Raw genomic sequence first — 57,671 nt, forward strand, 5'->3', positions numbered from 1 at the left:
GTGGCCAGCATCAGGCCGGGGAAGCGGGCGCGGATATTCCCCTCGAGCTGCGGGGTCAGGTTGATCTCGGGGACCAGGATCAGGATCTGCGCCTGCGGGTCGCGCGCCAGTACCTGGGCGCAGGCCTGCAGGTAGACCTCGGTCTTGCCGCTGCCGGTGACGCCGTACAGCAGCAGCGGCGTAAAACCGGCTGCGCCGCCGATGGCGTCGGCCGCTTCCTGCTGGGACGCGTTCAGCGGCGGCATGCCCGTCGGAGCAGGGTCGCCCGGGGGCGCCAGCTTCGCCATTTTTTTCAGGGCGCGATCGAGTGCGACGGTGGTCGACACCCGCAGATTCTTCGGCAGGCCGGGCAGCGCAACTTCGCCCAGCGGGCGCTGGTAGTAATCGGCGGCGAAGCTGGCCAGCGCCAGCCATTGCGGCGACAGTGGGGATAACTGCTCGCGCACGGCGATCGCATTTTTCAGCTTGTCGGGCGGGACTTCGGTCTCCTGCACAACGGCGACGATCAGGCCGACAGCTTCGCGCCGCCCAAAACTGACCAGCGCCAGCTGGCCGACCTGGGGAGTTGCCCCCTCTTCATGCGGCCAGCCGTAGTCGAAGACGCTGTTCAGCGGCGTATCGAGTGCAATCCGAATAATGCAGTGCGCCAATGTCCGACCTTGTATAAAAGCTGTGGAAAACTTTGTGGAGAATGAACTGCTTGACCGGTGGAGAAGTTTACGTTAAGTCAAATGATGTACGGATCAGCCAAAAACAAGTCCAAATAAACCATTTATATTCAAGGACTTGGGATTACCGAAGTAGTCCACAGCAACTCGCTTCCCGCAGTGCAAGAATTGTGTATAACTGCGCTTTTTCTTATCGTAAATCCTTGAACGCTATGAAGATTTAAACAAGACTCTGCGATGCGTCACGTAAGTACTTGTCAACACTCATATTTTTATGGCTGAGTTGAACAGCCTGTGCATAACTTTGTGAACAAGGCCAGGGCAACCGCGATTTCTTTACTGAAAAACTCGCTTCCGAGTGGTTATGTGCGTGGGGATTTAAAGATAAATCCCAGCAATTTCAAACACTTATGATTTCACATCCACATGTCCACATGTCCACAGCTTGCGTTTACGCTGTTTCGCAACATGTGAACAAGTGTGAGAATGCGCTTCGTTTCAGTGCATTCTGCGGGGCGCCGCGCATGTGGCGCCGCACCATTCCGGCTCAGCCAGCCCGCTGGCGGCGGCTGAACGTGTGCACGGCGTCGACCATCGCCGTCACCGATTCCGGCGGGGTGAATTGCGAGATCCCGTGACCGAGGTTGAAGACGTGGCCATGGCCATGCGAGGGCGCGCCGTAGGCCGTCAGCGAGCGCTCGACTTCCGCGCGGATCTGCTCCGGCGACGCAAACAGGATCGCCGGATCGAGATTGCCCTGCAGGGCTACGCGGTCGCCCACGAGCGCGCGGGCGCGGCCCAGGTTCACCGTCCAGTCCAGGCCCAGCGCATCGGCGCCGATATCGGCCATCTCGTCCAGCCAGATGCCGCCGCCTTTGGTGAAGACGACCGCCGGGATGCGCACGCCATCCTTTTCGCGCTGCAGCTGTTCGAGCACGCGCTGCATGTAGCGCAGCGAGAACTCCTGGTAGGCGCCATCGGCCAGCGCACCGCCCCAGGAGTCGAAGATCATCACCGCCTGGGCGCCGGCGTCGATCTGGGCGTTCAGGTACTGGGCGACGGCAGTGGCATTGATCTCGAGGATGCGGTGCATCAGGTCCGGGCGCGCGTACAGCATCTTTTTGATGGTGTGGAATTCGCGCGAGCCCTGGCCCTCGACCATGTAGCAGGCCAGCGTCCACGGGCTGCCCGAGAAGCCGATCAGCGGCACGCGCCCGTTAATTTCGGTACGGATTTGCGTGACGGCCTTGAAGACATAGTCGAGCGATTCCATATCCGGTACGTTCAAGGCCATCACCTCGGCCTCGGTGCGCAGTGGACGCTCGAACTTCGGGCCTTCGCCGTCGGCGAAATACAGGCCCAGGCCCATCGCATCGGGAACCGTCAGGATGTCCGAGAACAGGATCGACGCGTCCAGCGGGTAGCGGTCGAGCGGCTGCAAGGTCACTTCGGTCGCGTAGTCCGGGTTCTTTGCCAGGCCCAGGAACGAACCGGCGCGCGCGCGGGTGGCGCGGTATTCCGGCAGGTAGCGCCCCGCCTGCCGCATCAGCCAGACGGGCGTGTACTCGGTCGGCTGGCGCAGCAGCGCGCGCAGGAAGGTGTCGTTCTTGAGCGGGGCAAATTGTGGCATGGCTGACAATAATGGACGTCGGAGGACGGCTATTATCGCATTCTCCGCCGCGCCTGCGACAGGCCCGGCGAACGCCGCCCGGCGCGCCAGACTCTTATAATGCGGTTCCACCTTCAAAGCGCAGACACCACCATGACCGAGCCAATCCGCAAGCAGGCCGCGCCCTGCGGCACCTGGACTTCCCCGATCAGTGCCGCCATCGTCGCGGCCGGCGCCGTGCCGCTGTCACAGATCGCCCTCGACGGTGACGATGTGCTGTGGCTGGCCGGCCGCGCCAGCGAAGCGGGCCGCACCACGCTGCAGAGACTGCGCGCGGGAGCAACGAGCGAACTGACGCCGAACCCGTTCAATGTCCGCACCCGCGTGCACGAGTATGGCGGCGGCGCCTATACGGCCCAGGGCGGCACGGTCTGGTTCTCGCACTTCGCCGACAACCGGCTGTACCGGGTCGACGAAGGCGGCGAACCGGTGGCCCTGACGCGCGAGGAAGCGGTGCGCTATGCCGACTTCGTGCCGGACAGCGCGCGCCAGCGCCTGATCGCGGTGCGCGAAGACCACCTGGCCGGCGAAGCCTATCCCGTGAATACGATTTGCGCGGTCGGCTTCGATGGTGTGGAGACCATCCTTGTCGACGGCAACGACTTCTATGCCGCGCCGCGCCTGTCGCCAAGCGGGCGCCAGCTGGCCTGGCTGTGCTGGGACCACCCGCGCATGCCCTGGCAGGGTACGGAACTGTGGGTGGCCGACATTGCGCCGGATGGCAGCCTGGTCGACGGGCGCCTGATCGCCGGCGGCCTCGACGAGTCGATCTGCCAGCCCGAATGGTCGCCGGATGGCCTGCTGCACTTCGTCTCGGACCGCAGCGGCTGGTGGAATTTGTACCGTTTCGAGGACGGCGTCGTGCACCCGCTGTGCCCGCGCGAGGCCGAATTCGGCGGACCGCAGTGGAATTTCGGCGGCTCGATGTACGGTTTCAGCGCCGATGACGAAATCATCTGCACCTATATCGAGGACGGCATCAGCCGCCTGGGACGCTTGTCGACGACAGGCTGCAACTTGACCCCGATCGAGACCCCCTACCAGGAGATCCGCGAGCTGCGCGTCTCACCAGGCAGGGTCGCGCTGCTGGCCGGCTCGCCGACGATTGCGCTGGAGCTGGCCCTGATCGATCCCGCCAGCGGTGCGCGCACCGTCCTGATGCAATCGATCGCGGAATTGCCGCCGGTGGCGGAATTGTCCGTCCCGCAGAGCATCCGCTACCCGAGCGCGAACGGCCGCAGCGCGTATGCGTTCTACTATCCGCCGGCGAATGCGCACTTCGAGGCCCCGGCAGGCGAACTGCCGCCCCTGATCGTGATCGGCCACGGCGGCCCGACCAGCATGGCGACCAGTACCCTGAAACTCGCGACCCAGTTCTGGACCGGCCGCGGCTTCGCCGTGCTCGACGTGAACTACGGCGGCAGCTCCGGCTTCGGGCGCCGCTACCGCGATTTGTTGAAGGGCCAATGGGGCGTGATCGATGTCGAGGATTGCGTGGCCGGCGCCCGTTACCTGGCTGAGCAGGGCGTGGTCGACCCCGCGCGCCTGCTGATCCGCGGCGGCAGCGCCGGCGGCCTGACGACCCTGAACGCCCTCACCTTCCACGACGTGTTCAAAGCCGGCGCCAGTTACTATGGCGTGTCCGACCTGGCCGGCCTGGACGCGGATTCGCACAAGTTCGAATCGCACTACAACGAATACCTGATCGCGCCCAAAGCCGAAGCGCAGGCGGTCTACCGCGCCCGTTCGCCGATCCACCATACCGATGCGTTGAAACGGCCGATGATCTTCTTCCAGGGCCTGGACGACAAGGTGGTGCCGCCGCAGCAGTCGGAGACGATGGTCGACGCCCTGCGCGCACGCGGGGTGCCGGTCGCCTACCTGACGCTCGAGGGCGAGGGCCACGGTTTCAGGAAAGCCGAGAGCGTGGTGCGCACCCTGGAAGCCGAGCTGGCGTTTTACCTGCGCGTGTTCGGCATTCCTCTGCCGGCAGGACTGCCGCAGGTGGAGATCGAGAACCTGGCTCCATACCAGGCTGCATGATCGGTACGGAACTGTTCGACGCCTTCGCCACCTGCTCGGCGCGCGACAAGCTGATCCTGGGCCTGCTGGCGCTGGCCGGGGAGCCGCTCGGGCGCACGCGCCTGCGCGAGCACCTCGAGCTGCTGCAAGCTTTTCCCGGCGAAGACGAACTCACCGAAACCTTGTCCCTGCTGCGCGAGCGCGGCCTGGCCGGCGAGATCGCTTCGCGCGGCAGCGTCGTTGCACCCGGCGCCGCCTGGCCGGCGATCGCCTTCCTGCTGCGCGAAGGCCGCCTGACCGAACTGCGCGAAGTCTACGAGGCCGTCAATCCGCTAAGGAGAGATTGGCAAGGCAACCCCGTGCTGCGCAGCTACCGCCAGGGCCTGGCGCTGCTGCGCATGGCGCTCGTCGCCGGCGAAGGCCCGAAGACGATCGCGCCCCTGCTGACGGCCTGCATGCGCTGCCACGAGGCGGCCTACCTGCATCCGCTGGTCGAGATCTGCGCGCGGCCCTTCGTCCCCGACTTCGTCGAGCACATCAACCCGGCGCTGCGCGACGAGGTGCTGGCGATCCTGGTCGACCATGTCCAGCGCGAGCCCCTCACCGCGCCGGCGGTGCGAGAGTACGCCGAGGCGCACGTGGCGCAGGGCGGCGCCTCGATGGGGCTGCGCATCGCGCTGGCGGAGCACCTGATCCTGTGCGGCCGCCTCGACGATGCCGGCGCCCTGCTGCAGGACCTGGACGATTCCTCCGCCCTGTACTACCGCAGCGTGCTGCTGCTCCTGCGCGACCACATCGACGAGGCGCTGGCCGGCTTCGACGCGGCCTTGAAACAGCTGCGGCGCGAGACGGGCAGGAGAAAGCAGGTTTTCACAGGCATCGGCGGCCACCTGTACGTGGCGGCCCTGCTGCGCCGCGGCGATACGAAACATCAAAAGGCGGTCGAGAGCTATCTGGATCACGCCACCCGGGCCGTGCAGAGCCATGACACGGCCGTCTACCAGCAACTGAGCATGCTGCGCCAGATCCGCGGCGGCACGGTCGATGCCGAGGTGCTGCCGTCGCGGAACTGGGAAACGGCGCTGCAGCCGGTAATGTTCCGCGCCCTGCTGCACTGGTGGCTGGCGATGCCGCAGTTGTCGCAGCAGCGCCCGCGCCTCGAAGAAGCCCTGGCCCTGGCGGAGGCCGCCGGCTTCGATTTCCTGAGCGCCCAGCTGGCCGGCATCCTCGGCCAGCTCGGGGCCATCGGCCACGAACAGCGCGCGATCGCCCTGCGCCAGCGCCACAAGCTCACCGACATGACCCACTGGTTCGAACGCGAGCAACCGTGGGAGCGCCAGCTGAACGCGCTGATCAACCTGCAGCCGGCGGTGAACGTCGAAGTAGTGAAAGAGTCGCGCCTCGTCTGGCTGATCCGTTACGACGCCCACCTCGGCGTGCAGGAACTGGAACCGCGCGAACAGAAGAGAGATACCCAGGGCGCCTGGAGCCGCGGCCGTCCGATGGGACTGAAACGCCTGACGGACGATGCGGCCACGCTCGACTTCCTTACCGCGCAGGATCTGCTTGCCGTCTCCAGCATCGGCGCGGCGCGCCAGTACTACGGCAGCGGCCTGCGTTACGAATTCGACCTCGACAAGGCTTTATCCGCCCTGGTCGGCCACCCGCTGCTGTTCTGGTTCGACGCGCCCGGCACCCGGGTCGAGCTGTTGCCAGGGGAGCCGGAATTGCTGGTCAAGGCCGCCCGCGAGCACGTGACCATCTCCCTGCGTCCACCGGTACAGGAAAACAGCGGCGAGGTCGTCGTCACGCGCGAAACGCCGACGCGACTGCGCGTGGTGCGCATCCGCGACGAGCACCGCCGGATCGGCGCCATCGTCGGCGAAGCGCTGGTGGTGCCGCTCGAAGCGGAGATGCGGGTGCTGCAGGCGATCGGCGCGATCTCCTCGATCGTCACCGTGCAGTCCGACATTGGCGCAAGCAGCGCCGATATCGAACGCATCGATGCCGACGCGAGAATGCACCTGCACCTGCTGCCTTATCAACAAGGCCTGCGCCTGCGCATCCTGGTGCGGCCGCTGCCAGAGGGCGCCTATTACGCGCCGGGCAGCGGCGCCGAGCGCGTGATCGCCGACGTGGCCGGGGTGCGCACCGAAGCGAAGCGCGACCTGAATGCCGAGCGCGAGGCCGAGCGCCAGCTAGTGGCGTCCTGCCGTGCGCTGGAAGGGGCGGAAGAAGAGCATGACGAATGGCTGCTCGCGGCGCCGATTCACTGCCTGGAACTGGTGAGCGAACTGCAGGAACTCGACCCGGCGCAGGTCGTGATCGCCTGGCCGGAAGGCGAGCCTTTCCGCGTCAGCAAGAAGGCAAACGCGAAATCGGTGCGCATCAACATCAAACGCGACAAGGACTGGTTCGCCGCGAACGGAGAAATCGTGATCGACGAAGGCCGCGTGATGGATTTGCGCGAGCTGCTCGACAAGCTGAGAAACAGCGAGGGCCGGTTCATCGCGCTGGGCGACAACCAGTTTTTGGCCCTCACCAGCGAACTGCACCGGCGCCTGACGGACCTGGCCGCCTACACCGACGCCGGCAAGGATGCGTTACGGGTGCATCCGCTGGCCAGCTTCGCGCTGGAAGAACTGGCTTTGGAAGCGGGCGGGGTCGAAGCCGATAAAGCCTGGCGCGCGCACATCAAGAAAATGGCCGACAGCGCCGCCTACAAACCGCAGCTGCCCTCGACCCTGCAGGCCGAGCTGCGCGACTACCAGCTGGAGGGTTTTGAATGGCTGGCGCGCCTGGCGCACTGGGGCGTCGGCGCCTGCCTGGCCGACGACATGGGGCTCGGTAAAACTTTACAGGCACTGGCCCTGATCCTGCTGCGCGCGCCCAGCGGGCCGACTCTCGTCGTCGCCCCGACCTCGGTCTGCACCAACTGGATCGCGGAAGCCGAGCGCTTCGCGCCGACTTTACGGATCAAACTGTTCGGGCCGGGCGAACGCGCCGAGATGATCGATGGCGCCGCCGAGTTCGACGTGGTCGTCGCCAGTTACGGCCTGCTGCAACTGGAAGCGCCGCTGTTCGCGAAAAAGCGCTGGCACACGATCGTCATGGACGAAGCCCAGGCGTTCAAGAACGCCGCAACCCGGCGCTCGCAGGCGGTGATGGCCTTGCAGGGCGATTTCCGCATGGTCGCCACCGGCACCCCGCTGGAAAACCATTTAGGCGAACTCTGGAACCTGTTCCGCTTCATCAATCCGGGCCTGCTCGGCACCGCCGACCAGTTTCAATTGCGCTTCGCCGGCCCGATCGAAAAGGCGCAGGACAAACGTGCGGAAAGCGCCGCGCGCGCGCGCCTGCGGCGCCTGACGCAACCGTTTATTTTGCGCCGGACGAAAAGCCAGGTGCTGACGGAGCTGCCGCCGCGCACCGAGATCGTGCTGCCGGTGGAGCTCAGCGCCGAAGAAACGGCGCTCTACGAATCGCTGCGCCGCGAAGCGCTCGATAAACTGGCCTCGCTGGAAGCGCCGCAAAGCCAGAAGTCGATCGCGATCCTGGCCGAGATGATGCGATTACGCCGCGCCTGCTGCAATCCGGAGCTGGTCGCGCCCGGCCTCGGCATCGCCAGCAGCAAGCTGGCGACCTTCGCGCATTTATTGGACGGCCTGCTCGAGAACCGTCACAAGGTGCTCGTGTTCAGCCAGTTCGTGGATCACCTGTCCCTGATTCGCAAGCACCTCGATGCGCGCGGCATCGGCTATCAATACCTGGACGGCTCGACGCCCATGCAGGAGCGTAAAAACCGGGTCGATGCCTTCCAGGCCGGAGAGGGAGATTTATTCCTCATCAGCCTGAAGGCGGGCGGCGTCGGCATCAACCTGACCGCAGCCGACTACGTGATCCACATGGACCCGTGGTGGAACCCGGCGGTCGAGGACCAGGCTTCGGACCGCGCGCACCGCATGGGCCAGCAGCGGCCGGTGACCATCTACCGCCTGGTGGCGCGGCATACGATCGAAGAAGGCATCGTCGACCTGCACCGCCACAAGCGGGATCTGGCCGACAGCCTGCTGGAGGGCGGCGATCTGTCGGCGCGCATGTCGCCGGGCGACATGCTGGCGATGCTGCAGCAGGGACTGGGACGTTGATCGGCCGCGCATTCCATGTGATCATGCCGCTTTTGTAACGGAACACCTCCATGGAAGAACAGAACGCGCCCGCCCTGTCGAAGGCCGACGTCATCGGTATGAAATCCTGGCTGGCCTATGCCGGCGTGCTGGCGCTGGCGATCGTCCTGTTCGGCGTGCTGCTGCCGCTCGCCTTCCTCTGGCACGAGCTGGCGGCGCTAGCGGTGCTGATCCTGTCGGCGCTCGTGGTCGGCTACGAATTCCTGCTGGTGCGCAGCGTGCAGCTCTACATGGACGACCTCGGGGTCTGGGTGCACGCGGGCGTGCTGCCCTGGAAGAAGGGCGTCTCCGGCGTGAAGTGGCGCGACATGGATGAAGCGACTTTCATGAACGGCTTTACCAGCTGGGCCACGCGCTCGTACACGGTGCGCATCGGCCACCGCTTCACCAAGGACAGCGAGATCGTGCTGACGAATATCGCGCGCGGCAAGGAGGCGGTCGCCATCGTCAACGCGCGCCACCAGGCCCTGATCCGCGCAGGCGTGGTCGATTGATGGACGCGGCGGCGGCGCTGGCTTTCGTGCGCGAACATGGCGTCGTGCTGGCCTCGGCGCGCGGGCCGGTGCCGACGCTGACCCATGCGATCGCGGGCGAGGCCATTCGCGGCAGCTGGTGGGGTCACCCGCAGGGCAAGCAGATCTTCGCGGTGCTGGAGACGGTGAGCCATGACCCCGACATCCTCGTCTGCCGCCTGGTCGACAAGAAGGTCACGCTCGTGCACCGGCGCCTGTGGCCGGCGCTGGCGGCGGCCGCGCCGGCCTTCGATGCGGCGCTGCTCGCGCGGGTGCGCCAGGAGCACAGTGCGCGCGGCCACCATGAAAACACCGAGACGCCCTTCCCCGGCTGGCTGCCCGCCAGCGTCATGGAAGAGGCAAAGTCGATCGGCCTGGATGCGGCGCTGGCCGCGCTCGGGCCAACATTTGTTACAAAGCCGCGGACGCGCAATCCACGCGAATAATGCTAATCTGGCGCGCTGCCGCGTTTGCGCGCAGGGCGGAAGCAGCTGCGCGCAAACGCGACATCTCCATCTTTACGGGCCGAATACGATGATGAAAACGAAACTCGCGCTGGCAGCCATGATCGCCAGCCTCGCGCTGGCGCCGGCCAGCGCCAAGCCAGCCAAGACCTCGAAGCCGAAAGCGGCCAAGGTCGTCCAATCGAAGGCATCCGCCAAGCGCGCCGCCGCACCCGTCGCCAAGGCGAAGGGCAAACCAGCCAAGGGCAGCAACGGCAAAGCCGTTGCCGGCAAAGCCGTTGCCGGCAAGGCCGTTGCGGGCAAGGCCGCTGTTGCCGCTACCGTCGCTGCCGCCACCGCAGCCGTGGCTGCGGCGCCCGCGCGCGAGCAGGTGCAGGCCCCCGCCGCGAACGAGAAGCGCCTCGACCGCCGCGCCGACGCCCTCGCCATGCAGTACCTGACGGCGCTCTGGCGCGTCGATCCGGAAGGCGGGATTGCGGTCGGCAAGTTCGACGCCGCCGCCAACCTGACCATCCCCGACGATGCGACGCGCGCGAAAAAGCTCGCCTTCGCCGACGAGTGGCTGGACAAATTCCGCAAGATCGACACCCGTCAACTGTCGCCGCGCCAGCGCACCGACCTCGCCCTCCTGATCAACAAGCTCGAGACCGACCGCTGGCGTTTGACGACGCTGCGCGAATTCGAGTGGAACCCGGCGCTCTACAACATCGCCCAGCCGCTCGACCTGATCGCGAATACCGATTACGCGGCCAAGCCGCAGCGCCTGCGCACCATCCTGAAACGCCTGGCCAATGTGCCCGCCTATTACCAGGCGGCGCAAGCGAGCATCGTCAACCCGACGCGCGAACACACGCAGCTGGCAATCGCGCAGGCCCCGGGCACCCTGGTGGTACTGGCCGACCTCGGCCTTGCCGTGCAAGGCTCGATCCTGAATGCGCAGGAAAAGGCGATCTTCGCCCAGCGTATCGCGAATGCCGGTAGCGCAGTGCTCGGCTATGTCGACTTTTTGACGAACCTGGAAAAGACGCAGGCGGCAAGCGGCAAGGCGCGCCCGTTCAGGTTGGGCAAGGCCTTGTATGAGCAGAAGTTCGCGCTCGAGATCCAGTCGGCCAGTAGCGCCGAGCAAACCTACCGCAAGGCGCTCGCCGCGCGCGAGGAACTCCTGACGCGCATGAACGCGATCTCGGACGAACTCTGGCCGCGCTACATGGCCGACAAGACGAAGCCGAACGACCGCTTCCAGAAGATCGGCATGCTGATCGACAGGCTGTCCGCCCGCCACGTCGCCCGCGAAAACTTCTTCCCCGAGATCCGCAGGCAAATCCCGCAGCTGCAGGACTGGGTGATCAAGAACGATCTGCTCACGCTCGACCCGGACAAGCCGCTCGAAGTGCGCGAGACCCCGATGTACCAGCGCGGCGTGGCCGGCGCCAGCATCGACGCGCCGGGCCCGTACCGGCCGAAGGACAAGACCTATTACAACGTCACGCCGCTGGATGGCTTGTCTGCCGAGCAGGCCGAGAGCAGCCTGCGCGAGTACAACGAATGGATCCTGCAGATCCTGAACATCCACGAGGCGATCCCCGGCCACTATGCCCAGCTGGTGCATGCGAACCGGTCGCCGTCGCTGGTGAAGTCCCTGTTCGGAAATGGCGCGATGGTCGAGGGCTGGGCCGTGTACGGCGAGCGCATGATGCTCGAATCGGGCTACGGCGGCAACGCGCCCGAGATGTGGCTGATGTACTCGAAATGGAACCTGAGAAGCGTCACCAACACCATCCTCGACTACTCGGTGCACGTGAACGGCATGGGGCGCGAAGAAGCGCTGGATCTGCTCACGCGCCAGGCCTTCCAGACGCGCCAGGAAGCGGTCGAGAAATGGCGCCGCGTGCAGCTGTCCTCGGTGCAGCTGACCAGCTATTTCAGCGGCTATGCGGAGATCATGGAACTGCGCGAGCAGCGGCGCCAGCAGCTGGGCGAGCGCTTCAACCAGAAGCAGTTCCACGACCAGTTCCTCAGCTACGGCAACGCGCCCGTCAAGATGATCGCGGAACTGATGCGCGATTGATCGCACGGGCGATCGCACAACCGGAGCCGCGGCTCCGGTTTTTTTATGCCCGCACCAATGCTGTGCAAAACCGCACAAACGGCGTGCCTGCGCGCCGCTTGTGCGCCTTGTCCCGAGGTCTAGAATAAGTTGGCGACTTCCCGTCGCATACATAACAACGATACCGACAGCGGAGACCAGCCATGACCCTTCATTCCTCGCCTAGCTCCTAGCGTTCATTCGCAGCTGCCTGCTTTTCCGTCATCCATCCGGCCGGCGCATCACGCCGTCGCGTCCGCGCAGGTCCGGGTTTTTCGCAGTGCACCACGCAACGCAATGGAGGCTTCAATGGCAAGTTCGTTTCAACAGGCCGCCCGCCGGGCCGTCTTCCTCGCCGCATTGCTTCCCTGGGCAGCCGCCCAGGCGCAAGTACAGGCCGGTCCCGGCACCTGGAGCAGTAACCAGACCTGGGCCACCGACACCGTCAACGGCGGCGCCCTCACCGGCTACTACTACTGGCCCGCCACCAACCCCACCCTGGCCGGCAAGCGCGCCCTGGTGCTGGTGCTGCACGGCTGCGCGCAAACGGCCGCCGGCGACGTCATCGACAGCGGCACCGACAAGGGCTACAACTGGAAAGGCGTGGCCGACCAGTACGGCGCCGTGATCCTGGCGCCGAACGCCACCGGCAACCTCTATGGATCGCACTGCTGGGACTGGGCCAAAAGCACCCACAGCCGCACCACCGGCCACTCAGGGATCCTGCTCGACCTGATCAACCGTTTCGTCAGCAACCCGCAGTACGCGATCGATCCGAAGCAGGTGTACGTCGCCGGCCTGTCTTCGGGCGGCGCCCAGACCATGGTGATGGGTTGTCTCGCGCCCGACATCTTTGCCGGCGTCGGCATCAACGCCGGCCCGCCGCCGGGAGTGTCCACGACCCAGATCGGCGCCGTTCCCTCCGGCTACACGGCCACCACCGCCGCGAACAACTGCAAAAACCTGGCCGGCACCAGCGTCTCCGAATTCGCGACGCAGGTGGCGGGCGTCATCTGGGGCACCAGCGACTACACGGTGGCGCAGGGCTACGGTCCGCTCGACGCGGCGGCGATGCGCATCGTCTACGGCGGCACGTTGACGAAAGGCGCTGCCGTCAGCGTAGCGACCGGCGGCAGCAACATCCCCTATACGGACGCCAACGGCAAAGTGCGCACCTCGGAGATCACGGTGACCGGCATGGGCCACGCCTGGCCGGCCGGCACGGGTGGCCAGAACAGCAATTACGTCGATGCGACCAAGGTCAACTACCCATCCTTCGTGATGGACTTCTGGTTCAGGAACAACCTGCGCGCGGCGCGCGCGGCGGCGCCGACGATGAACTCCTGCAGCGCCAGCGTCTCCGGTTCCACCGTGACGGTGAACGGCGCGGGCACCAGCACCAGCGGCACCATTGGCAGCTACCGGGTGGTCCTGAATGGCCCGACGCCGGTCGACGACGCGGCCGCCGGCAGCGGCGCGAGTTTTACGAAAGCCTACACGGCACGCGCCGACGGCTACTACAGCGGCAGCGTGACCGCGACCGACAGCGCCACCGGGCTGACCTCAAGCGCTTGCACGATCTCCCAGTTCCTGGTCGGTACCGCGCCGGCCCTGCAGCCACCGGGCGGCCTGGCGGTCGGGGCCAGTACGGCCAGCAGCATCGCCCTGTCCTGGAACGCGGTCAACGGCGCCACCGGCTACAACCTGTATCGCAACGGCGTCAAAGTCAATGCGGCGGCGCTCACCGCCACCGGCTATACCGACACCGGCCTGGCGGCGTCGACCAGCTACAGCTACCAGGTCTCTTCTCTCGGCAACGGCGGCGTCGAAAGCGCGCGCTCAGGCAGCGTCACCGGCAGCACCAGCTCGGGCTTCGTCTGCACCGCGACCACCGCCAGCAATTACGCGCACGTGCAGGCCGGGCGTGCCCACGACAGCGGCGGCTATGCGCTGGCGAACGGCTCGAACCAGAACATGGGCCTGGACAACACGTTTTATACGGCCACGCTGGCGCAGACATCGAGCGGCTACTACATCATCGGAAACTGCCCGTAATCGATCAGGTGCAGGACTTTGCCGGGGCCGCTGCCCCGGTTTTTTTTCGCCTTTCTCCTCGATCCATCTCAATAAATTTTTCACCAAGGCAACAATTGGTGAGAATTTTCCATCGTTGCAGCGCTTAAAATAGCGGCAGCTTTTTTCCCCCACCGCCGGTGCTGTCGCCGGCCAGCCATGAGGAAGTCATGAAGACTGCTCTGTTTGCACGCACCTGCGCCGCTGTCCTTGCCGGCACGCTCGCCTTCGGTACCAGTCCCGCGCAAGCGGCCAAGATCGACCAGGAAGCGGAAATGAACACGGCGCTGGCCGCAGCCAGGGCCGCTTCGCAATCCGGTCCCTCCGAGATTGCCCTGGGCAGCCAGGCGAAGCTGAAACTCCCGCAGGGTTATTCCTTCATTCCGCAGCCGCAGGCAGGCCAGCTGCTCAAGGCAATGGGCAATGGCGAAGACCCCACCCGCCTCGGCATCATCATCCCGCCCGACAGCGACAGCTTCGTGGTCCCGCGCTATATCGACGCCGGCTATATCAAGGATGACGAAGCGGCCGAGTGGAAGGCGGACGAACTGCTCAGCGGTCTGAAGGAAGGCACCGAAGAAAACAACAAGGAGCGCCAGGCGCGCGGCCTGACCGAGATGGAGATCGTCGGCTGGAACCAGAAGCCCAGCTACGACAAGGGCGCGCACCGGCTGGTGTGGTCGATCGAAACCAAAGACAAGGGCACGGCCAATGGGGAACACGGCGCCAACTACAACACCTATGTATTGGGCCGCGAAGGCTATCTGTCGATGAACCTGGTGTCCGGCTTCGATGCGCTGGCGGCCAATAAACCCTTCGCCCAGACCCTGCTGGCCCAGACCAGCTTCAATCCGGGCAAGACCTATGCCGACTTCAATTCCTCGACCGACAAGGTGGCGGAATACGGCATCGCGGCCCTGGTGACGGGCGTCGCCGTCAAGAAGCTCGGCCTGTTCGCGGTGATGGCGGCCTTTTTCGCCAAGTTCGCCAAGCTGATCGCCATCGCCGCCTTCGGCCTGGTGGCCGGCGCCCGCAAATTCTTCAAGCGCAGCGAGACCTGAGAGCGCAAGGCGGCACGCGTGAAACTGCTCCTACTCCTCCTCAGCGCCGGCAAGCTCGGCAAGCTGCTCACCAGCGGCGGGACGATGCTGCTGTCCGTGCTGGCCTATGCCTTCGTCTACGGCTGGTGGTATGCGCTGGGTTTCGTGGCCCTGCTGTTCTGCCACGAGATGGGCCATTTTCTCGCGGCCCGCCAGCGCGGCCTGCCGGTCGGTCTCCCGACTTTCATACCCTTCGTCGGCGCCTGGATCGAGATGAAGGAGCTGCCGAAGGACGTCGAGACCGAAGCCTATGTCGGCATTGCCGGGCCGGTCGCCGGTACCGTCGCCGCGCTGGCGTGTTACGCGCTGGCGCGCGAGTTCGACAGCCGCTTGCTGCTGGCCCTGGCGTATGCCGGCTGCTTCCTGAACCTGTTCAATCTGATTCCGATCTCTCCTCTCGATGGCGGGCGCATCACGGCCATACTGTCTCCGCGCCTGTGGCTGCTGGGCGTGCCGGTGCTGGCGGCGGCCTTCTTCTGGCGCCCGAGCCCGATCCTGATCCTGATCGTCATCCTCGCGCTGCCGCAACTGAAGGCGGCCTGGAACTGGGATCCGGCCGCCGCCGGCAACCAGGCCTACTACGCGGTGAGCAGCGAGGACAAGTTCACCTATGGCGCCTTCTATGTCGGCCTGATCGTCTTTCTCTGCCTGATGGTGCACGGCCTGCACACGGAACTGGGGCCGGCGCGCTGACACCTCTCACCCAGGACCGCTTCCGATCGGCAATTGCCCATGAGGTGAGAGGTGTGAGCTGTGCCGGGCGCAAGCCCGGTTTTCATGAGATGGTCATCCTTCCACCCTACGAGTTACCAGACTTGTAGGGTGTTGTTCTTTCTGGATGGAGACCATCATGCAAGACCTTACGCTCATCGGCATTCATCTCGGCAAGCACAGCTTTCACATGCAAAAAGAGGGTGACCATCGATTTACGCCGTCGCGCGCCGGCTCACGCTATTTGCTGGGCATCGAGACGATTTCGCACAGCCTGGACGAAGGTCCCCGGTTCGTCAACGTAGACGAGGACATAACGCACATCCTGCTGCGCAATCTGGTATTTCTCGATTTTTACCGGTATTGATTTCTTCAGCACCAACGCGACATTCGGTACGTCGACCGGGGTACAGACCACGGTTTCCAACGGATCGAATCCGCTACGCCGCAGCCATGCCCTTTTGGCTTCCGAGAGTTCCTTCGCAATCTGGACAGGATAGGCAGTTTCGACGGCCTCCCACGGAATCTGGGCGTGGAAACGGGCACCGACTGATAAATGCAGGCGCTGCGGCGCCAGTACGTGGCGCGTGTGCTTCACCAGATGCCGGTCCCCCAGCATCAGGACCATCGTATAGGCCACCGTTGCGAGCAAGGCCCAATGGGCATACTGCGCCGCCACCGGATCGTTCAATATAATACCCATCAGCAGATAGGAAAGCGGCACTTCGGTCACGCAACACAGCATCGCGATGAGGAAGATCGTCGCGTATTGACTGCCTTGGTAGTATTCGAAGCTTTGACCGGCGATTCCGGTCGTCGCCGGCGGCCTGCGGCGCAACCAGGTCACGAAGCCACGCTGTGTCGCACGTTCGAGACGGAACAGGCCGATGAGCTCTGCCGGCACCAGATTACGCACCCCTTCCACAGTCGACGCGCCGTTTCGGCGTGCCTGGGCATAGCACCGGAGCGCTTCCGGAAAACCGATGAGAATTTTCAGAACGAGCACGCCCGCCGCCAGAGCCCATATCTGGCTCTTGGTGAGCAGTTCCGGGAAACACCAGCGCGTGACGGTTCCCGCAACATGCACCACTAGCGCCAGGGCAAATATCCGTTCCCAACCTAATTTTGTCTCGGCCATCCTCATCTTTATACGTTCTTTCGCACAATATCCTGAATAAACTGGGACTTGTCGTCCCTGATCGCTGCGGGAAGCAAACCTTGCATTTCCGGATCTACCTTGATGGCGCTCGACAACGCGGCAGCTCGCGTCCTCTGACACGGGTGTTTCTCAGCAATTGTCAGCAGAATGTCCGCTGTATTCTCGTTACCCAAGCTGCCGGCCAGCCCAATGAAGAACGCTCTCCTGGATGAGATGGTACCGGCGGGGAAACCAGCAATGCGCTGGTTTTCCACGTCGTATTCGTACTGGTCACTTAACCGGTCCCGGTCGGAGACGACGAGTACATTCAAGGAAACAGAATACTCCTCCGGAGAGTGCTGCGTGTGAATGTCGCGCTGCCGCCGAAACAGCATCTGCTTTCCCGGCTCGAGCCTTGTGCGTTCAAGGAAATTCAAGGGCACGTGTTCGCCGGAATAACCGCGTACCGATGCGGGGTCGATGCATTCCCAGATATCCGTCACATAACCCGGACCAAAATAATTCGCAGTTAAAAAACTGAAATTATGGTCGTGTGGCAGCTCATATGAAAACAATGCCTCTTCGATCGTGCGCACGGAGGAGTCGCCGGCGGGAGGCCACATATTCGCCCGGATAATAAACGGCTGTTTCCTGCCAGTTCCCATCACGGTCGACGCTTGCGAATAAGATGCACCCGTGCTGCTATTGTATTTCATAAGATCGCGATTAAAAATCCCGATCAGGGCTTGCTTATTGTTTGCCAGTCCCTGCAGCATTTCTGCTGAAGAAAAAAGACTCTCATCGTCGCACACGTCGATATTCGCATCGATATAATCGACAAGCTCTTCAGTAGAAACAATCTTGTCATTTTTACAGAAAGAAGTGAAGGCCATTATGCGTCTCCCATTTGTGCAAGCGTTTTCTGCGAGGCCGCCCTGACGTGGGGATGCGGGTCGTCTTTTAACTTGTCGAGCACGATGGAAAGTGCTTCGACATCACATTGACCGAGTGCCTTGGCCACGTCCCAACGGACATGGTGAAATGGATGCGTCACCAGATGGCTGATGGCGCCAACGCTGTCCTGGTTTCCGTATTTGGAGAGGAAACGCAGGATGAAGGAAACAGTCGTCGATTGCAATGTGGCTGCGTGCACCCGCATCGCTGTCAGGTCGGCACGGCTGAATTCCCACATGAGTCCCACCTTGGACGGCGCAACGATTTTCAATACCAGCGATCCGCTCGACGCATAGTCGAAGACACTCGTGGGCGGAGCCAGTACGGTCTCTCCCCAGGCGCAATGACGCTGCTGCGGCGCCCCTAGCCTCGTCTCCAGGGAAAATACTTCCGGGTTCCAGTCAGCGGGGATGTCGTGAAAACGATAGGAAAAGCCCTCGCTGGACAAGCATCCGAGCAAGGCTTCGGACGTCGACGAATAGAGTGGCGATTGGGAAGTTGCGGCCTCTGTACGCCCGATTGCAACGGCAAGTCCGCCGAAGTCGTTGCAGAGCATGATGTGGCCATCCGTCATGAAGGGCGGGTCCGCGTCGGGATTCGCAGCCAGCTCGGCAACACATTTGTTCATGATGAGCACGGGCTCGTCGCTGCAAAGGAAACGCTTCAGCTCCTCGTCCACAACGGAAAGCGACTTATTGGCGGCAACGGCATCTCTTGCACTACGAATAATAGCGCTAATAAGAGGAAATTCGACGACATAATCTGAAAAGATATTCATATAGCTAAAAACACGTTGATGCGTCAATCGATTAGATTACTTGGATTGTATTAAGTTACTTTGCGACGTAGACAACGATGATCACCATCGCTGCAGTCATGAGCTTAGTAGAGCCTTCGGCACCTGCTGGAAGAACAACGGTTTCGAGATCGCACACTTCGATTGCTTTTTTCATTTTATCTCCGGATTGTTTATTTGATTGCGCATCAACGCAAAACAAAGTCTATTGATCGAAAATATGCGTGTCAAGAAAATTAAATCAATTTTTTCGGTGTGAATTTCGGTGATATTTATCCTGCATAATGCGCGCAAATAACGACCCGGCACGATCCTCTTCGTTTCAAGAAGCAACGCTTTTTTTAATACCGGAAATATGCGCGATGGGTATTCGGCGTAATTATTAGTGAGAATTCCAGCGCCGCCCTGCACCCAAACCTATCGATAACTTACATCGGACAACCGCTGCCTTGCAGGCGCTCCCCCCGGGGGCGCAGCGACTTCCGAATTCCCGGCTTTTAATGTGCAAAACTTTCTTTTCCTGCTATTCTCTTCCGCGCCGCGCCTGAGATACTGTTACTAGGGAGACTAAAATGGAACTGACCAATAACGCACCGATCGCCAGCGCTTCGCCAGCCGGCGCCTTCACCAGCATGTTTTACGAGCCAAGCCGTACTTTCCAAAAAATGGAACATAAGCCAAAGGGCTGGTTCCCGCTGGTCATCCTGATGGTGACGACAGGCGTGCTGATGTTCTGGTATTTCTCGACGGTCGATTTCAGCTGGCTCCTCGACCAGATGCTGGCCGGAATGAAGTCGGCCGAACAGCGTGAGCAGGCCGCCAAGGTGATGTCCAAGAACATGATGCTTGGTTCCACCCTCGGCACGACGCTGATCGGACTGCCCTTGTTTTTCGTGGTCATGGGCGTCTACCTCATGATCGTCTCCAAATCCCTGTCGCACGGGATGTCGTTTTCGAAGAGTTTCGCCCTGGCGGCCTGGTCCGGCGTGCCCAGCGTGCTGCTGTTCCCTCTGGGCGCCATGCAAATCCTGATGGCCTCAAATGGGCAACTGGGCATGTCCGAACTCAATCCCATCTCGCTTAACAGCCTGCTGTTTCACTACGACATGGCCCACCCGCTCTCCGGCCTCATGGATGGCCTGAGCCTGACGACCTTTTGGAGCATGTTCCTGCTGGTGATCGGCTTCCAGACGTGGGCCAAGGTGAAGCGCTCGACCGCGATCATGGTCGTGCTGATTCCCCATGTCCTGGTTTATGGCGCACTGTTCGCCTATGGCATGAGCAAACTTGCATGAAAAAGCAGCACATCCTCGGGATCGTGCTGGCCGCGATCTTTTGCGTCCCCATTGCCATGAAGCTCACGCGGGCCGAACCGGCGCGCGCTGTGGACGTCGAAAAAATTGCCTATCGCGATATCAAATCCTCGGTACTCGCCTCCGGCCACCTGCTCTATGAGGAGCAGGTATTGCTGTCCCCGGAAGTGATCGGCAAGGTCAGCACCATCTTCGTGAAGGAAGGCCAGCAGGTTGCCAAGGGTGATTTGCTGCTGCACCTGGACGATCAGAGTTACCGGGCAGAAGTGGCCCAGCAAGAAGCGGCCGTCAAGCAGCAGCGCATCAATATCGAGCAGCAACAGCTGAACCTGGCGAACCAGGAAAACCAGCTCAGACGCAAGACCGAACTGCACCGCGTCAAGATGATCTCGGATGCCGTCATCGAGGACGCCCGTTTCGCGGTCGATGCCGCGCGCATCGAGCTGCGCAACAGCCGCTCGCGCCTGGAACAGGCTTCGGCCATCCTGAAGCAGTCGAACGAACGGCTGGCCAAGACCACGATCCGATCCCCGATCGGCGGCACCATTACCGCGCTCGACATCAAGGTCGGCGAAACGGCGGTCGCCAGCCAGGTTGCGATCGCCGGCTCGAGCCTGATGACAATTGCCAACACCTCGACCATGATGACCGAGGTGAATGTCGACGAAGCCGATATTGGCAAGATCGTCCTCGGTCAGGAAGTGGCGATCCATACCGCCGCCTATCCGGACACGCCATTAAAAGGCGAAGTGGCGATCATTCCGCTGTCGCCCAAGCAAACATCGGGCGCGCCGCAGGCCGGCGCCTCGCTGGCGCGCACCTATAACGTCAAGGTCAAGCTGCCCGACACCAAGGGGCTGATGCTGCGGCCCGGCATGACCTGCCGCGCCGAGATCTTCACCGCCAGTTCCGGCAAGTCGCTCGCGCTGCCCTTGCAGGCCGTGCTGTCGAACAATGACGAGAACACGGAAGTGGCCAAGAAAAAGGGGTCGCGTCAAAAAGTACAAGTCAAGACCGAGCACTGGGTATTCGTGAACAAGGGCGGCAAGGCGGAAAAGCGCGTCGTCACCGTCGGCGTCTCGGACGACAGCCAGCAGGAAATCCTGGGCGGCGTGAAAGCGGGCGAAGGCGTCATCACCGGCCCATATAAAATCCTGCGCCACTTGAAGCCCGGCGACGCCGTCAGCACGGACACGACGGGCACGAGCAAGACATGAGCGGTGTTGCGGCATTGATCCGCCTGCAAGGCATTGCCAAGCATTACCAGATGGGCGGCGAGACGATTGCCGCCCTGAACGGCATCGACCTGGAGATCGCGCGCAACGATTACGTCGCCTTCATCGGCTCGTCCGGCTCGGGCAAGTCGACCATGATGAATATCCTCGGCTGCCTCGATACCCCGACCACGGGCAAGTATTTCCTGAACGGGCACGATGTGGCCAGCATGAGCGAAACTGACCTCGCCATTACCCGCAACCAGGAAATCGGCTTCATTTTCCAGAGCTTTAACCTGTTGACCCGGGCCACCGCGCTGCAAAACGTCATGCAGCCCCTGATCTACCGCGGCATCCGCCCGGCCGAGCGGGCGCGGCGCGCGAAAGAGGCCATGGCCCGTGTCGGCCTGGAAAAGCGCATGGACCACCTGCCGAACCAGTTGTCGGGTGGCCAGCGCCAGCGCGTGGCCATTGCCCGCGCCCTGTGCAGCGATCCCTCGATCCTGCTGGCCGACGAGCCGACCGGCAACCTCGATTCCTCGACCGCGGCCGACATCATGTCCCTGTTCGACGCCCTGCATGCGGAAGGCCAGACCGTCGTCATCGTTACCCACGAACCGGACATCGCCGCCCATTGCCGGCGCGCCGTGCGCCTGGCCGACGGCAAGGTCTTGAGTGACGTCATCAATACCGAGCGCCTGCCCTTCCACGCGTGCGAAGGTGCCCATGTTTAGCGTGATCGAGAGCTTCCGCTCGGCATTGCAGAGTATCCGTGCCCACAGCCTGCGCAGCTTCCTCACTTCGCTGGGCATCATCATCGGTGTCGCCTCGGTCATTGCCGTGGTGTCGATCATCCAGGGCCTGTCGGCCTCGATCAGCAGCGAATTCAAGGGCCTCGGCGCCAACAGCCTGACCGTGGCTGCCGACACGCCCTTTGAAGAGGCGATGCAGGGCAAGCGCAACGTGCTGACCATGAACGACTTCGACAAGATCGTTTCCCACCTCGACGACATCAGCAACGTGTCGCCCGCCTTCGGCCCCTTCGGCGACTTCGGCAGCACCGTGCGCCACGCCGGCCAGTCGACATTTACACGCGTTACTGCCGTGACTGCGGCCTACCAGGAGGCGAGCCAGTCGTTTCCCGAGTACGGCCGCTTCATCCGCGCCAGCGACGACCAGTCGCGCCGCAAGGTCTGCGTGATCGGGCCCAAGGTGCGCGACAAGCTGCAGTTGCCGGAAAACCCGGTCGGCAAATTCATCGAGATCGGCGGCGAATGGTTCCGGATCATCGGCATGAACGAGGCGCAGGGCGAAAGCTTCGGCTTTAGTAAGGACGACTATGTCCTGATCCCGTTCATGGTCGGCAGCGCCATGGCCGGCAACAACACCAAGCTTGACATCAACATCACCTTCACCGTCGACGACATCGCGCAGCTCGAGGCCGTGCAGGGGCGCTTGACGGGCCTGCTGCGCACGGCGCACAAACTCAAACCCGGCCAGCGCAACGATTTCAAGGTGCAGACCGCGGCCCAGCTGGGCGAAACCTTCGAAAACATCATCGGCATGATGACGATGGTCCTGGGGGGCATCGTCAGCATTTCGCTGCTGGTGGGCGGCATCGGCATCATGAACATCATGCTGGTCTCGGTCACCGAGCGCACTCGCGAGATCGGCATCTGCAAGGCCCTGGGCGCCCAGCGCCATCACATCCTGCTGCAGTTCCTGATCGAGGCCACCACCTTGTCTCTGCTCGGCGGCCTGGTGGGATTGGGGCTGGGCTATCTGCTGGGATTCGGCGCCGCAAAAATGATCCCGAACTTCCCGGATGCCTTCGTACCTTGGTGGGCGATCGCGATGGCGATCGGTTTTTCAAGCGTGGTCGGGATCGTGTTCGGCATCATGCCGGCGGCCAAGGCGGCCAATTTACACCCGATCGACGCCTTAAGGTACGAGTGAGTGTCAGCAGCGAGGACAAGTTCACCTATGGCACCTTCTATGTCGGCCTGATCGTCTTTCTCTGCCTGATGGTGCACGGCCTGCACACGGAACTGGGGCCGGCGCGCTGACACCTTTCATCGGCAGACGCCGTTGATGAAGACCGGGGCCACTGCCCCGGTTTTTTTTCGCCCGTGCTGACGATGCCGGGCGAATCCGTTGCAAACGTGCCCACAGGATCATGCTCCGCTTACATTGCTTTCCGATTAACTCTAGAATAAAACCGCATAGTAAATCTTGGTTTCGCTATGCAAAACAATAATTTATGGAGACAATCGATGAACAAGCAGCTCAGCATTTTCAGTGCACGTCGACTCATACCGCCGCTGCTGGCGGCCCTCGCCCTGTCCGCCTGCGGCAGCGATGACGATCCCGCGCCGCCGCCGCAGCAGGCAGCGGTCACCCCGATTCCTTTTACACCGGAACCCGAATCGACCCGCGCGCAGGACGGACGCACGTTCTCGGTCGTCCAGACCCAGCCGGCCCTGGCGGCACTCAGCGGCGCGCCCGAGACGGACCGCTGGACGGGTGTGCTGAACAATGCGAGTTACCAGGTGGAGGTGCCGAAGAACTGGAACGGCATGCTGGTGATGTACGCGCACGGCTATGCGGGAGAGGGCGCGAACCTGTCGGTGTCGCCGCCGGCGATCCGGCGCTACCTGATCAGCCAGGGCTATGCCTGGGCCGCCTCGAGCTACAGCAAGAATTACTATGACGTGCGCGCCGGCGTGGAAGACACGAACGCCCTCGCCATCGCCTTCGTCGGCATCGCGCGCCAGAACGGCCGGACCCTGGCGGCCCCCTTTAAAACCTACATCATGGGCGTGTCGATGGGCGGGCACATCTCGGCCGCCGCCGTCGACGAGGAAAACATCGCCACCGCCGTCAACCGGATCCGCTACAACGGCGCAGTGCCGATGTGCGGCGTCCTCGGCGACACGGAACTGTTCGATTATTTCGCCGCCTACCAGACCGCCGCCCAGCAGGAAGCCGGCATGCCGGCCACCAGCTGGCCGGTCGCGGACTGGGCCACCATCGGACCGCAGGTGAATGCGAAACTGTTCTCCAGCTTCCCGAGTGCCGCCACGCCGACCGCGCAAGCCGTGCCGACCGCCGAGGGACTGCGCCTGAAACAGATCGTCCAGAACCTGACCGGCGGCGCGCGCCCGATGTTCGACAACGGCTATGCCGGCCCGCTGCAGGCCACCGTCTGGGGCGTGTTCGGACGCGACGGCAAAGTCAACGGCATCCTCAACCAGGACCTGGTGTCGACGAAAGACATCGTCTTCCAGCTCGATGCCGACCCGGCCCTCAGTGCCGAGGAGCAGGCGTACAACGCCGCCATCTACCGGGTGCAAGGCTCGCCCGAGGCGAACCGCCTGCGCCGCGACGGCCTGCGCTGGATTCCGAAGACGAACGCCCAGATCAAGGTCCCGGTGGTCACCATCCACACCCTGGGCGACATGTACGTGCCCTTTAAAATGGAGCAGATCTATAAACGCCGCGCCGATGCCAACGGCACCTCCAACCTGCTGGTGCAGCGTGCGATCCGCGGTATCAGCCACTGCGATTTCACGATCGCCGAACAGGTGGGGGCCTTCGAGGCGATGGTCAAATGGGAGCAGCAAGGCGTGAAACCGGCGGGCGACGACGTGCTGACGCCGTCGGTGGTGGCCGATCCGAAGTACGGCTGCAAATTCACGGACAACACGCCGTCCCCCGACGACAGTGCGAACACGCTGCGAGTACGGGCTTCGCTGCCGCAGTGCAGCGGGAGCTGATTCGCGCGCGTCTCTGCACTGCAGGCCGGCCTTCCGGGGCCGGCTTTTTTTGCCCGGGGAGGTCCCCCGGCGGCTGGCTTGAAACTTGCGTACGTACGATCGGGACCTGAACGAGAAAAGGATCGTCGTATGCTGCTTCGAAACGATTTACTCGAATACGCCGGTGAGCGTCCGCTTACGCTGCGGATCCTCTGGATCGATGCCGCCCGGTGCCTGGCCTACACCTATGCGCTGGGCGAACGCGGCGCCAGCCCCTGCGCCGCCTCGCTCGACACGCTGATCGGCCACGTGCAGGCAAGGCATGCGCGCTTGCTGCCGCTGGACCCGTATCGCCCGACCGTCGACGCCGCCACGCTGCCGCCGAAATACCTGGCGCTGCGCGACAGCGCCTGGGCCATCGTCCAGGCGCTCACGCGCGACGAACCCGGGGTGTATCAGACGCGCACGCGCGGCCGGCTGGTGGCGGCCTGCCGCGCCGAACATGGCGTCTCGCATCCGACCATCTACCGCTACTTGCGGCGCTACTGGGAGCGCGGCCAGCATCCGGACGCCCTGCTGCCCGACTATGCCAACTCGGGCGCACCGGGCAGGACGCGGCGCGCCAACGCCGACGTCAAACGCGGCCGCCCGAGTAAATCGGGCGCAGCCGGCATGAATGCCGACGCCGCCATCCGCGACACGATGCGCGCCGCCGCCCTGCGCTACGCGGCCACCCACGAGGCCTTCTCGCGGCGCGGCGCCTACCGCCAGATGCTGGCCGATTATTTCGGCGCCGGCGCCCAGGCAGCCCCGACCTACGGCCAGTTCAGCTACTGGCTCGACCGCGACGGCGGCCTCCTTCTCCCCCGCTGATCCTTTTACTTTCCAACGCAGCCCGGCAGCCTTCCGACGTGCATTGCGCGTGTCGGGAGGCGCTTTGTTCTTCCGTGATGCGTTTTGGCAAAAAAACCCTATCGCGGTGCGGGCCGGATCAAAATGGTGCGGCGCATCAATTCAGTTCGGCGACCAGGCGCAAAAGGCTTGTCCACGTGCTTTCCGGCGGACGAAAAATAAAGTCTGCTCCGCTGAATATAGTGTTTTCTCCCTGCCAGCCGCCTGCATGCTTCCTACTCATCTCCATGTAAAAACATTGTTTGGCTGCGTGTTGCAATGCAATGCGCGAGCCTGAAACGACATTGTTTTTTCATGCAGATCGGGTCGACTTGCCCATGATTTTGGCACGCCGCTTGCTATGTATTTCCTCGTAACAACACAAAAAGAGGTGATCTATGGCGGGTTCGGACAAGGGGATGAGGACGCGGCGCGATTTTCTGTACCGGGCGGCCGCGGTCGGCGGCTCGGCACTGCTGCTCAACACGATGAACGCCTGGGGCATGGGCATCGCCTCGCGCGTGAGCGCACCGCCGCAGCTGAGCGGCAGCGGCAAAGGGAAAAAAGTACTGATCCTGGGCGCAGGCCTGGCCGGCATGACGGCAGCCTATGAACTGGGCAAGCTCGGCTACGAAGTGCAGGTGATCGAAGCCCGCAGCTTCGCCGGCGGACGCTGCCAGACGGCCCGCAAGGGTTTTCAATTGCAGGAGCTGGGCGGCCAGATGCAGGAGTGCCGCTTCGACGAGGGGCACTACATCAACCACGGCCCGTGGCGCATCCCGATGCACCACCAATCGACCCTGCACTACACGCGCCTGTTCAAGGTGCCGCTCGAGGTGATGGTCAACGAGAACGACAACGCCATCATCTATCTCGAACAGGGCGGACCGCTGGCGAAGCAGCGCCTGCGCGGCGCCCAGGTGAAATCGGACCTGCGCGGCCATGTGGCGGAACTGTTGGCCAAGTCCGTCAAAAACGATCAGCTCGACACCCGGCTGAATGCCGGCGACAAGGCGCTGCTGCTCGACTATCTCGCCAACGAGGGCCACCTCGACGCGGGCGACCTGCGCTACAAGGGCAGGAGCGGGCGCGGTTATAAAACCAATCCCGGCGCCGGCATGCTGCCCGGTCCCGGCGAGGCCTCCGATCCGCTCGGTTTCCGCGATCTGCTCGCCTCGAAGGTGGGCAAGGTGTACAGCGCGGTGCAGGACTTCCCGATGCAGAACACGATGTTCCAGCCGGTCGGCGGCATGGATCAAATCGCACGCGCCTTCGAAAAGCAGGTGGGACGCAGCATCCGCTACGGCGCCGAGGTGCAGACGATCCGCCAGGACGCGAACAAGGTGACGGTCACGGTCAAGGACGCCGCCAGCGGCAGGCTGTCGTCCCTGAACGCCGACTACTGCCTGTGCACGATTCCCTTGTCCGTGCTGCGCATGATCGACACCGATTTCTCGCCGCGCTTCAAGGACGCGGTGAAAGCCGTGGCCTATATGCCGGTCGGGAAAATCGGCCTGCAGATGAAGCGCCGCTTCTGGGAAGAGGACGACCAGATCTACGGCGGCCACATCGTCACGGATATAAAAGGCATCAACGTGATCTCGGTGCCCTCGTCGAACTGGCAGAAGCAGAAGGGGGTCCTGCTCGGCTACTACAACTACATGCTCGACGCGATCGAAACCAGCGCCTTGAGCCCGCCCGCGCGCGCCGAGTTTGCGCTCAGCGCCGGCCAGCAGATCTTCCCGGCCTACCGCAGCTCCTTCGAATCGTCCTTCTCCGTGGCCTGGCACCGCGTCCAGTACAACCTGGGCGGCTGGGCCGAGTGGACCGACGAAAGCCGCAAGGCGGCCTACCCGATCCTGAACGAGGGAGAAGGCCGGATCCTGCTCGCCGGCGAGCACCTCAGTTACCTGACGGGCTGGCAGGCCGGCGCCATCGAATCGAGCTGGCAGCAGATCGAACGCATCCACACGAGGGCACAGGCATGAAGACCCATCACCTCATCCTCGGCGCCCTGCTGTGCGCCGCTGTTCACAAGGCCGGCGCGCAAGCGATGGACGGCAAGGCGCTGTTCACGAAGAACTGCTCCGCCTGCCACCAGGCCAACGGCAAGGGCATTCCCGGCGCCTTTCCCGCGCTGGCCGGGAACGCGCTGGTGCAGGGCGCACCGGCCGACGTCGCGACCGTGCTGCTCAAGGGCCGCGGCGGCATGCCGGATTTCAGTGCCAGCCTGTCCGACGCCGACATCGCGCAGGTGCTCAGTTATGCCCGCAGCAGCTGGGGCAACAAGGCCACTGCCATCCCCGACACCGAGGTGGCAGCGCTGCGCGCCTCGCTGCAGGCCGCGCAGGCCGGCACCGGACGCCTGAGCAACAAGCACTGATCCCTCTTATCCCTATCAGGAACGCACCATGAAGACACGTTTGAACGCCCTCCTCGCCGCCCTGCTGTGCGCAACGACCCTGCCTGCACTCGCCCAGGACATCGTGCGCCACAAGATTCCCGGCTCCGACTTCCCGATCGCCCAGGCCGTCACGCTGCCGCCCAACGCGACCATCCATTTCATTAGCGGCCAGGTGCCGCCGGTGGTCGACAAGAACGCGCCCGCCGACTCGCTGGCCGCCTTCGGCAACACGAAACAGCAGACCGTCGGTGTCCTCAACAAGATCAAGGACATCCTCGGCGGCATGGGTTTATCGATGAGCGACGTGGTGAAAATGCAGGTGTTTATCGTCGGCGACCCAGGCAAGGGCGGCAAAGGCGACGTGGCCGGATTCATGGAGGGCTACACCCAGTTCTTCGGCGGCGCCCAGCCGAACCTGCCGGCGCGCGCCGTGTTCCAGGTGGCCGCGCTCAGCAATCCAGGCTGGCTGATCGAGATCGAGGTGGTCGCCGCAAAAAAATAAATCGCTCGCTGCCGTCCGCCATTCGTCGTCAACCAATTCAGGGGAATTCCATGCTCAAGGCCACACTCACAAAAACCGCCGCCGCCGTCGCCATCCTCATGCTGCAATCGGCCTATGCCCAGGAAGCGCAGCTCGCCATGGCCGACCCAGCGCCTGCGCTGCCGAATGCCGAAGCCGGACTGACCACCACCGGCGTCGTGATCGTCACCGGCACCCGCGCCTCCGGTTTAAAGGTCGAGAACAGCGCTTCTCCGATCCAGGTGCTCGATTCGGCCTCCCTGAACCGCACCGGCCAGGCCGACCTGCGCCAGGCGCTGGGCCAGAACCTGCCCTCGTTCACGATCCAGGCTTTTGGCTCCGACATGGCGGCAATGACCTTGTCGGCGCGCCTGCGCGGCCTCAGTCCCAACAACACGCTGGTGCTGGTCAACGGCAAGCGGCGTCACGGCACCGCCAACCTCGCCGTGCTGGGCGGCGCCTTCCAGGGCGCGGCCGCGGCCGACCTGAACTACATCCCGCTGGCGGCGATCGATCACGTCGAGGTGCTGCAGGACGGCGCCGCGGCCCAGTACGGGACGGACGCGATCGCGGGCGTCATCAACATCATCCTCAAATCGAACAGCAGCGGCCTGTCGGGCAACCTCAACGGCGGCGGCTACTATGACGGCGGCGGCCACACCGGCAACGGCAGCGCCAACATCGGCCTGTCTCCCTTCGAGACGGCCTACCTGAGCCTGACGGCGGAAACCAAGTACCACGGCTTCAGTAACCGCGGCGGGATCGACCCGCGCGTGGCCGACCCGGCGACCCTGGCCGCCCAGCCGCAACTGACCCAGGCACCCAGCTACCCCTACCTGAACAGGATCCAGGGCGACGCCCAGTACCGCCAGCACGTGGCCGCCATGAACTTCGGCTTCGACCTGGGGACCAGCGCCAGCTTCTACAGCTTCGCGACCTACGGCGAGAAAGACGCGCGCGCCTACGAAAACTACCGCATGCCGAGCCGCGTGCCGCGCGCCTACCCGCTCGGTTTCAGTCCCTTGGAGACCTTCGACGAAAAAGACTACGCGCTGACCGCCGGCGTCAAGGGCAGTCTTGGGGGCGGCTGGAAATGGGACCTGTCCAGCACCTACGGCAAGGACGTGACCAGGATCGGGGTCGACCATTCCGTCAACGTCTCGCTGCTGGCCGACACCGGCTTCTCGCCGACGACGTTTGCCGCCGGCCAGTTCAAGGCCAGCCAGTGGACCAACAACCTCGACCTCAGCCGCGAGTTCGACCTTGGCTGGGCCGCGCCGCTGAACTTTGCGATCGGCCTCGAACAGCGCCGCGACACCTACGAGATCGTGGCCGGCGACCCCGCCTCGCGCTACAAGGAAGGCTCGCAGTCGTATCCGGGTTTCCTCCTGACCGACGCCGGCAAGCATGACCGCGACAACGAAGCCTTCTATGTCAACGTCTCCTCGCAGCCGATCAAGGACTTAACGGTCGACCTGGCCGCGCGCTATGAACACTTCAGCGATTTCGGCAACGCGAAAGTCGGCAAGCTCACCTCGCGCTACGATTTCTCTCCCGCCTTTGCCCTGCGCGGCACGGTCAGTAACGGTTTTCGGGCGCCGACCCTGGCCGAATCCTATTATTCGGCCACCAACGTCTCGCCGCGCAGCGCCTTCGTGCAGCTGGCGCCGAATTCGCCCGGTGCGCGCCTGGTCGGCATCGACGGCCTGAAGCCGGAAAAATCGACCAACCTGTCGGCCGGTATCGTCCTCAACCCGGCGCCCGGCGTCACCGTCACGCTCGACGCCTACCAGATCAAGATCCGCGACCGCATCGTCGGCAGCGGCGCCCTGTACGGTTCGGGCGGCGCGGTCAATTCGCCGGCGGTGACGGCGGCGATCCTCGCCAACGGCAACGTGCTCGATCCGACCGTGGTCGAAACCGGCATCAACATCTTCTCGAACGCGATCGACACCCGCAGCCGCGGCCTGGAACTGGTCGCCACCACCAGCAGCAACTACGGCGCCTGGGGCCGGGTCGACTGGTCGGCGGCGGCCAACTACAACCAGGTCAAGGTCATGAAGATCAACCAGGCGCCGCTCCAGCTGCAGCCGCAGCTGCTGCTCGACCAGACCGCGATCTCGGACATCGAAACGGCCTCCCCCAAGATGCGCCTGAACCTGGGCGCCCTGTGGAAGGCAGGCGCGTGGACGGTCAACCTGCGCGAAGCGCTGTACGGCAGCTCGTCGGAGATGCAATCGCCCGACGGCGGCGGCACGTATTACAAAACCGGGATCGGCAAACTGGCCGTGACCGATCTCGAGGTCGCCTATAAATTCAACAGCAACTGGACGCTCGCGCTCGGCGCCAACAACCTGTTTAATAAATACCCGGACGGGATCAACCCGGAGGTGCTGGCGATCCAGCGCGCGAACCTGGACAACTCGGCGGTGACGATCTATCCCTCGTTCTCGCCGATCGGGATCAACGGCGGGTATTACTACGCACGCGCGAACTTTAAATTCTGAGTTCCCGGTTCGATCGGTGTAAACAGTATAAAAAAACCGGCCCGATGAACGGGCCGGTTTTTCATTGGGACGTCAGATCAGAAATTGACCTTGAACTGGGCGCCGAGCGTGCGCGGCTCGTTCAGGATACCGGTCAGGTTGTCGAAGTCGATGGCGCCAACCACTTGCACGCGGTCGGTGATGTTGCGCGTGAAAGCGGCCACTTCGTATTTGCCGTCGCCCCATTTGTAGCCGACGCGCAGGCCGCCTTCGACCAGGGACTTCGCCTTGTATTCCTTGGCTTCGTACAGGAACATGTTGTAGGTCGAGCGATAGGCCCAGTCGGTGTAGGCGAAGAAGTCGCCATTGCCCACGGGGACGCTATAGCGCAAGGTGAAGTTGGCCTGCCACTTCGGCGCACGCGGCATCGGGTTGCCGTCGATGCGCACGGTGCCCGGGAAGGGACCGGCAGGGTCGGTCACCGTGCAGCCGGCGCGCCCGCCCGTGTTGGCGAAGTTGCCGCACTGCTGGACGAACAGCGAGCCATCCTTGATTTCGGTATCGTTGTAGCTGCCGCCCAGGGTCATGCGCAGCGAATCGGTCAGCACGGCCTGCAGGTCGAGTTCGACGCCCTGTCCCGTGACTTTATCGGCATTGATCAACTGGTTCATGTTGATCACGCCGCTGCCGGCGGTCAGCTGCTTGTCTTTCACGCGGTACTGGAACACGCTGGCCGAGACGCGGGCGCGGCGGTCGAACAGGTCCTGCTTGATGCCGGCCTCGTAGGACAGGGCTTTTTCGGCGTCGGCGAAGGACGGGCGGTCCGCCAGGCCGTTCAGGCGGCCCTGCATGCTCGGTGCGCGGTAGCCGGTGGCGATGCGCGCGAACAAATTCGTGTCCTTGTCCAGCGCATAGGTGCCGCTTGCATCCCAGCTGACGTTGTTCGAGTCGCTGTTGATGCCGAACGGGCCGGCCGTCGTCGCCTCGACCCGCTTGGCCGAGAATTCCTTGCGGTCGCTGGTGTAGCGCAGGCCGGCGCGCAGTTTCAGCTTGTCCGAGACCGAATAGTTCAGCGAACCGAAGGCCGCCCACGAGCGGGTGTCCTGGGTCTGGGTCGCGTAGAACGGATTTTGCGGATTGCCCGGGGCCAGCGAATCGAAGCTGATGCTGTCGATCCGGATGTCTTCCTTAAAATAGAACAGGCCGCCGATCCATTGCAGCGGACCGGGCACGTTCGACTCGGCGCGGAATTCCTGGGTCAGCTGCTTGTGGTTCGGCAGCAGGTCGGCCGTCTCCACCACGAACGGAATGTAGCCGGGACCCATCGGCTGCGCGTACACGGCGCCATAGCCGCCATCGACGTCGGCGCGGCTGTAGAAATCGGCCGACTCGTAGCCGGTGATCGAGTGCAGGGTCACGCGGTCGAAGTTCCAGCGCAGGCGCATGTTGGCGCCCCTGGTCTTCAGGGTCTGCTCGTTGATGCCGTCGGTCGGATAGGAACCGTAGTCGAAACCGTCGACCAGGTTATTCGTGCCCTGCTTGATGATGTTCGCGCGGAACAGGGTGGCGTTGCCGTCGAGGTCACGGGCGTGGACGTTGAACAGTGCGCTGAACTGTTTATTCGGCTGCACCAGCACCTGGATGCGGCCGGCGTTGTCGCTGTAGTCTTCCAGGTCGCGGGTGCCGGTCGGACGTGGGTTGTGCACGCGGTTGTCGCGGTTCTGCGTCTGCAGCGAGACGCGCGCGGCGACGGTATCGCTGATCGGCAGGTTGTAGGCGCCTTCGACGTTGAAGGCGCCGTAGTTGCCGAAGCCGCCGACGAAATAGCCCTCGGTCCGGAACACCGGCTTCACCGAATCGAATTTGACGACGCCGGCCGGAGAGTTACGGCCGAACAGGGTGCCCTGCGGGCCGCGCAGGACCTCGACCTGCTCGACGTCGAAGACCGGGAAGCCTTTCAGCATCGGGCTCTCCTGCACGATGTCGTCGACCACCAGGCCGACCGGCTGCGATGCGTTCAGGTCGAAGTCGGTATTGCCCTGGCCGCGAATATAAAAGCGCGGGAAGGAGCGGCCGTAATCGGATTCCACGTTCAGGCTCGGCGAGCGCCCGGCCAGGAAGCGGATGTCCTGGCCGCCGGCGGTCACCGCCTCGAGCTTGTCGCCGCTGAGCGTGGTGATCGCCATCGGCACGTCCTTGATGTTCTCGGCGCGGCGCTGGGCCGTCACGATCACGACATCCAGGCGCTGGCCGTTCTTCGTGTCGGCCTGGGCGGCAGGCGCTTCCTGCGCCGCGGGTGTCTCCTGCGCCAGCGCGGACTGCAGCGGGAAGGCGCCGGCGACAGCCATGAACATGAGGGTGCGGCAAGTGGGGAGCGACAAGCGGGAGCCTGGACGTTTCATGCTATTCCTTGATGGTGGAGAACCGGCGACAATGCGGTGCGGCGGCGCAGAAAACGGCCGCGCTGCGCGAAATTGTAAAAACGCAATTATATCAATGCGTTAACTTGTAAAGACAGGCAATTCGGTACGATGATGTTTTTTTGCACAGGATAGACAGATGGCCCAGGACAAACCAAACCCTCCCGACGCGCTGGGAGCATTGCGCGCCCGCTTCGAAGCGCAGTCGCGCAAGGCGCAGGCGTATTACGCCGTCATGCACGCCGTCCGGAGCATTGTCGGAAGCGACGAGGCGGCAAGCAGCTGGATGGAGTCGCCGCAGGCGGCATTGGAAGGCCAGACGCCGGCGCAGCTGATTGCGGCAGGCCGCGAGGACGCCGTGCTGGAACAGGTCCGTTCCATGCAAGCTGGGCGCTGACGGCGCCGCAGCCGGCGCAAAGCGGGCGAAAAAAACCGGGCAATGCCCGGTTTTCCATTTCATGGATCCTGTTACGCCGGCTCTTCCGGCGACTGCGTCATGCGCACGAACAGCGGCGAGACCAATAAACCCAGCTCGAACAGCAGGCACATCGGGATGGCCAGCGACAGCTGGCTGACCACGTCGGGCGGGGTGACGATCGCCGCGATGACGAAGGCGCCGACGATGATGTAGGGACGCACGGATTTCAGTTTTTCGATGCTGACGATCCCCATCCGCACCAGGATCACGACCACCACCGGCACCTCGAAGGTGGCGCCGAAGGCCAGGCACATCGACATCACGAAATCGAGGTAGTTCTCGATGTCGGGCATCACGGCGATCGAGGTCGGCGCGAATTCGGAAATGAAGTGGAACACGCGTCCGAACACGAGGAAATAGCAGAAGGCGACGCCGGCGATGAACAGCAGGGAGGACGAAATCACCAGCGGCAGCACCAGCCTCTTTTCGTGGGCGTACAGCCCCGGCGCCACGAAGGCCCACAGCTGATAAAACACCCAGGGCAGCGCCACGATCAGCGCGAACATCAACGTCACCTTCATCGGCACCAGGAAAGGCGAGACGACGCCGGTGGCGATCATCTTCGCGCCCGGGGGGAGCGAGGCGATCATCGGCATGGCGAGGAAGTCGTAGATTTCCTTCGGCCCCGGCCAGATGAACAATCCGATGCAGACGATCGCCACGCCGATGATGGCTTTTACCAGGCGATCGCGCAGTTCGACGAGGTGGGAGATGAAGGTTTCTTCGACTGGCGCTTCTTCGGTGGTCATTAGAAAAAGGAAGTATTGGATTTCACGCCGGGCCGGAACTTGCGCACGCGTGCGGCGCCCGACAATACCCGGGTCTTGCCGCCATGGCGGTGCTTGTACCAGGCCGGCACGGCGCTTGAACGCACCAGCTTCTTGCGGCGGAAGTCCCTGGCCTTGCGTTCGAGGTCGTCCATGCTGGCGCTTGGCGCCGGCGCATTCGGCTGGATGTCGCCGTGCCAGGCCGATTCGACCTCCTGCAGGGTGCTCGACATGTGGTGCTCGACGTCGGACTTGAATTCGGCGGCGCTGTCGGCCACCTCTTTCTGCAGGTTGCGCAGTTCGTCGAGCTGGATCTCGCGGCTGACCTCGGACTTGACGTCGTTCAGGTAGCGCTGGGCGCGGCCGTACAGGGTGCCGGCCATGCGCGCCACCTTCGGCAGCTTTTCAGGGCCGATCACGATCAGCGCCACCACACCGATGATGGCGATCTTCGACAGTCCCAGGTCGATCATACGGCGGCGACCGGATTACGAACGGTGCTTTTCGCGGGTCTCGACGTCGATCGTCGACTTGTCCGCGACCTGCTGGGTCGGGTGGACGGTGGTCGTGGTCGTCGTCGTGTTGACGGTCTTCTCTTCCTCGCCCTTGACGCCATCTTTAAAGCCTTTGACGGCCTTGCCGATGTCGGAACCGACATTGCCCAGCTTCTTGGTACCGAACAGCAGCACCACCACGACCAGCACGATTACCCAGTGCCAAATGCTCATCGAACCCATCATTATCTCCTCAGTGGGCGCAGGCGCCCGCAATCATTGAAGCGTACCGCGCCAGTATAAGCCATGCAGGCGCCAGTGATGCCTAGAAAAAGTCTCAGGTACCCAGGCCGCGCCATGGGCGCGGACCGCCGTACACGTGCAGGTGCAGGTGATAGACTTCCTGCCCGCCGTTCGGGCCGCTGTTGATCAGGGTTTTATAGCCGCCGCCGCGCTTGCCGTCGGCAGCGGTCGTCACGGCGATGCCATGCTCAAGCGCCAGCTTGGGCGCCAGCGCCAGCATCTTACCCAGCAGGGCCGTATGCGCGTCCGTCGCATCGGACAGGGTGTCGATGTGCTGCTTCGGGATCACCAGCAAATGCACCGGGGCGGCCGGATTGATGTCCTTGAAAGCCAGCACCTCGTCGTCTTCGAAGACGACCTCGGCCGGGATCTGCCTGGCTGCGATTTTGCAGAAAATGCAATTATCCATCTTGTCTCCAGTCTCTGTGGCTGCGGCGATGAGGCCGCAGGTCAATCCGATCAATCTTATCCGAGAACAATGACCTTGGAATGACAGATCGCTTAAGGGCGATCTGGGTCAAGCATCTTTGCGCGCTGCTTTTTCGGCGAGCCCGGATAGCCCTTCACGGCGTGCCAGTTCGTCCAGCACCTGCTGCGGCGTGAGGTCGAATTTCGCCAGCAGCACCATCGAATGGAACCAGAGGTCGGCCACTTCGTAGAGCAGGCCGGATGCGTCCCCGGAGACGCGCGCGTCCTTGGCCGCCATCACGGTTTCGGTCGCCTCTTCTCCGATCTTTTTCAGGATCGCGTCGTCGCCTTTGCTGAACAGTTTCGCCACATACGAGGTCGCAGGGTCGCCGCCGTGTTCGGGTTTGCGCGATTCGATCGTTTGCGCCAGGCGCGCCAGGGTCGTGCTCATGGGGTCTTCTTTGGGTTGGTATAGATCGTTTCCGGATCCTGCAGCACGGGTTCCACCGCTTGCCAGTCTTCGCCGTCGAATTTCTGGAAGAAGCAGGAGTGACGGCCGGTATGGCAGGCGATGCCGCCGGTCTGCTCGATTTTCAGCAGGACCACGTCTTCGTCGCAATCGAGCCGCATCTCCAGCACCTTCTGGGTGTGGCCCGACTCTTCTCCCTTGTGCCACAGCTTCTTGCGGGAACGGCTCCAGTACACGGCTTCCCCGAGTTCCGCGGTGCGCGCCAGGGCGTCGCGGTTCATCCAGGCGAACATCAATATGTCGCCCGTCGACGCTTCCTGGGCGATCACCGGCACCAGGCCGTTTTCGTCCCAGCGTACTTTTTTCAGCCATTTCGCATTGGCCGCCGCGCTTGTCGATGAATTCGGCATGCTTACTCCAGGCGCATCGGGATACCGCGTTCGGCCATGAAGCGCTTGGCCTCCTGGACCGTGTGCTGCCCGTAGTGGAAGATCGACGCGGCCAGGACCGCATCGGCATGGCCGTCAATGACGCCGTCGGCCAGGTCCTGCAGGCTGCCGACGCCGCCCGAGGCGATCACGGGAATCCCGACCGCATCCGATACGGCGCGCGTCAGGCCCAGGTCGAAACCGGATTTCGTGCCGTCGCGGTCCATGCTGGTGAGCAGGAGTTCGCCCGCGCCCAGTTTTTCGAGTTGGATCGCCCACTCCACCGCATCCATGCCGGTGGCGTTGCGCCCGCCATGGGTGAACACTTCCCAGCGGCCGGGAGCCACCTGCTTGGCGTCGATCGCCACCACGATGCACTGGGAACCGTGCTTTTGGGAGGCGTCGAACACCAGTTGCGGGTTCTGCACGGCCGAGGTGTTCATGCTGACCTTGTCGGCGCCGGCATTGAGCAGGCGCCGCACGTCCTCGACCTTGCGCACGCCGCCGCCTACCGTCAATGGAATGAACACGGTGGAGGCCACCGCTTCGATGATCGGCAGGATCAGGTCGCGGCCGTCGGAGGAAGCGGTAATGTCGAGGAAGGTGATTTCGTCGGCGCCTTGTCCGTCATAGCGGCGTGCGATCTCGACCGGATCGCCGGCGTCGCGCAGTTCCGTAAAATTGACGCCCTTGACGACGCGGCCGCCGGTCACGTCGAGGCAGGGGATGATGCGTTTTGCCAGCATAGTCTTTCCAGAGGCTTGTTAAGCCTGTTCGCCCTCGGTCAGTTCGTCGGCGCGGGCCTGGGCCGACGCCAGGTCGATCGTGCCTTCGTAGATCGAGCGGCCGCAGATCACGCCTTCGATGCCCTCGTCCTGCACCGCGCACAGGGCCTCGACGTCGGCCAGGTTGTGCAGGCCGCCGGAAGCGATGACGGGGATGCGCACCGCCTGCGCCAGGCGCACGGTCGCTTCGATGTTCACGCCGCCCATCATGCCGTCGCGGCCGATGTCGGTATAAATGATCGATTCGACGCCGTAGCCCTCGAATTTCTGCGCCAGGTCGATCACTTCGTGGCCCGACATCTTGCTCCAGCCGTCGGTGGCCACTTTACCGTCTTTGGCGTCGAGGCCGACGATGATGGAGCCGGGGAAGGCGCCGCAGGCGTCGTGCAGGAAGCCCGGGTTCTTGACGGCGGCGGTGCCGACGATGATGTAGCTGATGCCGTCGTCCAGGTAGCGCTCGATGGTGTCGAGGTCGCGGATGCCGCCGCCCAGCTGGACCGGGATCTCATCGATGCCGTTCTGCTCCGCATACTCCTGGACCATTTTGAGGATCGATTTGATCGCCGGCTCGTTCTTCGGTTTGCCCGCGAAGGCGCCGTTCAGGTCGACCAGGTGCAGGCGGCGCGCGCCCCGTTCCAGCCAATGCAGGGCCATTTGGGCGGGGTCTTCGGAGAAGACGGTGGCGAGGTCCATATCGCCCTGTTGAAGGCGAACGCAGTGACCGTCTTTCAGGTCGATGGCGGGGATCAGCAGCATGGTCGTAGTGAGTAATTAAGCGGTGGAGTGGACGTCGACGTGAAAATGAGAGTCACGGCTTCCAGTGGATGAAATTGCGGTACAGGCGCAGCCCGGCGGCCGCGCTTTTCTCGGGGTGGAACTGGGTGGCGACGATATTCTCGCGCGCGACGGCACAGGTGTACAAGCCGCCGTAATCGGTTTCGCCGATGGTGTCGTCCTCGACTTCCGGCGCAACATAATAACTGTGCACGAAATAAAAATAGCTGCCGTCCTCGACGCCTTCCCACAGCGGGTGGGAGCGGGTCTGGCGCACGCGGTTCCAGCCCATCTGCGGGACCTTGAAGCGCGAGCCATCGTCCTGCACTTTTCCATCTAACTGGAACCGCACGACTTTACCCGGCAGCAGGCCCAGGCCCGGCGTACCCCCATTTTCTTCGCTTTCGTCGAACAGCATCTGCTCGCCGACGCACACGCCCATCACCGGACGGTTCTTCACCGCGCGCAGCAGCGCTTCCTCGGCGCCCGATTCGCGCAGGCTGTTCATACAGTCGCGCATCGCGCCCTGGCCCGGCAGCACGATGCGGTCGGCCGCATCGATGTCGGCGGCCAGGTTCGACACCAGGATGTCGGCTTCGGGCGCGGCGGCGCGCAGCGCCTGCGCTACCGAACGCAGATTGCCGAGGCCGTCGACCACTACGATCTTGTTGCTCATGGTGTTACAAACTGCCTTTGGTCGAAGGGATGATGCCGGCGGCGCGTTCGTCGAGCGTGGTCGCCATCCGCAGCGCGCGCCCGAATGCTTTAAAAACGGTTTCGCACTGGTGGTGCGCGTTCACGCCGCGCAGGTTATCGATGTGCAGGGTCACGCCGGCGTGGTTCACGAAGCCGCGGAAGAATTCGCCCGTCAGGTCGACGTCGAAAGTGCCGATCATGGCGCGCGTCCACGGGATGTGCATCTCCAGGCCCGGACGGCCGGAAAAATCGATGACCACGCGCGACAGCGCTTCGTCGAGCGGCACGTAGGAGTGGCCATAGCGGGTCATGCCCTTCTTGTCGCCGACCGCCTTGGCGATCGCCATGCCGAGCGTGATGCCGGTGTCCTCGACCGTGTGGTGGGCGTCGATGTGCAGGTCACCGACGGCCTCGACCTCGAGGTCGATCATGCCGTGGCGCGCGATCTGGTCGAGCATGTGGTCGAGGAAGGGCACGCCGGTGTTGAGTTTCTGGCGGCCGGTACCGTCGAGATTGACCGAGACGCGGATTTGCGTCTCGTTGGTGTTGCGGGTGATGTCTGCGGTACGGGTCATGAAAAGGTGCTCGTCGATTCAGGCGGCCTGGAGGGCGGCCTTGAGGGCATTCAGGAATGCGGAATTTTCTTCCGGGGTGCTGACCGTGACACGGATGCAATTGGCCAGCGATCCATGCATTTTACTCAAATTTTTGATCAGCATCCTTTCAGCCAGGAGTTTCGCGACCACATCCGCGGCATCGGGAACGCGCAGCGAGATGAAATTCGCAGCCGACGGAAATACTTCGACCCCGGGCAGGGCCGCCAGTTCGGCGGCGAGCCGCTCGCGCTCGGCATTGATCGCTGCCGCCTGGGCGTCGAGCACCTCGATATGGTCGAGCGCGAACTCGGCCGCGACTTGGGTGAGCACGTTGACGTTGTAGGGCGGGCGCACCTTCTCGAACTCGGCAAGCAGCTGGGGCGCGGCCGTCATGTAGCCGAGGCGGATGCCGGCCAGGCCGAGTTTCGAGACGGTGCGCATCACGACCAGGTTCTCGAATTCGCCGAGCCGGTCCATGAAGGTTTGACGCGCGAAGGGTTGATAGGCCTCGTCCAGCACGGCGATGCCGTTCTCGCCCAGCGCGTGCAGGATCGCTTCGATATCCTCGACGGCGAACAGGTTGCCGGTCGGGTTGTTCGGGTAAGCCAGGAACACGACGGCCGGCTTGTGCAGGGCGATCGCCGCCAGCATCGCTTCCATGTCGAGGGAGAAGTCGGGGTTCAGCTTGACGCCGACAAAGTCCGCACCCGCGAACTGGGCCGAGCGCGCGTACATGACGAAGGCCGGCACCGGCGCCAGGATCGCGGCGCGGCGCTCCTGGCTGGCGACGCTGGTGGCGACGATCTGGATCAGTTCATCGGAGCCGTTGCCAAGTAAAACGTCGTAGCCGGCCGGGATGCCGAGTTTGGCGCTGACCTTTTCCTTCAGGGTCGCGTAGGAGGCGACCGGATAACGGTTCAGCACGGCGTCGGCCAGGCGCTGGCCCAGTTCCTTGCGCAGTTCAAGCGGCAGCTCGTACGGATTCTCCATCGCGTCGAGCTTCATGTAGCCGGAAGAATCGGGCACGACATAGGCATGGGTGGTGCGGACGTCCGCGCGGATCACGTTGGCGATCAGGTTGTCGATAGAGCTCATGCTTGTTCCTCGGTGGCGCTGGCGGCGCGGATGACAGCCTTGGCTGCCCGCGCAATGCTCTTGCGCTGTTTGATGGTGGGTTGCGGTTCGGGCGCGGCGAGGCGCGCCTCGATGATGGCGCAGTATTCCGGGTTCAGTTCGAAACCGGCAAACTGGCGGCCCTGGCGGCGGGCCGCGATCGCGGTGGTGCCGCTGCCCATGAAGGGGTCAAGCACGACGCCGCCTGGTGGGCAGGACGCCTTGATCATGCGTTCGATGATCTCCAACGGTTTTTGGGTGGGGTGGTCGGCGCGCTCCGGATGCTCGCGGTGCAGGCGCGACACGCTCCATACATCTTTCGGGTTGTAGCCGACCTCCAGCCATTTCGCGCCGACGAAGATCGAGCGCGATCGCGCCTTTTTCGTCGCCGCATCGTAGGGGATGCGCACGGCATCGAGATCGAAATAGTAATCCTTGCGGTTCACGAAGAAGCCGATCGTGTCGTGCACGGATGAAAAGCTGCGCACGCTGCCGCCCATCGAGGGCACCCGGCGGTCCCAGATGATCTCGTTCATCATCGTCATGCGCTTTTTCAGCATCACGAAGATCTCGGGCGCGAAGCGCCAGGTCAGGAAGATGTACAGGCTGCCGTTGGGTTTGAGTTTCGGCAGCGCGGCGTCGATCCAGCTTTCGGTCCAGGCGAGATAGGCTTCCACGCTTTGCTGGTCGGAGCCGTTGCCGTAGTCCTTGCCGAGGTTGTACGGCGGGTCGGTCAGGATCAGGTCAATGGAAGCATCCGGGATGCGCGCCAGTCCCGCCAGCGCATCCTCGCAGAACACCTGGTCGACCCAGTCCGTCATGGCCGGGGCTTGGGCTGACTGAGGAGGCGTAGCTCGGCACTGCGCGCGTGCGCCTGCAGCCCTTCTCCATAGGCCAGCTCGGCCGCAACCTTGCCCAGGGTCTGGGCGCCCGCCTCGCTCACGTGCAGGATCGACGAGCGCTTCTGGAAGTCATACACACCCAGGGGCGACGAAAAACGCGCCGTGCGCGAGGTCGGCAGCACGTGATTCGGGCCGCAGCAATAGTCGCCCAGTGCTTCGCTCGAGAACTGGCCGAGGAACATCGCGCCGGCATGGCGAATCCGGTCGGCCCACTGCTGCGGGTGCTCGGCGGAGATTTCGAGGTGTTCGGCGGCGATGTCGTTGGCGATCGCGCAGGCTTCTTCCATGTCGCGCACTTTGATCAATGCGCCGCGGTCGCTCAGCGAGGTCGTAATGGTCTCGTGGCGCGGCATGGTCGGCAGCAGCTTGTGGATGCTCGCTTCGACTTGCGCGATGTAGTCCGCGTCCGGGCACAGCAGGATCGCCTGCGCCAGTTCGTCGTGCTCGGCCTGCGAGAACAGGTCCATCGCAACCCAGTCCGGATCGGTAGTGCCGTCGCACAGCACCAGGATCTCCGATGGACCGGCGATCATGTCGATGCCGACCGTGCCGAACACGCGGCGCTTGGCGGCGGCGACATAGGCGTTACCCGGACCGACGATTTTATCCACGGCCGGAATCGTCTCGGTGCCGTAGGCCAGCGCGGCCACGGCCTGGGCGCCGCCGATGGTGATCACGCGCGTCACGCCGGCAATCGCGGCAGCGGCCAGCACCATCTGGTTTTTCACGCCGTCCGGGGTCGGCACCACCATCACGATGTCTTTTACCCCAGCCACCTGCGCCGGGATCGCGTTCATTAATACCGACGACGGATACGCGGCTTTACCGCCGGGGACATAGATGCCGACGCGGTCCAGCGGCGTGACGCGCTGGCCGAGGACCGTGCCATCGGGCTCGGTATAGCTAAAACCGTTCAGTTCCTGCTTCTGGCGTTCGTGGAATGCACGCACGCGCTCGGCCGCTGTCTGCAGCGCCTCGCGCTGGGCAGGCGGCAGCGCGTCGAGCGCCGCTTGCAGTTCTTCCTGCGACAGGTCGAAGGCGGCCATGCTCCCGGCGCTGACGCGATCGAACCGGTTCGTGTATTCGAGCACGGCAGCGTCGCCGCGCTGCTTCACGTCAGCCAGGATTTTACTGACGGCCGTTTCGATCGCATCGTCGGTCGCGGCCTCGAAAGCCAGCAGCGCATGCAGCTGCTGCGTAAAACCGTCGTGGGTGGAGTCGAGTTTGCGGATCTGTACAGCCATGGGTCAGCCTTGTTGCGGTTGGAGTGTCGAGGCCTTCTCAAAAGCCTCGATGATGGGTTGCAGGCGCGCGCGCTTCAACTTCAGCGCGGCCTGGTTTACGACCAGGCGCGAGGAGATCTCCATGATCTTCTCGACTTCGACCAGGTTGTTCGCACGCAGGGTGCCGCCGGTCGACACCACGTCGACGATGGCGTCCGACAGGCCGACCAGCGGCGCCAGTTCCATCGAGCCGTACAGTTTGATGAGGTCGACGTGCACGCCCTTGCTTGCGAAGTGCTGGCGCGCGGTGTTCACGAACTTGGTGGCCACGCGCAGGCGCGCGCCCTGGCGCACGGCCGTCTCGTAGTCGAAGCCGGCATTCACCGCCACCGACATGCGGCAACGGGCGATGTTCAGGTCGACCGGCTGGTACAGCCCTTCGCCGCCATGCTCGAGCAGCACGTCCTTGCCGGCCACGCCGAAGTCGGCCGCGCCATACTGGACATAGGTTGGCACGTCGCTGGCGCGCACGATCAGCACGCGCACGCCCGGGTCGTTGGTCGCCAGGATCAGCTTGCGCGAGGTTTCCGGATTTTCGGTGACGACGATGCCGGCCGCTTCCAGCAGCGGCAGCGTGTCTTCGAAAATCCGGCCTTTTGACAGGGCCAGGATCAGGCCCTGGTCCGTCGATTGTGTTGCGATGCTCATGTCGCCTTTACTTAATAATTACTTGATGCGCACGATGTCGGCGCCGACCTTCGACAATTTCACTTCCATGCGGTCGTAGCCGCGGTCGAGGTGATAGATGCGGTCAATCAGGGTCGTGCCCTGGGCTGCCATGCCGGCGATCACCAGCGAGGCCGAAGCGCGCAGGTCGGTCGCCATCACGGGCGCGCCCACCAGGCGTTCGACGCCTTTGATAAACGCGGTGTTCCCTTCGGTCGAGATGAAGGCGCCGAGGCGGTTCATCTCCTGCACGTGCATGAAGCGGTTCTCGAAGATGGTCTCGGTCACGCGGCTGGGGCCGGCGGCGATCGTGTTCACGGCCATGAACTGCGCCTGCATGTCGGTCGGGAAGCCGGGATACTCGGTGGTGCGGAAGGACACCGGCTGCGGCCTGGCATCCATGCGCGCACGGATCGTGTTGCTGCCGATGTCCATCTGCAGGCCGACTTCGCGCAGTTTATCGAGCGCGACGTCGAAGATATCGGTGCGGGTATTCGTCAGCACGATGTCGCCGCCGGTAGCCGCGACTGCGCACAGGAACGTCGCCGCTTCGATGCGGTCCGAGATCACGGCATGCTTGGCGCCATGCAGCTCGGAGACGCCCTGGATCACCAGGCGGTCGGTGCCGATGCCGTCGATCTTGGCGCCCATGGCGACCAGCAAGTTGGCGAGATCCGTCACTTCCGGTTCGCGCGCGGCGTTTTCCAGCACCGTCTCGCCTTCGGCCAGGGTCGCGGCCATCAGCAGGTTCTCGGTGCCGGTGACCGTGATCATGTCGGTCAGGATGCGCGCACCTTTTAATTTTTTCGCTTTGGCGTAGATGTAGCCGCCTTCGATCGTGATCTCGGCACCCATCGCGCGCAGGCCCTTGATGTGCTGGTCGACCGGACGCGAACCGATCGCGCACCCGCCCGGCAGCGACACCTTGGCTTCGCCGAAGCGGGCCAGCAGGGGACCGAGCACCAGGATCGAGGCGCGCATGGTTTTCACCAGTTCATAGGGCGCTTCCAGGCTCGTGATGTTGGCGCCGTTCAGGGTGACGTTTTCGTCGTCCTGGCTGACTTTCAAACCGGTCTGCTCGAGCAGTTTCAGGATCGTCTTGACGTCGTGCAGGCGCGGCACGTTCGACAGTTCGACGTCGCCGGCGGTGAGCAGGCCCGCGCACAGGATCGGCAGCGCCGCGTTCTTGGCGCCCGATACCGCAATTTCTCCGTTCAGGCGTTTGCCGCCAACGATTTGAAGCTTGTCCATTTAGCCTCCGTATTCTTCAGGCGTCAGGGTTTTCATCGACAGCGCGTGGATCTCTTCGCGCATGCGATCGCCCAGCGCCGCATAGACCAGCTGGTGGCGCTGGATCGGGCGCTTGCCGGCAAACGCAGGCGAAACGATCAGGGCCGAGAAGTGACGGCCATCGCCCTCGACCGTCAAATGCGTGCATTGCAGGCCGTTTTCGATGTAGCTGTGGATCAGTTCTGGAGTGGTCGACACGATAATTCCTAAATATTAATGACGCCTTAGTGGCGTAATTTAGTGGCGTAACTTATAGCCGCCGCGCAGCAAATTGATCGCCACTGCCGCCAGCACCGCGAAGAAGGCGGAGACGATGGCAAGGCTGGTCCACGGCGAGATATCGGACTGGCCGAAGAAGCCGTGGCGGAACCCGTCAATCATATAAAAGAACGGGTTGAAATGCGAGACCGCCTGCCAGAATCCGGGCAGCGAGTGGATCGAATAGAACACCCCGGCGAGGAAAGTGGCCGGCATGATCAGGAAATTCTGGAACGCGGCCAGCTGGTCGAATTTATCGGCCCAGATACCGGCGATCACGCCCAGCGTGCCGAGTATGGCCGCGCCCAGGATCGCGAACACGATGATCCACAGCGGCGCCGCGAAACTCAGGTGCGCGAACCAGGCGGTAATCGCGAACACGCCCGCGCCCACGGCCAGGCCACGCACGACGGACGCAGCCACATAGGCCAGCAGGATTTCCCAGTGCGACAGCGGCGGCAGCAGGATAAACACCAGGTTGCCCGTGATCTTGGACTGGATCAGGGACGAGGACGAATTGGCGAACGCATTTTGCAGCACGCTCATCATCACCAGGCCCGGCACCAGGAAGGCCGTGTAATTCACGCCCGGATAGACTTCCACTCGCCCCTCGAGCACGTGGCCGAAGATCAGCAGGTAGAGCATGGCCGTCAGGATCGGCGCGGCGATGGTTTGCGTCGCGACCTTCCAGAAGCGCAGCATTTCTTTATAGAACAGGGTGCGGAAACCGACAGATACAAAACTCACAGCGCGCCCTTTTCCATGATCTGGATAAAAATGTCTTCGAGGTCGGCCTGCTGCAGCTGCATCTCGTCGATGACGGCGCCCGATTCGCGCAGCCGCGCCAGGATCGGCTCGACCTCGGCGTATTCGTTGACGCGCAGGCTGTATTTATTGCCGCTACCGTTCCCGTGTTCGTCGTGCGAGACCAGGTGGCGCAGGTCCTGAGGTAAATCGCCGCTTTTCAGGTGCACGATCAGCTGCGAACCGGACACGCGGCGCAGCAGCGCGCTCATCGTATCGAGTGCAACGACCTGGCCCGACTTCAGCATCGCCACGCGCTGGCACATGGCCTGCGCTTCTTCCAGGTAGTGGGTGGTCAGCACGACCGTGTGCCCACCCTCCCGGTTCAGGCGCGAGATGAATTTCCACAGGGTCTGGCGCAGCTCGACGTCGACGCCGGCGGTCGGCTCATCTAAAACGATGACGGGTGGTTTATGGACCAGGGCCTGCGCGACCAGCACGCGCCGCTTCATGCCGCCCGACAGCGCGCGCATGTTGACGTCGGCTTTATTGGTGAGATCGAGGTTTTCCATGACCTCGTCGATCCATTTGTCGTTGTTCTTGATGCCGAAGTAGCCCGACTGCAGGCGCAGGGTTTCGCGCACGGTGAAGAACGGGTCGAACACGAGTTCCTGGGGCACCACGCCCAGTTTTTTTCTCGCTTCGCGGAAATCGGTGACGACGTCATGGCCGTGGATCTGCACGCTGCCGACGTCGGGCCGGATCAGGCCGGCGATAGTGGAAATCAGGGTCGTCTTGCCGGCGCCGTTGGGGCCGAGCAGGCCGAAGAACTCGCCCTGTTCGATCGTCAGGGAAACGCCTTTCAAGGCTTTAAAGCCCTTGTAGCTTTTCTCGACGCTGTTAATCTGGATCGCTGTCATTGTTCTTTGGAGTGGCTGCGGCACAGGCGTGCGCAGGCCGGGCGGGGAAACGACCCATTATAGGGGAAATCGGGAATGCAAGAGCCCGGCGGCATTGGACATGCCGTAGGCATGGGATAGTACGAGGTAGTGTGATGAACGTTGACGGCGGTGTAACGTAGGGTGGGCACTTGTGCCCACGCGGTACGACAGGCGATACGCCGCATGCATTCAAACCTTACGCGTGGGCACAGGTGCCCACCCTACGTTACTGCCAACGTACACTAGGACCGTGCCAGCAACCCATCCAGCCCGTACAGCTGCGTCAACGCATCGATATTGCCCGGCACATTGATGAACGTGAGCTTCTGCCCCGCATCGCGCGCGCGGCGCTGCCAGGCCAGCAGCAGGGCCACGCCGGACGAATCGGCGGCGCGCACGCCGCCCAGGTCGAACACGGTCTCGCCGGCCCGGATCGCGGCGCAGCCCTGCTCCAGGGCCGCGTCTGCGGTCTCGAAGGTGAGGGCGTCGAGCGACAGCATCGGATTTGCTTCGGCCATGTTTACTTCGGGGCCTTCAAGGGCTTGCTGGCCAGTTGCTTGTTGCGGTCGGCCAGCTTGGTGATCAGGCCGTCGACACCCGACTTGTTGATCTCGGCAGCGAAGGTACCCTTGTAGGTTTCGACCAGCCAGGCGCCCAGCACGTTGATGTCGTAGATCTTCCAGCCTTGATTACCCTTGGCCAGGCGGTAGTTCAGGGTGATCGGCTCGCCGCGGGTGACGTTCACCTGCGAACGCACTTCGACGTCGGTATCGGTCGGCTCCGCGCGCATCGGCTTGAACTCGACGGTTTCGTTCTTGATCTGCGACAGCGCGCCGGAATAGGTGTAGACCAGCAGCGTGCGGAATTCTTCCGACAGGCGTTTCTGCTGTTCAGGGGTGGCCTGGCGCCAGAAGCGGCCGGCCGCCTGGGCCGTCATTTTTTCGGCGTCGACATACGGCAGGATCTTGGAATTGACGAGTTCCATGATCTTGTTGCGGTTGCCGGACTGGATGTCCTTGTCGGCTTTCACGGTCTCGATGACGTCGGCGCTGATGCGCTTGACGAGCACGTCCGGCGCTTCGTTGGTGGCCGGGGCCGGCGCGGCGATGACGCTGGTGGCGAAAGCGAGGGTTGCGGCGGTGGCGATGAGTTGGGCGATTGGTTTCATAAGCTCTCTTTTCTGGTCGTTTGCGGGAGTCTGTCGGGCGCCGCGTCAAGCGGCGTCCAACGGGCCTTGCTACATTCCATTACTTCCGCTGCGTTTCGGTTGCGTTCGAGGCCGGTTCCGGCACCACTTGCGTGTTCGATGCCGGCACGTCTTCCTTCGGCGCATCTTTCTGCGGTCCCGACTCGCCGTCGTACACACGGCTCTGGCGGCGTTGCAGGTAGCCGTCACGGATGAACTCGTAACGGTCGAGCGCGGCTTCCTCGAACAGGTTCGATGCTTCCAGCACCGATGCGCGCTGGTCGACCGCGCGCACGCCGATACCGATGTTACGCACGTTCACCGGATTCTTGTAGGCCCATGGATCGGCCCAGATATCGGCAGGCAATGCAGCGGTGTCACGAATCGTAGATGGGCCCAACAATGGCAACATCAAGTAGGGACCGGAAGGAACACCCCAGACACCCAGGGTCTGGCCAAAGTCTTCGTTGTGTTTCTGCATCCCCGCTTCCGACGCGATGTCGAGGATTCCGGCGATGCCGAAGGTCGAATTCAGCGCGAAACGCATGAAATCGGTCGCGCCGTCTGCGCCCTTGCCTTGCAGGAAGTTGTTGACCGAGCTCCAGGCGTCCGACAAGTTGCCGAAGAAGTTACTCACGCCCGTTTGCGCGAAGCCCGGCAATACCTTCTTGTAGGCGGTCGCGGCCGGCTTCAGGGCCACGCGGTCGACCGTGTCGTTGAACGCGAACGTTGCGCGGTTGAATTTTTCCAGCGGGTCTTGCGGATTGCTCGGGGTGGCGCAGCCGGACAGCACGGCGCAGCTTGCCGCGGCCAGTGCCAGTCCACGCCAGCGCGGCAGCGACGTCATGTTCTTCTTCTTCATTTACTGTCTTCCTTTCCTTCGGCAGCCTTGCTGTAGATGAACTGATTGATCAGGTCTTCCAGCACGGTGGCCGATTGCGTACGGTTGATTCGATCGCCGTCGACGAGGTTTTTCGTGTCGCCGCCCGGTTCGATGCCAATGTATTGCTCGCCCAGCAGTCCCGCCGTCAGGATCTTGAGCGACGAATCTTTCGGGAACTTGTAGTTCGGATCCAGGTCGAGGCGGACCATGGCCTGGTAGGTTTTGTCGTCGAAACTGATGTTGCCCACCCGGCCGACCACGACACCGGCGCTCTTGACTGGCGCCTGTGGCTTCAATCCACCAATGTTGTCGAACTTGCCGACGACGGCATAGGTCTCGGCAAACGACAGCGAGCTCATATTCCCGGCCTGCAGCGCCAGGAACAACACGGCGGCAGCGCCCAGCAGGACGAACAGGCCGACCCAGACATCGATGATTTTACGGTGCATAGTATTTCCTAGTATTCAGGCCGTCTGTGCGCGGCCAAACGAAACGATTTTTATTGTTACTGCGTGAACATCAGGGCGGTCATGACGAAGTCGAGGCCCAGCACCAGCAGCGAGGCGATGACGACGGTGCGCGTGGTGGCGCGTGCCACGTCGGCCGGGGTCGGCTTCACGTGGTAACCCTGGAACACGGCGGTAAACGTCACGGCAATGCCGAACACGAAACTTTTGATGACGCTGCTGACCACGTCGCGGTTGACATCGACGCCGGCCTGCATCTGCGACCAGAAGGCGCCTTCGTCCAGGCTGAGCATTTTGACGGCAACCAGGTAGCTGCCCATGATGCCGACGGCCGAGAACACGGCGGCCAGCACCGGCATCGCAATCACGCCACCCCAGAAACGCGGCGCCAGCACGCGCTGCACCGGATTCACCGCCATCATTTCCATGGCCGACAGCTGCTCTCCGGCTTTCATGAGGCCGATCTCGGCGGTGAGCGAGGTGCCGGCGCGGCCTGCGAACAGCAAGGCGGTGACGACCGGGCCCAGTTCGCGGATCAGAGACAGGGCGGTGAGCGAACCGAGTTTTTCCTCGGCGCCGAACTGGATCAGGTTCACGTAGAACTGCAGGCCCAGCACCAGGCCGACGAACAGGCCGGAGACGATGGTGATGACCAGCGAGTAGTTACCAATAAAGTGAACTTGCTCGGAAATCAGGCTCGGACGGCGCCAGGCGCCGGGCGAAAAACGCAGCAGGTTGAAAAACGCGCGCGTTGCAAAACCGAGGTTCTCGATCGATTCGCGCACGGTGGCGCCGGCGCCTTCAACGAAACGCATGATCATTTCTGCGCTCCCAGACCCAGGTCGTCGGCCAGCGACTTCCCTGGATAGTGGAAGGGCACCGGACCGTCCGGCTCGGCATTGACGAATTGTTTGACATACGGGTCCTGCGAGACGCGCAGCTCGGCCGGGGTGCCTTCGGCGACGATCTTGCCGGCCGACATGAAGTACACATAGTCCGCGATGGCGAAAGTTTCGTTCACGTCGTGCGAGACCAGGATGGACGTGGAGCCGAGCGCATCGTTCAGGTTGCGGATCAGGTTGGCGGTCAGGCCCATCGAGATCGGATCGAGGCCGGCGAATGGCTCGTCGTACATGATCAGTTCAGGGTCGAGCGCGATCGCGCGCGCCACGGCAACGCGACGCGCCATGCCGCCCGAGATTTCGCCCGGTTTCAATTTGGAAGCGTTGCGCAGGCCGACCGCGTTCAGCTTCATCAGCACCAGGTCGCGAATCAGCTCTTCCGGCAAGTCGGTATGCTCGCGCAGCGGGAAGGCGACGTTGTCGAAAATGGTGAGATCGGTAAACAGCGCGCCGAACTGGAACAGCATGCCCATCCGGCGGCGCAGGCGATACAGCCCCTCGGTGCGCAGCTCGTGCACGACCTCGCCGCCGACCCGGACTGCGCCGCGCTGCGGACGGATCTGTCCGCCAATCAGGCGCAGCACCGTGGTCTTGCCGCAGCCGGAACCACCCATCACGGCAATGAGCTTGCCGCGCGGGAAATCCATGCGCAGGTTCGACAGGATCTTGCGATCGCCGTAGGCGAACTCGAGATCACGTATTTCTACAAGGTTAGACACAGGGGGATAGTCGGATTTTGGAAATCCCGTATTGTAGTGCAGAAACTGCAATCCCTGCTTGGGACAGCCCCGTTTCACTCCGGGTTCCGACGCGTGGCTACAACACTAATAACCGAAAAGTCAGATATTTCGTGCCGCAAGTCATTGTTTTTGTTGAGATATGCATATATGTCAACGTTGCAGTTTGTTGACAGGAAACAACATTCCTACGCTGCAGCAAGCATTGCAGGTTCCGTCCGATGGGCTCGAGAGCCCATCGGAGGCAGACACTTAGCGCGGCAGTACCGACGAGCCCATCAGGAACTCATCCACTGCGCGCGCGCATTGCCGCCCTTCGCGAATCGCCCACACGACCAGCGACTGGCCGCGGCGCATGTCGCCTGCGACAAAGACTTTCGGTACCGAGGTCTGGTAGCACGCTTCGCCGTCGGTCGTGGCGCGCGCGTTGCCGCGCGCATCCTTCTGCACGCCGAAGGCGTCCAGCACCTGCTGCACCGGCGACACGAAACCCATGGCCAGGAACACGAGGTCGGCCTTCATCTCGAATTCGCTGCCGGCCACTTCGACCATCTTGCCGTCTTTCCACTCGACGCGGCAGGCGATCAGCTTTTCGAGTTTGCCGTTTTTACCCTCGAAGCGTTTCGTGGCGACGGCGAAATCGCGTTCGCAGCCTTCCTCGTGCGAGGACGAGGTGCGCAATTTCGTCGGCCAGTAGGGCCAGACGAGGGGCTTGTTCTCGTGCTCGGGCGGCATCGGCATCAGTTCGAACTGGGTGACCGTCGCTGCGCCATGGCGGTTCGAGGTGCCGACGCAGTCGGAACCGGTATCGCCGCCGCCGATCACGACCACATGCTTGCCGGTCGCCTTGATCTGGTCTTTCAGTTTATCGCCGGCGTTGACCCGGTTTTGCTGCGGCAGGAAATCCATCGCGTAATGCACACCCTTCAGCTCGCGTCCCGGCACCGGCAAATCGCGCGGCTGCTCGGCGCCGCCGGCCATGACGACGGCGTCGAACTCATTGGCGAGATCTTCCGGGAAGATCGTGTCGCGCGCCATGTTGCTGACCGCGGCAGGGAAATCCTTGCCGATCAGAACACTGGTGCGGAAGGTGACGCCCTCGGCCTGCATCTGCTCGATGCGGCGGTCAATTAAACCCTTTTCCATCTTGAAGTCGGGGATGCCGTAGCGCAGCAGGCCGCCGACGCGGTCGCTCTTCTCGAACACGGTGACGTCGTGGCCGGCACGCGCCAGTTGCTGGGCGGCGGCCAGGCCCGCTGGGCCGGAACCGACGACGGCGACTTTCTTGCCGGTTTTGACCAGGGCCGGCTGCGGCACGACATAGCCGTGCTCGAAGGCGGCGTCGGCGATTTTTCTCTCGATCGACTTGATGCCGACCGGGTCGTCGTTGATGCCGAGCGTGCAGGCCGCTTCGCAAGGTGCCGGGCAGATGCGGCCGGTCACTTCCGGGAAGTTATTCGTCGAGTGCAGATTGTCGATCGCCGCCCGGTAATTGTTGTGATACACCAGGTCGTTCCAGTCGGGGATCTGGTTGTTGACCGGGCAGCCGGTGTTGCAGAAGGGGATGCCGCAATCCATGCAGCGCGCGCCCTGCACCTTGGCCTGGCCGTCGGTCAGGGTGATGGTGAATTCCTTGAAATTCTTGACGCGTGCGGCAGGTTCCAGGTGATCTTCTTCCTGCCGTTGAAATTCCATGAAGCCGGTGATTTTGCCCACGTTTTATCCTTTTAATTTCGATGCATTGCAGCTGGTTGAATGCGTGGGCGGAGGACCGCCCACCCTACGATCACGTTCTCGTCATGCCGCGAGTTCGATCTTGTCGTTCGCTTCTTCCATGCTGCTGTTGTGCATTTCTTCCAGCGCGCGCTTGTAGTCGGTCGGGAAGACTTTTACAAATTTGCCACGGCTGTTGGCCCAGTCGTCGAGCAGGTTGCGGGCGCGGGTGCTGCCGGTATATTTAAAGTGGCGTTCGATCAGGCGGCGCAGGATGACTTCGTCCGATTCGCGGTCGGTACCGCGGCTCTGGCTGTGCCAGCCCGAAACATCGCCCTGCTCTTTCGTCGAGACGACGCGCTCCAGGTTGACCATGGTCGTGTTGCAGCGTGAAGCGAACTCGTCCTTCGGATCGTAGACATAGGCCACGCCGCCCGACATGCCGGCCGCGAAATTGCGTCCGGTCTCGCCCAGCACCACGACCGTACCGCCGGTCATGTATTCGCAGCCGTGGTCGCCGCAGCCTTCCACCACCGTCGTGGCGCCCGAATTACGGACGGCAAAACGTTCGCCGGCCACGCCGTTGAAGAAGGCTTCGCCCGAAATCGCGCCGTACAGCACGGTGTTGCCGACGATGATGTTGTCCACCGCCCAGCCGCGGAATTCCGTATTCGGGCGCACGATCACGCGGCCGCCGGATAGCCCTTTGCCGACGTAGTCGTTGCCTTCGCCCACCAGGTCGAGCGTGATGCCGGCTGCCAGGAAGGCGGCCGCCGACTGGCCGGCCGTGCCCTGCAGCTGGATGTGGATGGTGTCGTCCGGCAGGCCGGCGTGGCCATAACGCTTGGCCACTTCGCCCGACAGCATGGTGCCGACCGTACGGTTCACGTTACGCACCGGAGAAATGAACGAGACGCGCTCGCCCTTCTCGAGTGCCGCTTTCGCCTGCGCGATCAGTTTATGATCCAGCGCCTTGTCCAGGCCGTGGTCCTGCTCACCGGTATGGAACAGGTTGTGCGGCGAGTCGGTCTTCGGCTGATAGAAGATGTTCGAGAAGTCCAGGCCCTGCGCCTTCCAGTGCGTGATCGCCTTCGATTTATCGAGCAGGTCCGAGCGGCCGATCAGTTCGTCGTAGGTGCGGATGCCGAGCTGGGCCATCAGCTGACGCGCTTCTTCGGCGACGAAGAAGAAATAGTTAACAACGTGCTCCGGCTTGCCCTGGAACTTGGCCCGCAGCACCGGATCCTGGGTGGCGACGCCGACAGGACAGGTGTTCAGGTGGCACTTGCGCATCATGATGCAGCCTTCGACCACCAGCGGGGCGGTGGCGAAACCGATTTCGTCGGCGCCGAGCATGGCGGCGATCACGACGTCGCGGCCGGTCTTCATCTGGCCGTCGGCCTGGACGCGGATGCGGCTGCGCAGACCGTTCAGCACCAGCGTCTGCTGGGTCTCGGCCAGGCCCAGCTCCCATGGCGTGCCGGCATGTTTCACGGACGACAGCGGAGAAGCACCCGTGCCGCCGTCATGGCCGGCGACGACCACGTGGTCCGCTTTCGCTTTCGACACGCCCGCAGCGACGGTACCGATACCGACTTCCGACACCAGTTTCACCGAGATCGAGGCGTTCGGATTCGCGTTTTTCAGGTCGTGGATCAGTTGCGCCAGGTCTTCGATCGAATAGATGTCGTGGTGCGGCGGCGGAGAGATCAGGCCGACACCCGGCACCGAGAAGCGCAGGGAGGCGATGTACTCGGAGACCTTGTGGCCCGGCAGCTGACCGCCCTCTCCCGGTTTCGCGCCCTGCGCCATCTTGATCTGGATCTGGTCGGCCGAACTGAGGTACTCGGCGGTGACGCCAAAGCGGCCCGAGGCCACCTGCTTGATCTTCGAACGCAGCGAATCGCCTTCTTCCAGCGGAATGTCGACGGCCACGCGGTCGGCACCGATCACGGAAGCGAGGGTCTCGCCCTTGCTGATCTTGATGCCCTTGAACTCGTTCAGGTAACGGCGCGGATCTTCGCCACCCTCACCCGTGTTCGACTTGCCGCCGATGCGGTTCATGGCAATGGCGAGCGTCGCGTGCGCTTCCGTGGAGATCGAACCGAGCGACATCGCGCCAGTGGCGAAACGCTTGACGATCTCTTTCGCCGGCTCGACCTCTCCCAGCGGAATCGCTTTACTTGGATCGATCTTGAACTCGAACAGCCCGCGCAGCGTCAGGTGACGGCGGCCCTGCTCGTTGATCAGCTGGGCGTACTCTTTATAAGTATTGAAATTGTTGGCACGGGTCGAGTGCTGCAGCTTCGCGATCGCATCCGGCGTCCACATATGGTCTTCGCCACGTACGCGGAAGGCGTATTCGCCGCCCGTGTCGAGGGCATTCGCCAGCAGCGGGTCGGCGCCGAAGGCGAGACTGTGCAGGCGCAGCGCCTCTTCCGCCACTTCGAACAGGCCGATCCCTTCCACGGTCGACGAGGTGCCGCGGAAATATTTATCCACGAGCGATTTGTTCAAGCCGACGGCCTCGAAGATCTGGGCGCCGCAATACGACATATAGGTCGAGATGCCCATCTTCGACATCACCTTCATCAAACCCTTGCCGATCGCCTTGGTGTAGTTGTAGCAGGCGACGTCCGGCGCCATCTCGTGCGGCAGATGCTGGGCCAGATCGGCCAGCGTTTCCAGCGCGAGATACGGGTGGACGGCTTCCGCGCCATAACCAGCCAGCAGCGCGAAGTGGTGGGTTTCGCGGGCCGAACCGGTCTCCACAACGAGGCCGGTCGAGGCGCGCAGGCCGCGCACCACCAGGTGCTGGTGGATGGTCGACGTTGCCAGCAGCGCAGGAATCGCCACGGTCTCGCTCGAGACGGCACGGTCCGAAATGACCAGGATGTTGTGGCCGGATTTCACGGCGTCCACTGCTTCCGCGCAGAGCGAGGCCAGCGAGGCTTCGATGCCCTCCTTGCCCCAGCTGACCGGGTAGCAGATGTTCAGTTCATACGATTTGAACTTGCCGCCGGTGTGCAGGCTGATGTTGCGCAGGCGCGCCATGTCGTCGAAACCAAGCACCGGCTGCGACACTTCCAGACGCATCGGCGGATTGACGTTGTTCGTGTCCAGCAGGTTCGGTTTCGGACCGATGAACGAGACCAGCGACATCACCATCGCTTCGCGGATCGGGTCGATCGGCGGGTTCGTCACCTGGGCGAACAGCTGCTTGAAGTAGTTATATAAAGGTTTCAGTTTGTTCGACATCACCGCCAGCGGCGAGTCGTTGCCCATCGAACCGGTCGCCTCTTCGGAGAGGACCGCCATCGGCGCCATCAGGAATTTCAGGTCTTCCTGGGTATAGCCGAAGGCTTGCTGGCGGTCGAGCAGGGAAATCGCCGCTTTTTCGCCCTGGGCCGGGGTGTCTTTCATCCGGTTTTGTGCCAGCTGCGATTCGGACAATTTGATTTCGTTGAGCTTGATGCGCACCGACTTGATCCACGCCTTATATGGCTTGGCGTTGGAATAGGTGTCCTTCAGTTCCTTGTCGTCGATGATGCGGCCCGCTTCCAGGTCGATCAGGAACATCTTGCCTGGCTGCAGTCTCCACTTCTTGACGATGCGCGATTCCGGGATCGGCAGCACGCCCGACTCGGACGCCATCACGACCAGGTCGTCTTCGGTCACGACATAGCGCGCCGGACGCAGGCCGTTGCGGTCCAGGGTGCCGCCGATGTGGCGGCCGTCCGTGAACGCCATGGCGGCGGGGCCGTCCCACGGCTCCATCATCGCGGCGTGGTATTCGTAGAAGGCCTTGCGGTTCTCGTCCATCGACGTGTGGTTTTCCCAGGCTTCGGGAATCATCATCATCATCGCCTGGGCGATCGGGTAACCCGCCATCACGAGCAGTTCGAGCGCGTTGTCGAAGCAGGCGGTGTCCGACTGGCCTTCATAAATCAGGGGGAACAGTTTATTCAGGTCCTCGCCCAGTACGGCCGACTTCATCATGCCTTCGCGGGCACGGGTCCAGTTAAAGTTGCCTTTGACGGTATTGATTTCCCCGTTATGGGCGATCAGGCGGTACGGGTGGGCCAGTGGCCACTCCGGGAAGGTATTCGTCGAGAAACGCTGGTGCACCAGGGCCAGGGCCGAAACGCAACGCGGATCCTGCAGGTCCTTGTAGTAGACGCCGACCTGGTCGGCCAGCAGCAGGCCCTTGTAGACGATGGTGCGTGCCGACATCGAGGGCACGAAGAATTCCTTGCCGTGCAGGAGTTTCAAAGCCTGGATGGCGTGGCCCGAGGATTTGCGGATGACGTACAGCTTACGCTCGAGCGCGTCGGTGACCATGATGTCCGGTCCGCGGCCGATGAAGATCTGGCGGATGACCGGTTCCTTGGCGCGCACGGTGGGCGACATCGGCATCGCTTCGTCGACCGGTACATTGCGCCAGCCGAGGACGACTTGCCCTTCGATGCGCACGGCGCGCTCGATTTCCTGCTCGCAGGCGATGCGCGAGGCGTGTTCCTTCGGCAGGAAGACCATGCCGACGCCATATTCGCCGGGCGGCGGCAGCTCGACGCCTTGTTTCGCCATCTCGTCGCGGAAATACTGGTCGGGGATCTGGATCAGGATGCCGGCACCATCGCCCATCAGCGGGTCGGCGCCGACGGCGCCCCGGTGATCCAGGTTTTTCAGGATCAACAGCCCCTGATCGATGATGGAATGGCTTTTGTTGCCCTTGATATGGGCGATGAAACCGACACCGCAGGCATCGTGTTCATTGGCAGGATCGTATAAACCTTGGGCAATCATTGGGACTCTCCACAGCTTTTTCAGGGGTTGAAGGCCGAGAATAGTGCAATGCAACAAAGACGGCAAGGAGAACAATGGGGGTCAGAGTCGAATTAATTCAGCTATTTGATCTACATGACATAAATAGGGACAGGTACAATGTCGTAAAAATCAGCGCGTTCAGCCATTTTTTATTCGACGGCCGCCCATCAAGAAGGCA

The 57,671-nt window shown here is 63.0% G+C and carries 51 protein-coding genes (1 of these 51 cut by a window edge); 19 read left to right on the forward strand and 32 right to left on the reverse strand.

Translation table 11 applies throughout. From position 1 onward, the window contains the following. Both ACI48I_RS18945 and hemE read right to left on the reverse strand, forming a co-directional pair. Positions 1-650, reverse strand: the start of a protein-coding gene (locus ACI48I_RS18945) for a primosomal protein N' (RefSeq protein ID WP_498575096.1). Its footprint begins 1,357 nt before the window's first position; only the first 650 of its 2,007 coding nucleotides appear in the window; the start codon lies at positions 648-650; its stop codon lies off the left edge, out of view. Between the two features lie 565 nt (positions 651-1,215). After that, the gene (hemE, locus tag ACI48I_RS18950) at positions 1,216-2,298 is read right to left on the reverse strand and encodes a uroporphyrinogen decarboxylase (RefSeq protein ID WP_193687660.1); all 1,083 of its coding nucleotides are present in this window, start codon (positions 2,296-2,298) and stop codon (positions 1,216-1,218) included. Positions 2,299-2,430: 132 nt separating this feature from the next. On the opposite strand from hemE, the gene ACI48I_RS18955 reads away from it, so the two are divergent. From ACI48I_RS18955 to ACI48I_RS18990, 8 genes are all read left to right on the forward strand, one after another. Then, complete coding sequence (locus tag ACI48I_RS18955) at positions 2,431-4,380, forward strand: S9 family peptidase (protein ID WP_498575097.1); 1,950 nt, start codon at positions 2,431-2,433, stop codon at positions 4,378-4,380. Next, positions 4,377-8,507 carry a DEAD/DEAH box helicase gene (locus tag ACI48I_RS18960; protein WP_498575098.1) on the forward strand — a complete coding sequence of 1,377 codons (4,131 nt, stop codon included), beginning with the start codon at positions 4,377-4,379 and terminating at the stop codon, positions 8,505-8,507. The genes ACI48I_RS18955 and ACI48I_RS18960 overlap by 4 nt, the downstream gene beginning before the upstream one ends. Positions 8,508-8,557: 50 nt before the next feature. Next, positions 8,558-9,040, forward strand: coding sequence for a hypothetical protein (locus ACI48I_RS18965; RefSeq protein WP_498575099.1), 483 nt, complete (start codon positions 8,558-8,560; stop codon positions 9,038-9,040). Then, a complete protein-coding gene (locus tag ACI48I_RS18970) occupies positions 9,037-9,504 on the forward strand; it encodes a hypothetical protein (RefSeq protein ID WP_193687664.1) in 468 nt (155 codons plus the stop codon). Before ACI48I_RS18965 ends, ACI48I_RS18970 begins: the two co-directional genes overlap by 4 nt. Before the next feature lie 88 nt (positions 9,505-9,592). Further along, positions 9,593-11,590, forward strand: a complete 1,998-nt coding sequence (locus ACI48I_RS18975) for a DUF885 domain-containing protein (RefSeq protein WP_193687665.1) — start codon at positions 9,593-9,595, stop codon at positions 11,588-11,590. A gap of 315 nt (positions 11,591-11,905) precedes the next feature. Continuing rightward, positions 11,906-13,663 carry an extracellular catalytic domain type 1 short-chain-length polyhydroxyalkanoate depolymerase gene (locus ACI48I_RS18980; RefSeq protein WP_498575100.1) on the forward strand — a complete coding sequence of 586 codons (1,758 nt, stop codon included), beginning with the start codon at positions 11,906-11,908 and terminating at the stop codon, positions 13,661-13,663. A 188-nt stretch (positions 13,664-13,851) separates the two neighbouring features. Continuing rightward, positions 13,852-14,742 carry a DUF2167 domain-containing protein gene (locus ACI48I_RS18985; RefSeq protein WP_498575101.1) on the forward strand — a complete coding sequence of 297 codons (891 nt, stop codon included), beginning with the start codon at positions 13,852-13,854 and terminating at the stop codon, positions 14,740-14,742. 18 nt (positions 14,743-14,760) lie between these two features. Then, the gene (locus tag ACI48I_RS18990; protein ID WP_193687668.1) at positions 14,761-15,474 is read left to right on the forward strand and encodes a site-2 protease family protein; all 714 of its coding nucleotides are present in this window, start codon (positions 14,761-14,763) and stop codon (positions 15,472-15,474) included. 253 nt (positions 15,475-15,727) lie between these two features. On the opposite strand, the gene ACI48I_RS18995 is transcribed toward ACI48I_RS18990, so the two are convergent. Genes ACI48I_RS18995 through ACI48I_RS19005 form a run of 3 tightly spaced genes read right to left on the reverse strand, consistent with a single transcriptional unit; the run spans position 15,728 to position 18,389 of the window. Continuing rightward, complete coding sequence (locus ACI48I_RS18995) at positions 15,728-16,630, reverse strand: hypothetical protein (protein WP_498575102.1); 903 nt, start codon at positions 16,628-16,630, stop codon at positions 15,728-15,730. Between the two features lie 8 nt (positions 16,631-16,638). Beyond that, entirely contained in the window at positions 16,639-17,523 is an 885-nt protein-coding gene (locus ACI48I_RS19000) for a hypothetical protein (RefSeq protein WP_498575103.1), read from the reverse strand. Next, positions 17,523-18,389, reverse strand: coding sequence for a HEAT repeat domain-containing protein (locus ACI48I_RS19005; protein ID WP_193687671.1), 867 nt, complete (start codon positions 18,387-18,389; stop codon positions 17,523-17,525). The genes ACI48I_RS19000 and ACI48I_RS19005 overlap by 1 nt, the downstream gene beginning before the upstream one ends. Positions 18,390-18,952: 563 nt before the next feature. Here ACI48I_RS19005 and ACI48I_RS19010 point away from each other — a divergent pair. The 10 genes from ACI48I_RS19010 to ACI48I_RS19055 all read left to right on the forward strand — a co-directional run bounded on the left by ACI48I_RS19010 (position 18,953) and on the right by ACI48I_RS19055 (position 30,984). Then, positions 18,953-19,675, forward strand: coding sequence for a YIP1 family protein (locus ACI48I_RS19010; RefSeq protein WP_193687672.1), 723 nt, complete (start codon positions 18,953-18,955; stop codon positions 19,673-19,675). Then, entirely contained in the window at positions 19,672-20,910 is a 1,239-nt protein-coding gene (locus ACI48I_RS19015) for an efflux RND transporter periplasmic adaptor subunit (RefSeq protein WP_193687673.1), read from the forward strand. The genes ACI48I_RS19010 and ACI48I_RS19015 overlap by 4 nt, the downstream gene beginning before the upstream one ends. Beyond that, positions 20,907-21,641, forward strand: a complete 735-nt coding sequence (locus ACI48I_RS19020) for an ABC transporter ATP-binding protein (protein WP_193687674.1) — start codon at positions 20,907-20,909, stop codon at positions 21,639-21,641. Before ACI48I_RS19015 ends, ACI48I_RS19020 begins: the two co-directional genes overlap by 4 nt. Continuing rightward, positions 21,634-22,863, forward strand: a complete 1,230-nt coding sequence (locus ACI48I_RS19025; RefSeq protein ID WP_193687675.1) for an ABC transporter permease — start codon at positions 21,634-21,636, stop codon at positions 22,861-22,863. Before ACI48I_RS19020 ends, ACI48I_RS19025 begins: the two co-directional genes overlap by 8 nt. Positions 22,864-23,180: 317 nt before the next feature. Continuing rightward, positions 23,181-24,683: an alpha/beta hydrolase gene (locus ACI48I_RS19030; protein WP_498575104.1), complete on the forward strand. Its 1,503-nt coding sequence runs from the start codon at positions 23,181-23,183 to the stop codon at positions 24,681-24,683. Between the two features lie 129 nt (positions 24,684-24,812). Further along, entirely contained in the window at positions 24,813-25,535 is a 723-nt protein-coding gene (locus ACI48I_RS19035) for a hypothetical protein (RefSeq protein ID WP_498575105.1), read from the forward strand. A 416-nt stretch (positions 25,536-25,951) separates the two neighbouring features. Further along, complete coding sequence (locus ACI48I_RS19040; RefSeq protein ID WP_498575106.1) at positions 25,952-27,541, forward strand: flavin monoamine oxidase family protein; 1,590 nt, start codon at positions 25,952-25,954, stop codon at positions 27,539-27,541. Beyond that, entirely contained in the window at positions 27,538-27,936 is a 399-nt protein-coding gene (locus tag ACI48I_RS19045) for a c-type cytochrome (RefSeq protein WP_498575107.1), read from the forward strand. Before ACI48I_RS19040 ends, ACI48I_RS19045 begins: the two co-directional genes overlap by 4 nt. Positions 27,937-27,964: 28 nt before the next feature. Further along, positions 27,965-28,459: a RidA family protein gene (locus ACI48I_RS19050; RefSeq protein ID WP_193687680.1), complete on the forward strand. Its 495-nt coding sequence runs from the start codon at positions 27,965-27,967 to the stop codon at positions 28,457-28,459. A gap of 50 nt (positions 28,460-28,509) precedes the next feature. Continuing rightward, entirely contained in the window at positions 28,510-30,984 is a 2,475-nt protein-coding gene (locus ACI48I_RS19055) for a TonB-dependent receptor plug domain-containing protein (RefSeq protein ID WP_498575108.1), read from the forward strand. A 77-nt stretch (positions 30,985-31,061) separates the two neighbouring features. On the opposite strand, the gene ACI48I_RS19060 is transcribed toward ACI48I_RS19055, so the two are convergent. Beyond that, on the reverse strand, positions 31,062-33,365 hold the full coding sequence (locus ACI48I_RS19060; RefSeq protein WP_498575109.1) for a TonB-dependent receptor: 2,304 nt from the start codon (positions 33,363-33,365) through the stop codon (positions 31,062-31,064). A gap of 157 nt (positions 33,366-33,522) precedes the next feature. Here ACI48I_RS19060 and ACI48I_RS19065 point away from each other — a divergent pair, with 157 nt between their 5' ends. Further along, complete coding sequence (locus ACI48I_RS19065; RefSeq protein ID WP_498575110.1) at positions 33,523-33,780, forward strand: MbcA/ParS/Xre antitoxin family protein; 258 nt, start codon at positions 33,523-33,525, stop codon at positions 33,778-33,780. 71 nt (positions 33,781-33,851) lie between these two features. Here ACI48I_RS19065 and tatC read toward each other — a convergent pair whose 3' ends face one another. The 26 genes from tatC to ACI48I_RS19195 form a co-directional block, all read right to left on the reverse strand. Then, positions 33,852-34,610 (reverse strand): twin-arginine translocase subunit TatC, encoded by a 759-nt coding sequence (gene tatC, locus ACI48I_RS19070; protein ID WP_193687682.1) that lies wholly within the window; start codon positions 34,608-34,610, stop codon positions 33,852-33,854. After that, a complete protein-coding gene (gene tatB, locus ACI48I_RS19075; RefSeq protein WP_193687683.1) occupies positions 34,610-35,101 on the reverse strand; it encodes a Sec-independent protein translocase protein TatB in 492 nt (163 codons plus the stop codon). The genes tatC and tatB overlap by 1 nt, the downstream gene beginning before the upstream one ends. A gap of 15 nt (positions 35,102-35,116) precedes the next feature. After that, positions 35,117-35,365 carry a Sec-independent protein translocase subunit TatA gene (tatA, locus tag ACI48I_RS19080; RefSeq protein WP_193688860.1) on the reverse strand — a complete coding sequence of 83 codons (249 nt, stop codon included), beginning with the start codon at positions 35,363-35,365 and terminating at the stop codon, positions 35,117-35,119. Positions 35,366-35,459: 94 nt separating this feature from the next. Then, a complete protein-coding gene (locus ACI48I_RS19085) occupies positions 35,460-35,834 on the reverse strand; it encodes a histidine triad nucleotide-binding protein (protein WP_193687684.1) in 375 nt (124 codons plus the stop codon). 108 nt (positions 35,835-35,942) lie between these two features. Next, entirely contained in the window at positions 35,943-36,284 is a 342-nt protein-coding gene (locus tag ACI48I_RS19090; protein ID WP_193687685.1) for a phosphoribosyl-ATP diphosphatase, read from the reverse strand. Beyond that, on the reverse strand, positions 36,281-36,712 hold the full coding sequence (hisI, locus tag ACI48I_RS19095) for a phosphoribosyl-AMP cyclohydrolase (protein WP_498575111.1): 432 nt from the start codon (positions 36,710-36,712) through the stop codon (positions 36,281-36,283). Before hisI ends, ACI48I_RS19090 begins: the two co-directional genes overlap by 4 nt. A 2-nt stretch (positions 36,713-36,714) precedes the next feature. After that, positions 36,715-37,476, reverse strand: coding sequence for an imidazole glycerol phosphate synthase subunit HisF (gene hisF, locus ACI48I_RS19100; RefSeq protein ID WP_193687687.1), 762 nt, complete (start codon positions 37,474-37,476; stop codon positions 36,715-36,717). Between the two features lie 18 nt (positions 37,477-37,494). Continuing rightward, on the reverse strand, positions 37,495-38,271 hold the full coding sequence (gene hisA / locus ACI48I_RS19105; RefSeq protein WP_193687688.1) for a 1-(5-phosphoribosyl)-5-[(5-phosphoribosylamino)methylideneamino]imidazole-4-carboxamide isomerase: 777 nt from the start codon (positions 38,269-38,271) through the stop codon (positions 37,495-37,497). A 52-nt stretch (positions 38,272-38,323) separates the two neighbouring features. Next, positions 38,324-38,965 (reverse strand): imidazole glycerol phosphate synthase subunit HisH, encoded by a 642-nt coding sequence (gene hisH, locus ACI48I_RS19110; RefSeq protein ID WP_193687689.1) that lies wholly within the window; start codon positions 38,963-38,965, stop codon positions 38,324-38,326. A gap of 4 nt (positions 38,966-38,969) precedes the next feature. After that, on the reverse strand, positions 38,970-39,560 hold the full coding sequence (gene hisB / locus ACI48I_RS19115; RefSeq protein ID WP_193687690.1) for an imidazoleglycerol-phosphate dehydratase HisB: 591 nt from the start codon (positions 39,558-39,560) through the stop codon (positions 38,970-38,972). A gap of 18 nt (positions 39,561-39,578) precedes the next feature. Beyond that, the gene (hisC, locus tag ACI48I_RS19120; protein WP_193687691.1) at positions 39,579-40,676 is read right to left on the reverse strand and encodes a histidinol-phosphate transaminase; all 1,098 of its coding nucleotides are present in this window, start codon (positions 40,674-40,676) and stop codon (positions 39,579-39,581) included. Continuing rightward, on the reverse strand, positions 40,673-41,515 hold the full coding sequence (locus tag ACI48I_RS19125) for a DNA-methyltransferase (protein ID WP_193687692.1): 843 nt from the start codon (positions 41,513-41,515) through the stop codon (positions 40,673-40,675). Before ACI48I_RS19125 ends, hisC begins: the two co-directional genes overlap by 4 nt. Then, a complete protein-coding gene (gene hisD / locus ACI48I_RS19130) occupies positions 41,512-42,840 on the reverse strand; it encodes a histidinol dehydrogenase (protein WP_193687693.1) in 1,329 nt (442 codons plus the stop codon). The genes ACI48I_RS19125 and hisD overlap by 4 nt, the downstream gene beginning before the upstream one ends. A 3-nt stretch (positions 42,841-42,843) precedes the next feature. Further along, complete coding sequence (gene hisG / locus ACI48I_RS19135; protein WP_193687694.1) at positions 42,844-43,527, reverse strand: ATP phosphoribosyltransferase; 684 nt, start codon at positions 43,525-43,527, stop codon at positions 42,844-42,846. Positions 43,528-43,545: 18 nt separating this feature from the next. Beyond that, a complete protein-coding gene (murA, locus tag ACI48I_RS19140) occupies positions 43,546-44,796 on the reverse strand; it encodes a UDP-N-acetylglucosamine 1-carboxyvinyltransferase (RefSeq protein WP_498575112.1) in 1,251 nt (416 codons plus the stop codon). After that, on the reverse strand, positions 44,797-45,033 hold the full coding sequence (locus tag ACI48I_RS19145) for a BolA family protein (RefSeq protein WP_193687696.1): 237 nt from the start codon (positions 45,031-45,033) through the stop codon (positions 44,797-44,799). Positions 45,034-45,072: 39 nt separating this feature from the next. Beyond that, the gene (locus ACI48I_RS19150; protein ID WP_193687697.1) at positions 45,073-45,840 is read right to left on the reverse strand and encodes an ABC transporter permease; all 768 of its coding nucleotides are present in this window, start codon (positions 45,838-45,840) and stop codon (positions 45,073-45,075) included. Beyond that, complete coding sequence (locus ACI48I_RS19155; protein WP_193687698.1) at positions 45,837-46,757, reverse strand: ABC transporter ATP-binding protein; 921 nt, start codon at positions 46,755-46,757, stop codon at positions 45,837-45,839. Before ACI48I_RS19155 ends, ACI48I_RS19150 begins: the two co-directional genes overlap by 4 nt. A gap of 263 nt (positions 46,758-47,020) precedes the next feature. Continuing rightward, positions 47,021-47,296: an STAS domain-containing protein gene (locus tag ACI48I_RS19160; protein WP_193687699.1), complete on the reverse strand. Its 276-nt coding sequence runs from the start codon at positions 47,294-47,296 to the stop codon at positions 47,021-47,023. 2 nt (positions 47,297-47,298) lie between these two features. After that, positions 47,299-47,946: an MlaC/ttg2D family ABC transporter substrate-binding protein gene (locus ACI48I_RS19165; RefSeq protein WP_193687700.1), complete on the reverse strand. Its 648-nt coding sequence runs from the start codon at positions 47,944-47,946 to the stop codon at positions 47,299-47,301. A gap of 79 nt (positions 47,947-48,025) precedes the next feature. Beyond that, positions 48,026-48,826 carry an MlaA family lipoprotein gene (locus ACI48I_RS19170; RefSeq protein ID WP_407943878.1) on the reverse strand — a complete coding sequence of 267 codons (801 nt, stop codon included), beginning with the start codon at positions 48,824-48,826 and terminating at the stop codon, positions 48,026-48,028. Then, positions 48,823-49,296 carry an outer membrane lipid asymmetry maintenance protein MlaD gene (mlaD, locus tag ACI48I_RS19175; RefSeq protein WP_193687701.1) on the reverse strand — a complete coding sequence of 158 codons (474 nt, stop codon included), beginning with the start codon at positions 49,294-49,296 and terminating at the stop codon, positions 48,823-48,825. The genes ACI48I_RS19170 and mlaD overlap by 4 nt, the downstream gene beginning before the upstream one ends. A 56-nt stretch (positions 49,297-49,352) precedes the next feature. Continuing rightward, complete coding sequence (gene mlaE, locus ACI48I_RS19180; RefSeq protein ID WP_193687702.1) at positions 49,353-50,135, reverse strand: lipid asymmetry maintenance ABC transporter permease subunit MlaE; 783 nt, start codon at positions 50,133-50,135, stop codon at positions 49,353-49,355. Then, a complete protein-coding gene (locus ACI48I_RS19185; protein WP_193687703.1) occupies positions 50,132-50,935 on the reverse strand; it encodes an ABC transporter ATP-binding protein in 804 nt (267 codons plus the stop codon). The genes mlaE and ACI48I_RS19185 overlap by 4 nt, the downstream gene beginning before the upstream one ends. Before the next feature lie 270 nt (positions 50,936-51,205). Continuing rightward, positions 51,206-52,669: a glutamate synthase subunit beta gene (locus tag ACI48I_RS19190; RefSeq protein WP_498575113.1), complete on the reverse strand. Its 1,464-nt coding sequence runs from the start codon at positions 52,667-52,669 to the stop codon at positions 51,206-51,208. Positions 52,670-52,750: 81 nt separating this feature from the next. Further along, positions 52,751-57,472 carry a glutamate synthase-related protein gene (locus ACI48I_RS19195; RefSeq protein WP_193687705.1) on the reverse strand — a complete coding sequence of 1,574 codons (4,722 nt, stop codon included), beginning with the start codon at positions 57,470-57,472 and terminating at the stop codon, positions 52,751-52,753. Positions 57,473-57,671: the final 199 nt, after the last annotated feature.

Source organism: Massilia sp. LXY-5, assembly GCF_059801075.1.

Excerpts from the sequence above, each read along its gene's own strand:
- ACI48I_RS19065 (WP_498575110.1), top strand. The coding sequence starts at position 33,523 with ATGGCCCAGGACAAACCAAACCCTCCCGACGCGCTGGGAGCATTGCGC.
- hisG (WP_193687694.1), bottom strand. The coding sequence starts at position 43,527 with ATGAGCATCGCAACACAATCGACGGACCAGGGCCTGATCCTGGCCCTG.
- murA (WP_498575112.1), bottom strand. The coding sequence starts at position 44,796 with ATGGACAAGCTTCAAATCGTTGGCGGCAAACGCCTGAACGGAGAAATT.
- hemE (WP_193687660.1), bottom strand. The coding sequence starts at position 2,298 with ATGCCACAATTTGCCCCGCTCAAGAACGACACCTTCCTGCGCGCGCTG.
- hisD (WP_193687693.1), bottom strand. The coding sequence starts at position 42,840 with ATGGCTGTACAGATCCGCAAACTCGACTCCACCCACGACGGTTTTACG.
- ACI48I_RS18985 (WP_498575101.1), top strand. The coding sequence starts at position 13,852 with ATGAAGACTGCTCTGTTTGCACGCACCTGCGCCGCTGTCCTTGCCGGC.
- ACI48I_RS19020 (WP_193687674.1), top strand. The coding sequence starts at position 20,907 with ATGAGCGGTGTTGCGGCATTGATCCGCCTGCAAGGCATTGCCAAGCAT.
- ACI48I_RS18995 (WP_498575102.1), bottom strand. The coding sequence starts at position 16,630 with ATGGCCGAGACAAAATTAGGTTGGGAACGGATATTTGCCCTGGCGCTA.
- ACI48I_RS19125 (WP_193687692.1), bottom strand. The coding sequence starts at position 41,515 with ATGACGGACTGGGTCGACCAGGTGTTCTGCGAGGATGCGCTGGCGGGA.
- hisH (WP_193687689.1), bottom strand. The coding sequence starts at position 38,965 with ATGAGCAACAAGATCGTAGTGGTCGACGGCCTCGGCAATCTGCGTTCG.
- ACI48I_RS19060 (WP_498575109.1), bottom strand. The coding sequence starts at position 33,365 with ATGAAACGTCCAGGCTCCCGCTTGTCGCTCCCCACTTGCCGCACCCTC.
- ACI48I_RS19040 (WP_498575106.1), top strand. The coding sequence starts at position 25,952 with ATGGCGGGTTCGGACAAGGGGATGAGGACGCGGCGCGATTTTCTGTAC.
- hisB (WP_193687690.1), bottom strand. The coding sequence starts at position 39,560 with ATGACCCGTACCGCAGACATCACCCGCAACACCAACGAGACGCAAATC.
- ACI48I_RS18960 (WP_498575098.1), top strand. The coding sequence starts at position 4,377 with ATGATCGGTACGGAACTGTTCGACGCCTTCGCCACCTGCTCGGCGCGC.
- mlaD (WP_193687701.1), bottom strand. The coding sequence starts at position 49,296 with ATGCACCGTAAAATCATCGATGTCTGGGTCGGCCTGTTCGTCCTGCTG.
- ACI48I_RS19025 (WP_193687675.1), top strand. The coding sequence starts at position 21,634 with ATGTTTAGCGTGATCGAGAGCTTCCGCTCGGCATTGCAGAGTATCCGT.
- ACI48I_RS18955 (WP_498575097.1), top strand. The coding sequence starts at position 2,431 with ATGACCGAGCCAATCCGCAAGCAGGCCGCGCCCTGCGGCACCTGGACT.
- hisF (WP_193687687.1), bottom strand. The coding sequence starts at position 37,476 with ATGCTGGCAAAACGCATCATCCCCTGCCTCGACGTGACCGGCGGCCGC.
- ACI48I_RS19160 (WP_193687699.1), bottom strand. The coding sequence starts at position 47,296 with ATGGCCGAAGCAAATCCGATGCTGTCGCTCGACGCCCTCACCTTCGAG.
- ACI48I_RS19015 (WP_193687673.1), top strand. The coding sequence starts at position 19,672 with ATGAAAAAGCAGCACATCCTCGGGATCGTGCTGGCCGCGATCTTTTGC.
- mlaE (WP_193687702.1), bottom strand. The coding sequence starts at position 50,135 with ATGATCATGCGTTTCGTTGAAGGCGCCGGCGCCACCGTGCGCGAATCG.
- ACI48I_RS19090 (WP_193687685.1), bottom strand. The coding sequence starts at position 36,284 with ATGAGCACGACCCTGGCGCGCCTGGCGCAAACGATCGAATCGCGCAAA.
- hisA (WP_193687688.1), bottom strand. The coding sequence starts at position 38,271 with ATGCTGCTGATCCCCGCCATCGACCTGAAAGACGGTCACTGCGTTCGC.
- ACI48I_RS19050 (WP_193687680.1), top strand. The coding sequence starts at position 27,965 with ATGAAGACACGTTTGAACGCCCTCCTCGCCGCCCTGCTGTGCGCAACG.
- ACI48I_RS18965 (WP_498575099.1), top strand. The coding sequence starts at position 8,558 with ATGGAAGAACAGAACGCGCCCGCCCTGTCGAAGGCCGACGTCATCGGT.
- ACI48I_RS19165 (WP_193687700.1), bottom strand. The coding sequence starts at position 47,946 with ATGAAACCAATCGCCCAACTCATCGCCACCGCCGCAACCCTCGCTTTC.
- ACI48I_RS19045 (WP_498575107.1), top strand. The coding sequence starts at position 27,538 with ATGAAGACCCATCACCTCATCCTCGGCGCCCTGCTGTGCGCCGCTGTT.
- ACI48I_RS19195 (WP_193687705.1), bottom strand. The coding sequence starts at position 57,472 with ATGATTGCCCAAGGTTTATACGATCCTGCCAATGAACACGATGCCTGC.
- ACI48I_RS19000 (WP_498575103.1), bottom strand. The coding sequence starts at position 17,523 with ATGGCCTTCACTTCTTTCTGTAAAAATGACAAGATTGTTTCTACTGAA.
- hisI (WP_498575111.1), bottom strand. The coding sequence starts at position 36,712 with ATGCCGAATTCATCGACAAGCGCGGCGGCCAATGCGAAATGGCTGAAA.
- ACI48I_RS19055 (WP_498575108.1), top strand. The coding sequence starts at position 28,510 with ATGCTCAAGGCCACACTCACAAAAACCGCCGCCGCCGTCGCCATCCTC.
- ACI48I_RS18975 (WP_193687665.1), top strand. The coding sequence starts at position 9,593 with ATGATGAAAACGAAACTCGCGCTGGCAGCCATGATCGCCAGCCTCGCG.
- tatA (WP_193688860.1), bottom strand. The coding sequence starts at position 35,365 with ATGGGTTCGATGAGCATTTGGCACTGGGTAATCGTGCTGGTCGTGGTG.
- tatB (WP_193687683.1), bottom strand. The coding sequence starts at position 35,101 with ATGATCGACCTGGGACTGTCGAAGATCGCCATCATCGGTGTGGTGGCG.
- hisC (WP_193687691.1), bottom strand. The coding sequence starts at position 40,676 with ATGAGCTCTATCGACAACCTGATCGCCAACGTGATCCGCGCGGACGTC.
- ACI48I_RS19010 (WP_193687672.1), top strand. The coding sequence starts at position 18,953 with ATGGAACTGACCAATAACGCACCGATCGCCAGCGCTTCGCCAGCCGGC.
- ACI48I_RS19035 (WP_498575105.1), top strand. The coding sequence starts at position 24,813 with ATGCTGCTTCGAAACGATTTACTCGAATACGCCGGTGAGCGTCCGCTT.
- ACI48I_RS19030 (WP_498575104.1), top strand. The coding sequence starts at position 23,181 with ATGAACAAGCAGCTCAGCATTTTCAGTGCACGTCGACTCATACCGCCG.
- ACI48I_RS19170 (WP_407943878.1), bottom strand. The coding sequence starts at position 48,826 with ATGAAGAAGAAGAACATGACGTCGCTGCCGCGCTGGCGTGGACTGGCA.
- ACI48I_RS19155 (WP_193687698.1), bottom strand. The coding sequence starts at position 46,757 with ATGACAGCGATCCAGATTAACAGCGTCGAGAAAAGCTACAAGGGCTTT.
- ACI48I_RS18980 (WP_498575100.1), top strand. The coding sequence starts at position 11,906 with ATGGAGGCTTCAATGGCAAGTTCGTTTCAACAGGCCGCCCGCCGGGCC.
- ACI48I_RS19085 (WP_193687684.1), bottom strand. The coding sequence starts at position 35,834 with ATGGATAATTGCATTTTCTGCAAAATCGCAGCCAGGCAGATCCCGGCC.
- tatC (WP_193687682.1), bottom strand. The coding sequence starts at position 34,610 with ATGACCACCGAAGAAGCGCCAGTCGAAGAAACCTTCATCTCCCACCTC.